Raw genomic sequence first — 57,671 nt, 5'->3', positions numbered from 1 at the left:
CATTCGGCAGGCCGTAGGCCGAGACCCGGCGCACGATCACCCCCTGCCGCGTGAGGTGGGCGTCGGCATCGGCTGCCGTGCGTCCGGGCTCGTCCGGGAAGTGGATCAGCAGGAAGTTTCCGACGCTCGGCGTCACCGCGTAGCCGAGCCCGCGGACCTGCTCTACGAGCCAGCCGAGCCATTGATCGTTATGGGCGATCGCCGCCGCGACATGCGCCTCGTCACCGATCGCGGCAGCCCCGGCGGCGATGGCGCCGGCGGAGACGTTGAAGGGGCCGCGGATGCGGTTGAGCGCGTCAACCACGCCCTCCGGCCCGACCATCCAGCCGATGCGCTGCGCCGCGAGGCCGTGGATCTTGGAGAAGGTCCGCGTCATCACGACGTTCTGCGACTCCAGCACGAGCTCCAGCCCGGCGCCGTAATCGTTCGCGCGGACATACTCGGCATAAGCGCCGTCCAGCACCAGCAGCACGTCGCCCGGCAGACCGGCATGGAGGCGGCGGACTTCGTCGAAGGGCAGGTAAGTGCCTGTGGGATTGTTCGGATTCGCGATGTAGACGATCTTAGTGCGCGGCGTCACGGCGGCGAGGATCGCGTCGACGTCGGCCGTCAGATCGGTCTCCGGCGCGACCACCGGGATGCCGCCGGCCGCCAGGATCGCGATGCGGTACACGAGAAACCCGTGCTCGCAGAAGATGCCCTCGTCGCCGGGGCCGAGATAAGCCAGCGCCAGCAGGCTCAGCAGCTCGTCGGAGCCTGCGCCGCAGACGATGCGTGCCGGATCGAGCCCGTAGCGGGCCGCGATGGCCGTGCGCAATTTCGTAGCGTTTCCATCGGGATAGAGCGCGAGCGTCTCGGATTCCGCCCGCAGGGCCGCGACGGCCTGCGGGCTCGGGCCGAGCGGCGTCTCGTTCGAGGAGAGCTTGTGGATCTTGGCCACACCCGGCGCCGCGCTCTTGCCGGGCACATAGGCCTCGATGGCGAGCACGCCGGGGCGGGGCACGGGGCGGAGGGATTCGGCAACGGACATGGCGACGGATTGCTGACGGATGGCGACGGATATCCGTCGTCTACAGCATTTCGCGTCGCCGTGGAGTCGGCCTGCTCAGGCCTCCGTATTCGCGTCGATATCCTTGCCCCGCGTCTCGTGCATCAGCATCGCCGCAATCGTACCGACCACGCTGAAGGCAACGAGGTAGTAGGCCGGCGCCAGCCGGTCGCCGGTGACGGCGATCAGCTTGTTGATCACCCAGTTGGTGCTGCCCCCGAAAATCGAGACCGAGAAGGCGTAGACGATCGAGAGGCCGGCGCTGCGCACGTTGCGCGGCAGCGATTCCGGGATGCCGACGATGATCGCCGCCGCGTTGATCGAGGACAGCGCCGACATCAGGAAGGTCACGGCGTAGACGTTCAGCGCGGTGGGGGCGTGGACGAGCCAGGCGAAGGCCGGCACCGCCAAGACGACGATCGCGGCGCGTGGAAAAATCATCACCGGGCGCCGGCCGACGCGGTCGGCGAGCCAGCCGCCCAGCAGCGGAAACACGATCGAGGCGAGCCCGAGCGCGATCGGCACGGCGGTGGAGACGGTCTCGGTCAAGCCCAGCGTCGCCTGCGCGTAGACCGGCATGTTGGTGCCGATGGCGTTCGAGACGGTGGAGGCCGCGATGACGAGGAAGGTGAGGGCGAGGAGGCGGCCGTGGTCGCGCACCAGCCGCACCACGACCTGAAGCGTCGAGTCGGCGGCTGCCGGGTCCTTCGCTTCGCCGGCCGTCTCCGGCAGATGGCTGCGGATGACGAGGCCCACCGGCACGATGCCGATGCCGAGCAGGAACATCCCGCGCCAACCCCACTCTGCCATGGCGTGGTCGCCGACGGCTAGGGTCAGCAGCGTGGCGACGACACCTGCGATCAGCGCGGCGCAGCCCTGGCTCGCGATCTGCCAGCTGGCGACGAAGCCGCGCTGCTTCGGCGGCGCCGCCTCCAGCAGGTAGGCGGTGGAGGGTCCGACCTCGCCGCCGAGCGCCAGCCCCTGGATCAGCCGTCCGGCGATGACGATGGCCTGCGACCAGCCGCCGAGCACCGCGTAGCCCGGCGTCAGCGCCAGCATCAGCATGCCGACCGCCATCAGCGCGATGGTGATCAGCATGGCGGGCTTGCGGCCCGCCCGGTCGGCGAAGGCGCCGATCAGGATACCGCCCACGGGCCGCATCACGTAGCCGATGCCGAACAGGGCCAGAGAGGCGAGCAGGCTGTCGGTGGCGTTGTCGGACGGGAAGAAGGCGGCGCCGATCGGCACGGCGAAGAACGCGTAGATCGTGAAATCGTAGAATTCGAGGGCGTTGCCGAGTACCACGGCGCCGACGGCCTTGCGGTCGAGCCCCGGATGGGTCGCCGGGTCGGTGTCGATTGCAGTCATCGTGGTCCTTTACGGTGCGTCCCGCCGCGCGCGGGCGAGCACTACGCGTCGTGGCGGCCGTCGGCCAGTGCGGCACCATGTGCCCGATATCCCTCTGCGATCAGGCGTATCGCCCTTTCGTTGACGCGTGCGGATGGGCACATTACCTCCCGAAGTATCCGGCCAAGGATCCTCGCTCGCGCTTGAGACGATCGGCCTCTGCGTTGTCTCTCTCGGCAAAGCTTCGACCACCGGCCGGGCAGGCCGCTTCTTCAGGGCGGCACCCGAACGCACGATGGACAGCACCTTGACGTCAGACGCCGAGGCCGGCTTGCGGAGCGAGGCGAGGCCCTTGCCCCAGGGATACGAGGCCATGCCGGCGACCGATCCCAAGAGCCCCGTTGCGCTTTTCGGGGCGGACGAACCGCTCGCCATGGATTCGGGCGCTGCGCTGGCGCCGTTCCAGATCGCCTACCAGACCGCCGGCACGCTCAACGCGGAGCGCTCCAACGCCGTCCTGATCTGCCATGCACTGACGGGCGACCAGCATTTCGCCCATCGCCATCCGGTGACGGGCAAGGCCGGCTGGTGGGAGACCCTGGTCGGCCCGGGCAAACCCATCGATACCGACCGCTACTTCGTCGTCTGCTCGAACGTCATCGGCAGCTGCATGGGCTCGACCGGCCCGGCCTCGGTCGATCCGGCGACGGCCAAGCCCTACGGCCTCGACTTCCCGCTGGTGACCATTCGCGACATGGTGCGGGCCCAGGCGATGCTGCTCGACCGGCTCGGCATCCCCGACCTGTTCCTCTGTATCGGCGGCTCGATGGGTGGCATGCAGGTCCTGCAATGGGCCTCGCTTTTTCCCGAGCGCGTCTTCGCCGCGATGCCGATCGCCACCGGTGCGCGCCACTCGGCCCAGAACATCGCCTTCCACGAGGTCGGCCGGCAGGCGATCATGGCCGATCCGGCCTGGGCGGACGGGCGCTACTTCGAGGAGGGCACCCGGCCCGCCAAGGGGCTTGGCGTCGCACGGATGGGCGCGCACATCACCTATCTCTCCGAGCCGGCTTTGCACCGCAAGTTCGGCCGCCGCCTGCAGAACCGCGCGGCGCCGACCTTCTCGTTCAACGCCGACTTCCAGATCGAGAGCTACCTGCGCCACCAGGGGCTGAGCTTCGTCGAGCGCTTCGACGCCAACGCCTATCTCTACCTTACCCGCGCCATGGACTATTTCGACCTCGCCGAGGATCATGGCGGCGTGCTCGCCAACGCCTTCCGCGCCTCCAAGACCCGGTTCTGCGTGATCGCCTTCACCTCCGACTGGCTGTTTCCGACAGCGGATTCCCGCGCGATCGTGCATGCGCTCAACGCCGTCGCCGCGCCCGTCGCCTTCGTCGAGGTCGAGAGCGACAAGGGCCACGACGCCTTCCTGCTCGACGAGCCGGCGCTCTTTTCCGCAGCGCGCGGCTTCGTCGACGCGGCTGCACGGGCGCGCGGGCTGTGAGCGGTCGCGTGGGACCGACCGATGCCGTCGCCGGTGCGCCGTGGAAGAGCATCGAGACGCTGCCCCGCAATGCCGGGGACGACGGCACCCGCGTCGATCATCTCGTCGTGCTCGGCCTCGTGCCGGACGGCGCACGCGTCCTCGACATCGGCTGCGGCGATGGCTCGCTGCTGGCACTGCTGCGCGACCGGCGCAGCGTCGACGGCCGCGGCATCGAGCTCTCGCGGGCGGGGGTCAACGCCTGCCTCGCCCGCGGCCTGCCGGTGATCCAGGGCGATGCCGACACGGATCTCGCCAACTACCCCGACAACGCCTTCGACGTGGTCGTGCTCTCCCAGACGATCCAGGCGACCCGCAACCCGCGCATCGTGCTCGATCATCTCCTGCGAATCGGCAAGCAGGTCATCATCTCGTTCCCGAATTTCGGCCACTGGCGGGTGCGGGCCGAACTCGCCTTCCGCGGACGGATGCCGGTGACCGAGATCATGCCGGAGGCTTGGTACGAGACCCCCAACATCCATCACTGCACCATCCGCGACTTCGTCGGGCTGTGCCGGACGGTCGGCGCCGAGATCGAAAAAGCCACGGCGCTGGACGGACGCGGCCGGCCGATGCGCTACTCGATGCCGTGGTGGTTCTGGAACCTCGTCGGCGCGCAGGGCGTGTTTCTGCTGCGCAGCGGCGGCACGGACCACGAGTGAACAGAGGATAGAATGCGCCGCATTCTCATCCTCGGGCCGCCTGGCAGCGGCAAGTCCACCCTCGCCCGGCGGCTGGGTGCCCGGCATGGACTGCCGGTGTTCCATCTCGATCAGGCCTATTGGCGTCCCGGCTGGGTGGCAGCGGAGCCGGACGACTTTCGCGCCGAAGTCGCGCGCATCGCGGCGCTGCCGGCCTGGGTGATCGACGGCAACTACACCGACACGATCTCGCCGCGCTTGGCTGCGGCCGATACTCTGATCTATCTCGACGTGCCAGCCTGGCTGTCGCTTGCCCGCATCCTCAGGCGCATCGCCGCAAGCTACGGGCGGCAGCGGCCCGATATGGCGGAGGGCTGCCGGGAGCAACTCGACCTCGCCTTTCTAGGCTTCGCCCTGACCTGGAACCGCAAGCGGCGGGCGCGAAGCCTCGCCCTCGTCTCAAGATTTTCGGGGCGTGGGATCGTGCTGCGTGGTCGGCAGGACTTCGAGGCCGAATTGCCCCTGCGATAGCCTGCTTCGCACGCGAGCCTATGCCGCTTCCGCCCGCGCCAGCTCCGCTGCGATGCCGGCGGCGAGGTCGACCGCCTGATTGCGGATGTCGGGCACCGCGATGCACTCCCAGAGCGCGCCGCGCATGAGAGGCCCGAGCGTCCAGACCGGTCCGGCCTGGCGCTGTCCGCGCGCCCGGAAATCCGCACCCACGTCGAGGCCGAGGCCGAACGCGCCGGGGCGGACCAGCCCGCGGTCGATCAGCCGGCGCAGCAGCGGGTCGGTCGTCTCGCCGACGCGGCCGATCCCGGTGGCGTCGAGGATGCACTGGACCGCGAGACGCTCCGGCTCCGCGGCACCGCGCGGCCTCAGGGTCACGACGGCCTGGGTCGCCTCGTCCGCGATCGACAGGATCCGCCCGGCACGCACCGTGAGCCTGCCGTCGGCGATCTCCCGGTCGATCGCGTCGGCAGCGGGCGGCGCCGAGCGATGCCGGTGGACGTCCCAGAACGGGCGCAGATGGCGCAGGAAGCGGCCGCGCTCGGAGTGCGGCAGGCTGCGCCAGATGAAATCCGTCACCGGACGGAGCGCGTCGACCACGCTGCGCCAGTCGTCGCTGGCCGCGCGGGCGGAGGCATGAAGCCGCCGGCTCAGGGTGGCGAGCGAGGAAAGGTCTGCCGCGGTCAGGTTCGGCACGGGGTGCGCCGCGGCCGGCGCATGCGTGTTCGGCAGCAGGCCGCGCCGCGACAGCGCGACGATCGGGCCGGCGAAGCCGCGCCGACGGAGGGAGACGACGGCGTCGATCATGGTCAGTCCGGTGCCGACGACCAGCACCGGCTGATCGGGCTGCAGCCGGCCGATGGTCTCGGGCGCCCAGATGTCGGCGCGGTGCGCGCTATGCGGCTCGCCGGTGCCGGCGAGGTTGCCCATGGCGAGGACAGCCCCCGCGACCGGCAGGCCGAGACCGCCCTCGGTGCGCAGCGAGAAGCCGCCCGCGGACGGCACGAGATCGGTCACCGCATCGTTGACGAGACGCAGCCGCGGCGGCCCGCCATTCGTGACGGTTTCGGTCAGGATTTCAGAGAGATAGCGCCCATAGAGCGGCCGCGAGGCGAAGGTGCCGGCCGGGGTGGCACGGATCCCGACGGCCTCCTCCGGCGGCAGGCAGGCGGCGTTGCGCGCGAGCCAGTCCTCGAAATGCCGCGGGCGGTCCGGAAACGCGCTCATGTTCGCGGCGCGCAGGTTGAGGAAGTGGCCGAAATCGCCCGTGCCGTAGGCGAGCCCGCGCGCAAAACTCTCGGAACGCTCGCAGAGCAGTACAGGCCGCTCGCGCGGCAGGGCTTCGAGCAGCTGGATCGCGGCCATGGTGCCGCTGAAGCCGGCACCGATCACGGCGATGGGGAGCGCAGAGGACGACGCGCCCATGATGACAGACTCCGGAACGGACTACGCGCGCCGCCCGGCACCGGGCGGCACAACCAATTCGTTCTCTATAACGAACGACCGAAGGGCCCGTAAAGCACGGATCCACTGCGGTGCCGTTGGCTAGCACAATACAGCGGCTGCCGTGACAAACGAAGCTGCAGAAGCCGGGTCGGCGGCCGCTCGATCATTCTCTCAGATGCGGTCATACGGAGAAGAAGATTCGAAAAATCGTTTTATAAAAAGAACAATGATGGCGCCGTTCCGTACATGTGCGCCAGATCACGCCGCCTCACCGGCAAGCCGCCGTGCCGCCCGCCCGCGCCCGATCAGCGGCAGCAGGCGCGCGAGATCCGGGCCATGGTCGAGTCCCGTAAGCGCTTGACGCAGCGGCATGAACAGCGCGCGGCCCTTGGCTCCCGTCTCGCGCTTGACCGCCTCGGTCCAGCTCTTCCAGGTTCCGCCATCGAAGGCGCCCTCCGGCAGCAGCGCGAGCGCCTTCGCCGCGAAATCCGGATCCGAAATCACCGGGCTCACCGGCCCGGCGACGATGCGCCACCATAGGGCCGCATCGCCGACCTTGACGAGGTTCGCCTTCACCGCCTCCCAGAAGGATTCCGACGTCTCTTCAGGAACTTCCATGGCGATGAGCCGGTCCCGCGCCTCCGCGAAGGGCATGGCGTGGACGAGTTGTGCGTTGATGCCGTCGAGTTCGGCCGGGTCGAACTTTGCCGGCGCCCGCGAGATCCGGCCGAGATCGACGAGGCTCGCGAGGTAGTCGAGGGAGGCCACCGGCCGCACCGCCTCGGAGGTGCCCGTCAGCGCGGCGAGCGCTGCGACCGAGGCCGGTTCGTAGCCGGCTTCGCGCAGCCCCCGCAGCGAGAGGTGGCCGAGGCGTTTCGACAGGCCCTCGCCATCCGCAGTGGTAAGCAGGTTGTGATGCGCAAAGACCGGCACGGGATAGCCAAGTGCCTGGAAAAGCTGAACTTGTACGCCGGTATTGGTGACGTGATCCTCGCCGCGGATGATGTGCGTCACGCCCATCTCGGCATCGTCGACCACCGAGGGGAGGGTGTAGAGCGCGCTGCCGTCCTCGCGGATCAGGACGGGATCGGAGAGGGAGGCGCAGTCGACGTGGCTCTCGCCGCGGACGAGATCGGTCCAGGCTACGACGACGGGGTCGAGCTTGAACCGCCAGTGCGGGCGGCGGCCCTCGGCCTCCAGGGCGGATTTTTCGGCATCCGAGAGCGCGAGCGCGGCGCGGTCGTAGATCGGCGGGAGGCCGCGGCCGAGCTGGCGTTTGCGGCGGCGATCGAGCTCTTCGGCGGTCTCGTAGCAGGGGTAGAGACGACCCTGCGCGATCAGTTTTTCTTTGGCGGCGTCGTGACTTGGCGTGCGCTCGCTCTGCCGGGCGAACAGGTCGGGCACGATGCCGAGCCAGGCCAGGTCCTCCTGGATCGCCTGGGCGAACGCCGCCGTCGAGCGCGCGCGGTCGGTGTCGTCGAGGCGCAGCAGGAACCGGCCCAAGGTCTTGCGGGCAAACAGGAAATTCAGCAGCGCCGGCCGGGCGTTGCCGATATGGAGGAAGCCCGTCGGCGAGGGCGCGAAGCGGACGAGGGGGGTGGTCATGGCCGCCACGCCTAACGGGTTTGGCCGCCCCTGCGAAGGGGGCCGCCCGATGCTGCCTTGGATAGACACGGTATGCGTCGGCCCGTACGCCACGGTCAGCATGAACCGGCCGCGCATGCCGTCCATGGCCAGTCTTGACGGAACTCGATGCCCGGCCCTAGAAGCGCAGCGTTCGCCGGGCAGCGCTCCGGGCGACGCCACGGCCGGCATGGACGGTTAGCACAGCGGTAGTGCGTTCCCTTCACACGGGAAAGGTCGCAGGTTCGATCCCTGCACCGTCCACCATTTTCTACGTGATCCTTTCAGCTTCGCCTCCGGGATCGTCCGCTGCATCGGCAGCGGCGCGGGGTCGCGCTTGCCGACGTCGTCGGGGCCGGGTCAGGCCGGCACGAGGTCTGCCACCGCCGCCGGCAATGCGTCGAAATGGTCGATGATGCGGTCGGGGGCGAGGTCGCGCATCGGGATCGCCGTGTAGCCGAAGCTCACGCCCACCACCGGAATGCCGGCCGCCTTGGCCGCGTCGACGTCGGCGCGTGAATCTCCGACCATCACCGCGCGGGCCGGATCGCCCCCGGCCCGTTCGACGGTGCCGGTGATGTGGCGCGGGTCTGGCTTCGAATACGCGAACGTGTCCTTGCCGACGATCGCCGCGAAGCGGTGCCCGAGGCCGAGCGCGCCGAGCAGGTCGACGGCGTGGCGCTCGACCTTGTTGGTACAGACGGCGAGCAGGAATCCCTCCGCCTCCAGCCGGTCGAGGGCCGTGGCCACGCCCGGATAGAGCCGCGACCGCTCGGCGAGATGCGCCCCGTAATGCTCCAGGAAGTCCTGGAACAGCCGTTCGAGCCGCGCCGGCTCCAGCGTTTCCCCGGCCGCCGAGAACCCCCGCTGGATCAGCGCCCGCGCGCCTGCCCCCAGCAGGTCCCGCGCCTGCTCCAGCGGCAACGCCGCCAGCCCCTCCCGATCCAGGATCACGTTCAGCGTCCCGATCAGGTCGCCCGCAGTGTCCGCAAGCGTCCCGTCGAGGTCGAACACGGCGATCTTCTTCAGGGTGGAGGACGTTTTCAGAGTGGAGGACATGGAGGCTCGCGCGGCGGGGGAGGGCGCGGCCGGGGATGGACCGGATGGATGGGGGGATCAAGGCGGCAAGGTTCAGGCCCCGCCCCGGCACCCGCCTCCCATCGGACGGTCGCGGCGGGACGATGGATCAGTCGTTCATCGCACCGTACCAGTTCTGCATGCGCCCAGCGTCCAAGGCTTGGGTTGCCGCGCGTGCATCGTCGCGAAGGATCGCGCGAAGCTGGTCCGGCGGCTGTCCATAGATCTGCTTGAACGCGCGGGAGCAGTGGCTCACGCTCGAGAAGCCGACCCTTTGTGCCATGAGGGTGATGGATTTCTTGTCGCCCGGTCGGAGGATCAGCGAACGCAAGCGCGCGGCGCGCCGACGCGTGACGACCGCTTCGACGCCGCCGACACTTCGCATCGCGCGATACAGCGAGGCGCGCGACACACCGATGCTGCGGGCCACGATGTCGGCGTTGAGATCCGACCCGAGGTTGTCGTCGATGAACAATTCGGCTTTCAGGCGCCGGGCGAGTTCCAGATCGTTTTCGCTGACGACGGCGTCGAAAGCCGCCTCGGATCTCCCCTGGATCTTGCCGAGCATACTGGTGATGACCTGACTGCCTCCGGCTGCCAGGGCCTCAGAGAAGCGCGGTGCGCACCGGATCAACGACAGCACGGTCTCACCGAGCGAGCCCGTTTCGCCCTTCGGCAGGATGCGTCCGTGCAGATCCCGCGCGTCCGGTGCGGCGGCCTCGACCAGGTCGCGGGCCAGGATGACGGTGACGAAGTCGGCGTCGGCGACATGGGACCGCATCGGCTGGGTCGCGTCGAAGAGAACGGCGTCACCTGGGGCCAGACGGCGCTCCTCGCCGCTCCGACCGCTCACAATGCGGCCGGAGCGCAAGACCTGCAGGTAGTAGTGCTCGAAGCCGTCGCGCCGGATCTGTGCGGGGTCGCGCCAGTGGTCGGCACCGATGAGCTGCCGGTCGAACAGCGTCAGGCGGCCGTAATGGTGCGCCGCGATGGTCGCCTCGAATGTCTCACCTAGGAGGGATGTCGTCGCTCCGCTCGACTGGATCAGATCGTGATAGAGGCCGAAGCTGTCGGCCGACGCCCTGCTGAGATACGTCTCATTGGGGCTCGCCGGCCGTTGGATGCCCGTACGCGTCATACCGTTTCTAACTGATCGGCGGGATGCGTCCGACACCCCTTGGGCCGCCGGATGGCGTACACGACGGATGCCGGTCGCGACAGAGCGGTATCGAGGGTGCGGGGCATTGTTCTCGTGCGCGTGGGGACGGGCGCAACAATTCGGCGGAATGCTTCGGCCCCGTCTTGCGCGAGACGGCCGATCCCGGCGGCGCGGAAGGGGGGATCGCATCGTCGGACAGGCTCCGAAACCTGGGCGTCCCCGCAGCTCTCGCGAGCAACGGCAGGAAGCAGGGAGAGTATCGTACGGGACGCCGATTCCGGCATGACGATCCGGCTGAGATTGCTGCGCGAGCGCCACCATCGGCACGGGACCGGCTCGAGACGCGGGAGAGTCGTTTCGTCCCCGGCATGGGCCGAGACGGGCATCGATCCGCAAGCCTGGGCCGGGTCGGCCGTCGATATGTGGCCGAGGTGCAACGCGAACGATTTTCGGCGCCAATACTGGATCGATTCCAATCTATAGGTTTCGACGGACCGGAGTATTTCGGTTGAGTTCACAAAGACTTGATCGCTCTCCGGCGGAGAACTTAGAAGTCATCTAAAGCACTGAGATGCTTGCATAATCCCTGCGCCTCTGTCTGGTCGGTCCATGGGGATCGCGGGACGTGCTGGGATCCGCGCGGGACAGGGCTGGTGTCATGGAGGGGGTATCGATCGATGCGCTGCATCGGCGCGAAGGGCTGAAGCTTCAGCGCTTCCTGCGGCGCCTGCTCGAGAACCCGGCCGACGCCGCCGACGCGACGCAGGAAACCTACCTGCGCATGCTCGCCGCGCTCACGCGGACAAATATCGAGCATCCCACCGCCCTGCTGTTTCGTGTCGCCCACAACGTGGCGCTGCGCATGCGGAACCGTCAGCGGCTCGAACGGACCCTGTTCGCGGCGACGACCGATGCGGATCTGGCGGGGATCGTCGACGGCTATGCGCTCCCGGAGCGGGACACGATCGCCCGCCAGGAGCTGAAGCGCCTCGCCGCGGCCATCGACGCGTTGCCGCCCCGCTGCCGCGCGGTGTTCCTGCTCAGCCGCGTCGACGGCCTCGCGAATGGGGAGATCGCGCTCCGCCTCGGCGTCACCCGCAACATGGTCGAGAAGCACATCATCAAGGCGCTCCTGCATTGCCGGCGCTGCAGCCTCGTTTTGTTCTGAGCGGACCGCATCAGGAGATCGGCGTCTCGTTGATCTAAGGTATCGCGAGGCGTCGCCGGGCCATGCCGGCGCTCAGCAAGATACCGGGGGAATGGCCGTGTCCCGCACCGACGAATCCGATCCCGATGCGGCGGGCATCGAGGATCCGATCGACGAGGAGGCGGCGGGCTGGGTCGCGCGGCTCTCCTCGTCCGACGCCACCGACGCCGACCGGGCGGCCTTCGAGGCCTGGCGGTCGGCGGACCCGGCGCATGCGGAGGCCCATGCCGAGATGGATGCGCTGTGGCGCAGGCTCGGGCGCCTGCCCGATCCGCGTCCGCGTCCCGGCCCGCCCAAGACCCTCGCCGGCATCGCCGTCGCGCTCCTGCTCGGGGGTGCCCTGGCCTACCAGGCCGGCCTCGTCGACCGGCTGCGCGCCGACCTGTGGAGCGGTGTCGGATCCATCGAGCACGCGACGCTGGCCGACGGCAGCCGGGTCCACCTCAACACCGACACGGCGATCGCGCTGCACTTTTCGGAGACGGAACGCGGGGTCGAGCTCCTGCGCGGCGAGGCCGTCTTCGATGTCGTGCCGGACCCCAAGCGCCCGTTCGTCGTCAGCCACGGCGGCCTGAGCGCGCGCGCCGTCGGCACGCGCTTCGTCGTGCGCGTGGATGGCGCGGACAGTCCGGTGGGCGTCGCGGAAGGGCGCGTCGAAGTCGTGGCGGCGGGTCGCCACGCCATGCTCTCGGCGGGCGAGGCGGTCCGCGTCGGCGACGACGCGGCCTTGGCCGTGAGCGCGGCGAACGTCGATCGCAGCACGGCGTGGCGCGAGGGCCGGTTGGTCTTCGCCGGCCAGTCGCTCGCGACCGTTCTGGCCGAACTCGACCGCTACCGTCACGGCCGCATCGTCCTCCTCGACCGCCGGCTGGGGGAGCGGCGCGTCACCGGCGTCTTCGATCCCCGCGAGACCGACGACGCCCTCGACGTGATCGCGGCCACGATGGGGGTCCGCATCCGGCGTCTCTCGCCCCTACTCGTCCTCGTCGGATCGCCCCTGTGAGACCGTTTCCGGTCGAATCCTTCAGCTTACCACACCCCCTTCCCCGGACGGGTGGAGCGTCAGCGGAACCCGATCCGGGGCCCAGCATAAGGACGTCGCGAAGCGTCGAAACGTCTGCGTCGTTCATAGCGAGCCGCTGGCGCGGCCCTTGTCTCTCTGGATCCCGGATCACCTTCGACTGCGTTCCAGGCGTCCGGGAAAGGGCCGTGGCATCGAACGGATCGACCGGGAACGGTCTGAGACCAAGAGGCGATGAGTCCGGCCCTTCGCCCGCCCGACGGCGCACAGGAGTCTGAGAAAAATCGAAAAAAACGGCGATCGGACGTCAGGAGATGGCGCGCTCGTTGATCTTGGTTTGTGAGGGGCGCGGATAGCGCGAAGCGTACCGCCCCCCTCGATCGACCCGGGGGCTTGGCAGGGGCTTGGCATGACGACGCGTGCGCGCAGATTTTCACACCGCCGGATGACGCGGATCGCGCTGGCCGGCGTCTCCGTCGCGGTGATGGCTCAGGCGGTCGCCGCCCGGGCCGGCGAGGCGCAGGGCGTCGTCGGCACCGCACCGATCTCCGCGACGCGCAGCGTCCGGCTCGCCATCCCGAAAGGCTCCCTGGAAACCGGCCTCGTCGCCTTCACCGAACAGGCCGGGGTCAAGCTCGTCTACCCGACCGAGCTGACGGCGGCGCTGGAGACGCAAGGGGTCGACGGCGAGTTCCACCCGATCGACGCGCTGACCCGGCTCTTGGAAGGCACGGGCCTGATCCACAAGCCGGCCGGCGCCTCGACGATCACCCTGGTCAACCCGCGCTACGTCCAGCTCGGTGCGCCCGCGGCCGGCGCCGTGACGCTCGAAGAGCTGCACGTCCAGGGGCAGGGCGGCGCGCGCGGCGCGACCGTCGCGGGCCAGCCGCCCCGGACCGGCACCGTGGGCCAGCCCCCCGTCCCCTATGCCGGCGGCCAGGTCGGAACCGGGACCCGCGTCGGCTTCCTCGGCAACCGCTCCGTCCTGACGACGCCGTTCAACACGACGGGCTACACGGAGAAGCTGATCGCCGACCAGCAGGCGCGCTCGGTCGGCGACGTCATCCAGAACAATCCGTCGGTGCGCAACGACGCCCCGCCCTACAGCGAGCGCGACTCGTACTTCATCCGCGGCTTCTCGGTCACCAACGTCGACACGGCCTTCGACGGCCTGTTCTACATCGCCAACGCGCGCCGCAGCTTCACCGAAGGCCTCGAGCGGGTCGAGGTCCTGCTCGGCCCGACCGCGCTCCTGAGCGGCGGCACCGGGCGCGTCGGCGGCACCATCAACCTCATCCCGAAGCGCGCCTTCGACGAGCCGCTCACGCGGATCACCACGAGCTATTTCAGCGATTCCCAGGTCGGCACTCATCTCGACCTCGGCCGCCGCTTCGGCGCCTACAAGGAATGGGGCGTGCGCTTCAACGGCGCCTACCGCAACGGCGCGACGCCGCTCGACAAGAACGCGATCGAGGTCGGCGTCGCGGCGCTCGGCCTCGACTATCGCGGCGACGGATTGCGCGCCTCGCTCGACTTGAACCATTCCACGCAGAACATCACGGCGCCGACCTCGCTGTTCAACGCGGTCGCGGCGGGCATCCCGGTGCCGCGCGCCCCCAACAACCGCCGCAACACGTCGAGCACGCTGGAATACAACGACAGCCGCTACAACATGGCCGCCGGCCGGGTCGAGTACGACATCCTGCCCGACACGACGCTCTATGCGGCCGGCGGCGTCAGCCGCTACAACGAGGACTTCCTGACTTCGAACTATCTGGTCCAGAGCACGACGGGCCGGGCGCTCAACTCGCTCGCCGTCCAGCCCCTCGAGCTCGAGGGCTTCACCGGCGAAGTCGGCCTGCGCTCGCAGTTCTACACCGGCATCGTCGATCATCATGTCACCGTGGCGGCCGTCGAGGCCGTCAGCAAGAACCACTCGCGCGGCTTCTTCCCGTTCGCCCTGCCGTCCTTCCAGACCAACATCTACGCCCCGATTCATCTGCCGAACGGCTCGGTCCCCACGATCAACTTCCCCCGCTCCGAGCGGCAGCCGCTGTTCACGGAGCTCTACGCGCGCAGCGTGGCCGTGGCCGACACCCTGTCGCTGGGCGACGACCGCGTCCTGCTGACCTTGGGCGGCCGGTTTCAGGAGATCGACCTGAAGAGCTACGCCACGCGCCCGGGGCCGACGCAGGGCACCCTGGCCTCGAACTACGTCGAGAGCCGGTTCAGCCCCGCCTTCGCCCTGGTGGTCCGGCCCTTCGAGAACCTCTCGTTCTACGGCAACTACATCGAATCGCTCGATGCCGGGCCGACCGCGCCGGCCGTGGCCGTCAACGCCAACGAGGTGTTCGCCCCGGTCGTCAGCCGGCAGAAGGAGGTCGGCGCCAAGTACGATTTCGGGACCGTCGCCGTGACGGCCTCGCTGTTCGAGATCGAGCAGCCGAACGCCTTCACCGATCCGACGACCCGGCGCTTCTCGGTGAGCGGCCTGCAGCGCAACCGCGGCGCCGAATTCCTCGTGGCCGGAGAGCCCTTCGCCGGGATACGCCTGCTCGGCGGCGTCACCTTCATCGACGCCACGCTGGTGAAGACGGCGGGCGGCCAGTTCGACGGCAAGGCGGCGCCCGGCGTCCCCGACACGGCGCTCAACCTCTACGGCGAATACGACCTGCCACCGTGGCTCGCTCCCGGCCTGACCGTGACCGGGCGGGCGATCTACACGAGCAGCATGTTCTACAACCAGGCCAACACCCAGTCGGTCCCGGACTGGACCCGGTTCGACGCGGGGCTGCGCTACGTCTTCGAGGGCGCGAACGGCAACCCGGTGGTGATGCGCGCCGTCGTCGAGAACATCTTCGATGATTCCTACTGGGCATCGGCCGCGCGCGGCTTCCTCGCCGTCGGGGCACCGCGCACGGTCATCGTATCCGCGACAGTCGATTTCTAATTTCAGCGGCCCTTACGTCTGACGCCTTCAGGGCGGTCCGCCGGACGCGCGGCGGCGCGCCTTCGCGCTTGCCGACGGCCGACGGCCGACTGCGTCGAAGTTTACGGCCGCCGGTATGACCCTACCCCTTGGCGATCAGGTCCTTGATCCGGCTCGCCAGCGCCTCCATCACGAAGGGCTTCGTCAGCACCTGCATGCCGGGTTCGAGGTAGCCGTTTCCGAGGACGGCGTTCTCGGCGTAGCCGGTGATGAACAGCACCTTGAGGCCGGGCCGGGTCACGCGGGCGGCGTCGGCCATCTGGCGGCCGTTCATGCCTCCCGGCAGGCCGACATCGGTGACGAGCAGGTCGACGCGGATGTCGGAGCGCAGCAGCTTCAGCCCGGCCGAGCCGTCCGCCGCCTCGATCGCGGTATAGCCGAGGTCCTCCAGTACCTCGGCCACCAGCATGCGCACCGTCGGCTCGTCGTCGACGACGAGCACGGTCTGGCCCTGCTCGCCCCGCGGGGCGGCCGAGAGGTCCGGGGCGGCGTCGCCCTCCTCGGCCGGTCCGTAATGGCGGGGCAGGTAGATGCACAGCGTGGTGCCGGTGCCGACCTCCGAATAGATCCGCACCTGCCCGCCGGACTGGCGGGCGAATCCGTAGATCATCGAGAGGCCGAGGCCCGTACCCTGGCCGATCGGCTTCGTCGTGAAGAACGGCTCGAACGCCTTGGCGATGACGTCGGCGCTCATGCCGGTGCCGGAATCGCTGACGCAGAGGGAGAGGTACTGGCCGGGCTCCAGGTCGCGCTCCCTGGCCGCATGCGTCTCGAGCCACCGGTTGGCGGTCTCGATGGTGATGCGGCCGCCATCCGGCATGGCGTCGCGGGCGTTGATGCAGAGGTTCAGCAGCGCGTTCTCGAGCTGTGAGGGGTCGACCATGGCCGGCCACAGGCCGGCGGAGGCGACCACCTCCAGGGTGATCTCCGGCCCGATGGTGCGCCGGACCAGATCCTCCATGCCGGCGACGAGGCGGTTCACGTCGGTGGGCTTCGGGTCGAGGGTCTGGCGGCGCGAGAAGGCCAGCAGCCGGTGGGTCAGCGCGGCGGCCCGCTTCGCGGCACCCTGCGCGGCGTTGACGTAGCGGTCGATCTCGGTGAGCCGGCCCTGGCTGACGCGGTTCTGCAGGAGTTCGAGCGAGCCCGAGATGCCGGTGAGCAGGTTGTTGAAGTCGTGGGCGAGGCCGCCGGTGAGCTGGCCGACCGCCTCCATCTTCTGCGACTGGCGCAGGGCCTCCTCGGCCCGGCTCAGGGCCTGCGCCTGCTCCTTCTCCGCCGTGACGTGGCGGCCGGTGGCGTAGATCAGCGCGCCCTCCGGCACCGAGACCCACGACATCCAACGGTAGCCGCCGTCCTTGTGGCGATAGCGGTTCTCGAAGGGCGGCAGGGCCTGCCCGGCGGCATGTGCGATCGCCTCGGCCGTCACCGCCCCGTCCTCGGGGTGGACGAAGTCGCGCACGCCGCAGCCGAGCATCTCCTCCGGCAGCCAGCCCAGGATCCGGGTCGCGGCCGGGCTGACGGCGCGGAACACGCCCTCCGCGTCGATCACCACCATCAGGTCCTGCGAGACGCTCCAGGTGCGGTCGCGCTCGCGGGTTCGCTCCTCGACGCGCTCCTCCAGCATGGCGTTCATCGCGTGCAGGCGGCGTTCGTCGCGCTTGCGCTCGGTCAGGTCGAGCATCGCGCCGATCATCCGGATCGGTTCGCCGCGCTTGCCGCGCACCATGTAGCCGCGGTCGAGCACGTCGGCGACGGTGCCGTCGGCGCGGCGGAAGCGGTATTCGTGGCTCCACTCGTCCTCGGTGCCGGCGATGGTGGAGCGGATGTCCGCCTCGACCCGGGCGCGGTCGTCCGGGTGGACGTGGTCGAGCCACCATTCGCCGGTGGTACCCACCGTGGCGAGGTCGTAGCCGTAGGCGGAGTGCAGGGACTCGTTCCACAGCACGTGGTTCGAGACGAGGTCCCAGTCCCAGATCGCGTCGTTCGTCGCCCGCGTGACGAGGCGGTAGCGCTCCTCGGTGGCGCGCACGGCGAGCTCGGCGGTCTTGCGGACGGTCACGTCGCGCACCGTGCCGACGAAGCGGGTCTGGCGGCCGTCCGCGAAGGTGGACTTGCCCCGCGCGGCGAGCCAGCGCGTGGCGGCGCCGTCCCGGGGGCGCACGCGGTACTCGATGTCGAACATCCCCGTGCCGGCCGGATCGGTCGCGGCGCGCACGGCCGCGTCGGCCGCCGCGCGGTCGTCGGGATGCAGGCCCGCGAGGTAGCTGCCGGCATAGGTCACGGCCTCGTCCAGCCCGACGCCGAACAGGTCGCGCACGCGCTCGTCCCAGCGCAGCACGTCGGTCTGCGGCGCATAATCGAAGATGCCGATGCCGGTGGCCTCGACGGCGAGCCGCATGCGCTCCTCGGAGGCCGCCAGCGCCTCCTCCGCCGCCCGCGAGCGCGCGTCGGCCCGGTGCTGCTCGGTGCGGTCGCGCAGGATCTTGAGGTAGCCGACGAGGGTGCCGTCCGCCGCCCGCAGCGGCATCATCTCGCCCAAGCCGAAGAAGGGCGAGCCGTCCTTGCGCCGGCGCCAGCGCGCGTCGGCCCCGCGCCCGACCTCGCGGGCCGCCCGCATCTCGCGCTCGGGAATGCCGGCGGCGACGTCCTCGGGCGTGAAGAAGGCGTCGGCGGGCCGGCCGCACATCTCCGCCGCGGTCCAGCCGACGATCCGCTCCGCGCCGAGGTTCCAGCTCGTCACGATGCCGTCGAGGTCCATGGTGACGATGGCGTAGTCGACGGCGCTGTCGAGGATCTGGCGGTGGCGCGTGCCGGCCTCGCGCAGGGTGCGCACCGCATCGTCCCGCTCGGCCACGGCGCGGCGCAGCGCCATCTGCCCCATCACCTGGCGCGCCAGGCGTTCCAGGGCCGCGGCCTGCCGGGGCGCGAGGCCGCCGGGACGGGGCGCGTGGTCGATCACGCAGAGCGTCCCGATCGGCGCGCCTTCCGGCGTCTCGAGCCGGGCGCCGGCATAGAAGCGCAGGAAGGGCGCACCGGTGACGAGGGTGTTGTCGCGGGTGCGGGGATCCTGCGTCAGGTCGGGGATGACGAGCAGGCCCGGCTGCTCCAGCGCGTGGGCGCAGACCGATTGCGCGATCGGCGTCTCGCAGGGATCGAACCCGACCCGGGCCTTGAACCATTGCCGGTCGCCGGTGACGAGGCTGACCAGGGCCACCGGCGTCCCGCAGATCTCGGATGCCAGAGCCACGATGTCGTCGAAGCCCGTCTCCGCCGGCGTGTCGAGGATGCCGTAGCGGTCGAGGGCCGCGAGGCGCGCGGTCTCCGGAGCTGCGGTCTCAGGAGGCGCGGTCTCGGGCCGGTCCGTGGGGGGCGTCGTTGGCATGGTCGGGGGGCGTCGATCCGGATGAGCGTCGACCGCGCTGCGGTTCCGCGCGCCGGGAAACGGGACCGCCCACGACGGGCGGCGGGGCCGGTGCCGCACCGGCCGTCCCGACTGGGTAGCCGGTTGGCGGAGGGGCGGCAATTTCCCCCGGGCGGTTTTCCGATGGCGGGCTGCGGCCTGCGGACGCGTCATCCGGCGGCGGGACTTCGTTGGCCGGGCGGGGCTTCATCCCCTCGACAAGACTTCGTTAACCACGATCGGGTCCTGTTCGGCGGATGTTTCCCCCCGTGACAGGGTCATCGGCCATGCGCGCCTGCCTTTCGCCCCGAGCCGCCCGGACGGCGCTTGCCGGCCTCGTCCTCTCCGCAGCGAGCCTGCCGGCGCTGGCCGCCGGCCCCTACGAGTTCGTGCCGGCGCCGCAGATCGACCTCAACCGGGTCTACCGGGTCGACCGCTCCACGGGTGAGGTCACGTCCTGCCAGTACGGCCTGCGCGACGACAACGTCGGGGTGACCCTTTGCTTCGCCGCCGGCGAGGGCGCGGCCGCCCAGTCCCCGGCCGAGTACGGCCTCGTCGCCTCCCGCCACACCCGCGAGGCCGGGGTGTTCCGCGTCAACTACCGCACCGGCGAGATGAGCATCTGCTACGTCCAGGTCCGCGAGGAACTCGTGGTCTGCACGCCCCAGACCAACCCGGCCCCGGCCGGCACCGTCACCGGCTCGATCGCTCCCGCCGCCAAGGCCGCCCCGAGCGTGACGCCCCCGCAGGGCGCCCGGCCCTGATGCCGCGCGTAGGACGATCCCTGTTGTGGAGTGGATCGGCGCTTCGAAGGACTGGAGCCGCGGCCTTGGAGTCGAACCAAAGCTACGAGGTCATGCACGACCTCCGGGTTCCCCGCCCCCACCCGCGGCATACCGCCTGTTTTCTACAGGCTCTGCTGTCTAAAGCACAAAATACGACTGCGGCAAATGTTCATGTTACTGTCAGATCGACTTAATCTCCACGATTAAGCATCGCTTTTATTCCATGCCAAAATAAACTCGGTCGGTCGCAGGTGCCTGGCCGGATTAAAACCGCTCCGAGCCGACAGTCCGACATCGGCTGCCCGCGTTTGCCCGCGACGTGAGGCGTGCTAGGGGCTCGCGCCGACGCCGTGAGCACGCCCGATGTACGCCTCCCTCTCCAACGCCGCCTTCGGACCCGCCGCGTGAGCGGCCCGGACCTGCGCCGCGCCGCCGCCGCCCGCGCGGTCGACCTCGTCGCGGACGGGATGCGGCTCGGGATCGGCACCGGCTCCACCGCCAACGCCTTCATCCTGCTTCTGGGCGAACGCGTGCGCGCCGGGCTCGACGTCATCGGCGTGCCGACCTCCGAGGCGACCCGCGCGGCCTGCGAGGCCGAGGGCATCCGGCTCGGCAGCCTGGAGGAGTACCCCGAGCTCGACCTCACCGTCGACGGCGCGGACGAAATCGATGCGAACCTGCGCCTGATCAAGGGCGGCGGCGGCGCCCTGTTGCGCGAAAAGATCGTGGCGCATGCCAGCCGCCGCATGGTGGTGATCGCGGACGCGGCCAAGCACGTGCCGGTGCTCGGCGCATTCCCCCTGCCGATCGAGGTCAACCTGTTCGGGTTCGGCGCCACCTTCAAGGCGATCCAGAAGGCCGTCGAATCGGCCGGCTGCGCGGGGGAGATGACGCTGCGCAAGGCTTCGGGCGGCCAGCCCTACGTGACCGACGGCGGCCATGCCATCGTCGATGCGCGGCTGCAGGCGATCCCCGAACCCGAACGGCTCTCGGCGGCCCTGTGGGCGGTGCCCGGCGTGGTCGAGCACGGCCTGTTCCTCGGCCTCGCCACCGCCGCGATCCTCGCCGAGGCGCGCGGCGACGAGGCCGTGGTCACGGTTCTGGGCTCTCCGTGAGCCCGTTCGACCGATTCCCGATCATCCGACACGACACCGGAGCGCCGTCCATGTCCCGCCGCCTCGACGCCCTGGCCGCCCGTCTCCTCTGGGCGGCGCTCGTCGGCGCAACGGCCCTGCCGCTCGCGGCCCTCGCGCAGCAGCCGGCGAAGCCTCCTGCGGCCAAGCCGGGCGCTCCGGCCCCTGCCCCTGCCGCGCCCCAGACCCCGGCGGCGAACACGCCGGCCCCAATCGGCCCGAGCCATCTCGCGCTGGCCCGCGAGGTCATGTTCAATTCCGGCATCGCCCGCTCGTTCGATTCCATCGTCCCGGCCTTGGCCGAGCAGATCAAGAAGAACGCCGTGACCCGGCCGGAACTCGCCAAGGACCTCGACGAGGTCATCAAGGGCCTGCAGCCGGAGATGGAGCTGCAGAAGCAGCGCATTATCGACGTCGCCGCCCGGATCTATGCCGGGCGCCTCGCCGAGCCCGAGCTGAAGGAAATCGTGGTCTTCTTCCGCTCGCCCGCCGGCAAGCGCTACGTCGAGACCCAGCCCCAGGTGCTCGACGAGCTCGTCGGAGCCATGCAGGATTGGACCCAGGAGGTCTCGGAATACATGATGATCCGCGTGCGCGCGGAGATGGGCAAGCGCGGCCATCAGCTCCAGTAGGCCGGTGTCCGCCGCGAAGGGCCTCTACGCGGCCGGCGCCGTCGCGCTGGCCCTGGTGCCGCCGGCCATGGCCCTGGCGAACCGCTCCTCGCCGCTCGTCGTCGTCGTCGCGGCGCTTCTCTTCGGTCTCGGCGTCGCCGCCGAGGAGGGGCGCGGAGCCCTGCGCCTCCTGCTGCGGCCCCTCGGCGGCGCGGTCGGGGCGGCCGTGCTCGGCTTCCTGGCCTGGTGCCTCCTGAGTTTCGCCTGGAGTCCGTTTCCGGCACTCTCGCTGCGCACGCTGAGCGAGTTCGGCCCCACACTCGTCGCCGCGTATTGCCTCGCCCGCCTCGCCCCCGGCCGGCTTCCGCCATGGACGCCGCCGCTGGCGGCGGGCGCGCTGGTCGTCGCCTGCCTGTTCGTGGTCGCGAGCCTCCGGCTCGGCATGGCGCCGCAGCGCCTGCTCGGACAGCGCGACGCGTTGTTCGTGTTCAACCGGCCGGTCCTGACCTTCGTGCTCGTCGCCGGACCGCTGGCCTTCCTGGTTTTCGCGCGGGGGCATCGCCTCCTCGCCCTCGGCCTGCTGCTGCTGACTGCTGCTGCGATCGTCTCCTCCGTCAGCGGCGCCGCCGCGATGGGCCTGATCGCCGGGCTGGCCATGGCGGCGCTCGCCCGGCTGCTGCCCAAGCGCTTCGGCCTCGCCCTGGTCGGCACCGGCCTCGGGCTGGCGCTGGTGCTGGCCCCGGTGGAGGGCGACATCCTCGCCCGATTCATGCCGGAGGCGATCCATGCCCGGCTCGAACACAGCTCCTCCCGCGCCCGCGTCGCCATCGCCCGGAGCTTCGGCGCGGCGGTCGCGGCCGATCCCTGGCGGGGGGCCGGCTACGGCACCAGCGCACGCTTCCCCGAAGTGCCGGCGGCGCAGGGTCTCGCGCCCGAGCTGCGGGAGATGCTGGCCGTCGGCCACCCGCACAACAGCTTCCTTCAGGTCTGGGCCGAACTCGGGATCTTGGGCGCGATCCTCGCCGCCGCGGTGCTGTTGCTAACGCTCCGCGCCGTCGCGATCCTGCCGAAGGCGCCCTTCGCCGTGGCGCTGGGCCTGATCGCCGCCGCCGCCGCGATCGCCTTCGTCGAGCACGGCGCCTGGCAGGCCTGGTGGACGGCGGCGCTCGGAACCGCCATCACCTGGCTGCGCGCGGGCCTCGCACGCCCTCCGAAGAGCGACACGGCATGAGCCAGAATTTCGATACCGACCTCTTCGTCATCGGCGGCGGCTCGGGCGGCGTGCGGGCGGCGCGAATCGCGGCCGGGCACGGCGCGCGGGTGATGCTGGCCGAGGAATACCGCGTCGGCGGCACCTGCGTGATCCGCGGCTGCGTGCCGAAGAAGCTGATGGTCTATGCCGGGCGGTTCAGTGACGAGTTCGAGGACGCCGCAGGCTTCGGCTGGGACGTCGGCACCCCGCGCTTCGACTGGGCCGTGCTGAAGCAGCGCCGCGACGCCGAGGTGACCCGGCTCGAGGGCATCTACACCCGCAACCTCGCCGCCTCCGGCGTCGAACTCATCGCCGACCGCGCCGCCATCGAGGACCCGCACACGGTCCGCCTGTGCCATTCCGGAAAACTGATCCGCGCAAAGACCATTCTGGTGGCGGTGGGCGCCGCGCCGGTGAACGAGCCGATGATTCCCGGTGGCGACCTTGCCATCGATTCGAACGGCGTGTTCGAGCTGGAGCGCCAGCCCGAGCGCATCCTCGTCATCGGCGGCGGCTACATCGCCGTGGAATTCGCCGGCGTCTTCGCTGCGCTCGGCAGTAAGACGACGCTCCTGCATCGCGGCGACCGGTTGCTGCGCGGCTTCGACGACGAAATCCGCGACGCGCTCGGCGAGGCCTACGCCAAGCGCATGGACCTGCGCCTCAACCGCACCGTCGAGCGCCTGGAGCGCGACGGCGACGCCATCCGCGCGACGCTCGATGACGGCGAAACCATCACGGTCGACTGCGTGCTCGGCGCCACCGGCCGCCGGCCCAACGTCACCGGCCTCGGGCTGGAGAAGGTCGGCATCGCGACGAAGCCGAACGGCGCCATCCCCGTCGACGACTATTCGCAGACGTCCGTCCCGTCGATCTACGCCGTCGGCGACGTCACCAACCGCGCGGCGCTGACTCCGATCGCCATCCGCGAGGGCCACGCCTTCGCCGACACGGTCTTCGGCGGCAAACCCTGGTGCGTCGACCACCGTCTGATCCCGACGGCGGTGTTCTCGACGCCCGAGATCGGCGTCGTCGGCCACAACGAGGACGTGGCCCGCCAATGTTTCAATGAGATCGACGTCTACCGCTCCAGCTTCCGCCCGATGAAGGCGACCCTGTCGGGCCGCGACGAGCGCGTGCTGATGAAGGTTCTGGTCGACAAGGCCAGCGACCGCGTCGTCGGCGTCCACGTGCTCGGCCACGATGCCGGCGAGATCATTCAGGCGGTGGGCATCGCCGTCACCATGGGCGCGACCAAGGCCGATTTCGACCGCACCATCGCGGTGCATCCGACGGCGGGCGAGGAACTGGTGACGATGCGCTCTCCGGTGGTGACGAAGCATCCGGTGGGTGTGGGATAGGGCCGCCGCCGAAACGTCCGAGAGAATCCGCGATGGTGCGCTCCATGCCCTTCGACCTCTACATCCCCGCGACCGGCAGGCATTTCGACGAGGCCGCCTATCTCGCCGCCAACCCCGACGTGGCGGCCGCCGTCGCGGCGGGCCACGTCCGGTCGGGCCGGAAGCATTTCGACGGCTTCGGCCATCGCGAGGACCGCAGGATGGTCAACGTGCGCGCCGACCTTCGGGCGGCGCGGGCCAGGAAGATGCAGCGCCTGCGGCCGCTGTTCCGGAGCGACATGCCGTGCCTCTGGAACGACGGCAAGGCGGACTTCCTGACGCCGGAACTGCGCGAGGCGACCGGCATCGTCGCCACCGACGCCGTGTCCTCGCACGGCTACGACCAGTCGGGCGTCGACCTGATCGCCCGCTACCCCGACGGCCTCGTCCTCGATTGCGGCGCCGGAAGCCGGCAAACCTATTACGAGAACGTCGTCAACTACGAGATCGTCGACTACCTCTCGACGGACGTGCTGGGCGTCGGCGAGGCCCTGCCGTTCCTCGACGATTCCTTCGATGGCGTCCTGTCCATCGTGGTGCTGGAACATGTCCGCGACCCGTTCACCTGCGCCCGCGAGATCGCGCGCGTGCTGAAGCCGGGCGGCACGCTGTATTGCTGCGTCCCCTTCCTGCAGCCCTATCACGGCTTTCCGCACCACTACTTCAACCCGACGCCGCAGGGCGCGCGACGCCTGTTCGAGGACATGCTCGAGGTCGAGCGGGTGGAGGTCATCGAGTCGACCCACCCGATCTGGGCCCTGCAATGGATCCTGAATTCCTGGCGGGACGGCCTGTCGTCTCCCGTCCGCGAAGAGTTCTCGGCGATGACCGTCGAGCAGCTGCTGCGCGCCCCGGCCGAGCAGGTCGGCCTGCCCTTCTGCCGGGGCCTCTCCCAGGAGAAGCAGCTCGAACTCGCCTGCGCGACCGTGCTGACGGCGCGCAAGCCGTTGCGGTAGGGCGGCCGAGAATACCGAGTTTCCTCGGTCCTCGCTTGCGCTCTCGGTGACGGCCGCTGGGCGGCAACCTCCGAGGGAACGGGCGGAGCCGCAGCCCTGCCTTCCCGTCGGGCCGCCCCGTCCGCCTCTCCCCTTCCGCTGCCTCCACCCATGCCGTAAGCCCTCGGCAAATCCCCCAAAAGCACGTCTGGTCGCATGATACGCCTCGAAAAGATCGGCAAGCAGAACGGCCGGCAGATCGTCTTCATCGAGGCCTCGGCAGCCCTGCAGAAGGGCGAGAAGGCCGGGCTCGTCGGGCCGAACGGGGCCGGCAAGACCACCCTGTTCCGCATGCTCACCGGCCAGGAGGAGCCCGACGAGGGCCTGGTCGCGACGGAGCGCGGCACCACCATCGGCTATTTCAGCCAGGATGTCGGCGAGATGGCCGGCCGCAGCGTCGTCTCCGAGGTGATGGCGGGGGCGGGCGCGGTCAGCGTGGTCGGGGCCGAGCTGAAGGAGATCGAGGCCGACCTCGCCGACCCCGACAAGGCCGACGAGATGGAGGCCATCATCGAACGCTACGGCGAGGTCCAGGCCCGCTTCGAGGAGCTCGACGGCTACGCGCTGGAGGGCAAGGCCTACGAAGTGCTCTCGGGCCTGAGTTTTAGCCAAGAAATGATGGACGGCGACGTCGGCAAGCTCTCGGGCGGCTGGAAGATGCGCGTGGCTTTGGCCCGCATCCTGCTGATGAACCCCGACGTGATGCTGCTCGACGAGCCGTCGAACCATCTCGATCTCGAAAGCCTGATCTGGCTCGAGGCCTTCCTCAAGAACTACGAGGGCGCGCTGCTGATGACCTCGCACGATCGCGAGTTCATGAACCGCATCGTCGGCAAGGTCATCGAGATCGACGGCGGGTCGCTCACCACCTATTCGGGCGATTACGGCTTCTACGAGCAGCAGCGCGCCCTGAACGAGCACCAGCAGCAGGCGCAGTTCGAGCGCCAGCAGGCGATGCTGGCCAAGGAGATCAAGTTCATCGAGCGCTTCAAGGCGCGGGCCAGCCACGCGGCTCAAGTCCAAAGTCGGGTGAAAAAACTCGACAAGATCGAGCGGGTGGAGCCGCCGCGCCGCCGCCAGAGCGTCGCCTTCGACTTCCAGCCGGCGCCGCGCTCGGGCGACGACGTCGTCATGATCAAGAGCGTGCACAAGAGCTACGGCAGCCGCGTGATCTACGAGGGGCTCGACTTCTCGATCCGGCGGCGCGAGCGCTGGTGCGTGATGGGGGTGAACGGGGCCGGCAAGTCGACCCTGCTCAAGCTCGTCACCGGCACCACCAAGCCCGACGACGGCACCGTCGCGGTCGGGGGCAGCGTCAAGCTCGGCTACTTCGCCCAGCACGCCATGGATCTGCTCGACGGCGATCTCACGGTGTTCCAGGACCTCGAATCGAGCTTCCCGCAGGCGGGCCAGGGCTCGCTGCGCGCGCTCGCCGGCGCCTTCGGATTCTCCGGCGACGACGTGGAGAAGCGCTGCCGGGTGCTTTCCGGCGGTGAGAAGGCCCGGCTGGTGATGGCAAAAATGCTCTACGACCCGCCGAATTTTTTGGTGCTCGACGAGCCGACCAACCACCTCGACATCGGCACCAAGGAGATGCTGATCCAGGCGCTCTCCACCTACGAGGGCACCATGCTCTTCGTCAGCCACGACCGGCACTTCCTGGGCGCGCTCTCGAACCGGCTGCTCGAACTCACCCCCGAGGGCATCCACCAGTATGGCGGCGGCTATACCGAGTACGTCGCCCGCACCGGCCAGGAGGCTCCCGGCCTGCGGGGGTGATGCTTTTCCGCAAGCGATACGAGAGGCGTGCTGCCGCTCAAGCCGGCATCGGCTGGGCCTGACGGGGCGGGCGGGACGGAAGCCGGCATCGCGGCGGCCGGCTTCGCCACCGCGCTGCCCAGCACCACCTCGATCGTGTCGCGCAGCGACGAGACGTGCTCGTCGGCCTCGATCTCGCGGCGGCCGGCCGCCTCGGACGCGCCCTCGTCGTCGATGCGCCAGAGGCCGACCGCGATGCGCTTGCCGGGCAGCTTCTGGCGCAGCCGGCCGACGAGGCGGCGCAGGTGGCCGGGCTCGCCGCCGATGGAGAGCGAGATCACCACGACCATCTGCGTCGGGCCGGCATCGAAGCCGTCGATCTTGGCGCGGGCGAGATCCGAGAATTCGGCGATGCGGGTACCGAGTCCGTGCTTGCGCAGGAGCTGGGCCAGGATCGCGGCGGCCGGCTCGTCGAGGAAGCCGCGCCCGGCGACGCAGAGCACCGCGCCCTCCCGCCGCCACGCCTCGGGCAACTCCTCGGGCTCGGGCGGATCGTCGATCGCCGTGGCGGCGTCGCAGGCGGCTTCCGCAGCCACGGCCTTGCCCGCGAACAGGCGCCGCACCGCCTTGGCCGGCTCGACCGGCCGCTCGTCCTCGCGGGATTCCAGCTCCTCGATCAGCGCGGCGATCGAGGTGCGGATGTCGCCCTTCTGCTCGAGGGTCAGCACCCCGCGGGCGGCGTCGCGCGAGGCGAGTTCGAGGCCCTTGAGCACCACCTCGTCGTAATAGGCCGAGAGCGAGCAGGTCCGCAGGATCGTGTCGGCATGCTCCTGCGCCTCCTCCGGGTCGTCGGCGAGCATGCGCTGATAGAAGTTCTCCACCGGCGTCAGGGCCGGGCGGTCGGAGAACAGCACGTCGAGGAATTCGAGCGCGTCGACGTGCCGGCCGAGCACCACGAGGCAGACGGTGAGCGGCGTCGACAGGATCAGCCCGACGGGCCCCCACAGCCAGATCCAGAACAGCGCCGAGACCAGCACCGCGAAGGGCGAGAGCCCGGTGGAGTGGCCGTAGACCAGCGGCTCGATGATCTGCCCGACCAGCGGCTCGATGACCCCGAACAGGATCAACGTGGCGATGACCATGCCCCAGCCCGGATCGACCGCGGCGGCCACCGCCAGCGGAAACACCGCCGAGACGAAGGCGCCGATATACGGCACGAAGCGCATCAGCGCGGAGAAGATGCCCCACAGCACCGGGTTCGGCACGCCGATCGCCCAGAGCCCGAAGCCGATCACCAGCCCGAAGCCGGAATTGAGCGCGAGCTGGCCGATGAAGTAGCGTGAGAGCCGCCGCGCGGCGTCGTCCATCGCCACGGTGGTGCGGTGCAGGTCGTTCGATCCGGCCAGCCGGATCAGCCGATCGCGCAGGTCTTCGCGCTGCATCAGGATGAAGAGCAGCACCACGAGCACGATGCCGGTGGTGGCGAGCGGGCCGAGCACCGGCGAGAGCACGGTGTTGGCGAGTTCGAGCGGGCTCGGCGGACGGTCCTTCATCTCCACCAGCACGGGCGGGGTCGGCTCGGGCTTGGTCTGCGACGTCTCCGGCTTCTTCTGCTTGTCCGGCTCGCTGCCGGCATCGTGGATCGCCCGGTTGATGTTGGCGACGTAGTCCATGCCGGTGCCGAGCGGCCCCTGGCGCAGCCCCTCGATCTTGCGCTCGATGGTGTGCTGGTAGCGCGGCACGTCCTTCACGAGGTCGGCGACCTGCACGCCGATCACGGTGGAGAGCGCCGCGATGACGCCCGACGCCGTCAGCACCGCGATCAGCACCGCGACGAGGCGCCCGAGCCTGAGCTTGCGCAGCAGGTGGACCAGGGGACCGATGACGAAGGAGAGCAGGACCGCGATGGCGATCGGGATCAGGATGTCGCGCCCGAGATAGAGCGCGGTGACGATGATCGCCGCCACGATCACCGGGGAGGCGATGCTGCCCTTCGGCGTCTCGGCGGCGGCGATCCGCGTCGGGCGCGGCGGAACGACGAGGCCGCTGCTTCTCGGATCGCTCTTCATGGCCGGCTCGACTCTTTCACGCGGCGCGATCCCGAGATCGCGCCTCAAGAAACCGTGAACGGCCGAAATCGATCCCTCCCCGCGTTTTGCAGTGCGGGCGCCATGCGCTCAGGGCGGTGCGAACGGCCTGAGCGCCAGCCCCGCGCCCTCCAGTTCCGCCCGCACCACCCGGGCGGCCGCGATCGCGCCGGGATGGTCGCCGTGGACGCAGACCGTGTCGATCCCGACGGGGATGCGCCGGCCCGACAGGGTCGTCACCGCCCCGTCCTCGACCATGCGGCGCACCCGCGCCGCGATGTCGTGCGCGTCGTGCAGCACGGCGCCGTCCATCGCGCGCGGCGCGAGGCGGCCGTCGTCGGCATAGGCGCGGTCGGCGTAGATCTCGCGGATGCCGCGCAGCCCCGCGCGCGCCGCGGCCCGCTCGGCGGGAAGCCCCGGCATCACCACGAGGGCGAGGCCGCGGTCGACGCCGGCGACGGCGCGGGCGATGGCCTCGGCGATCGCGTCCTCGGCATTCGCGAGGTTCGCCAGCGCCCCATGCGCCTTGACGTAGGTCACCCGCGTGCCGGCCAACGCCGCGCAGGCCTGCAGCGCGCCGATCTGGTAGGCGACGTCCCGCTCGATCCGTCTCGGAGTTTCGCGGATCGGGGTCCGGCCGAAGCCGCGAAGGTCGAAGAAGCCGGGATGTGCGCCGACGGCGACGCCCCTGGCCTTTGCCGCCATGGCCGTCTCGACCATGATGTCCGGGTCGCCGGCATGGAAGCCGCAGGCGACGTTGGCCGAGGTGACGATGGCGAGCAGCGCGGCGTCGTCGCCCATGCGCCAGGCGCCGAAGCCCTCGCCGAGATCGGCGTTGAGGTCGATGTTGCGCTGGCCGCTCATGCCGTCAGGTCCTCCGAAGCCGCCCCGTCCGTCGGCATGGTTCCGAACACCGCCGGCCAGGACCGGCACGCCCGAGTATAGTGCCGGCCTTCGCGATGGCCGAAGGCGCCGAAGCGTGTAGCTGCCGGAATGGCCGCGCCCTTCAGGCCCCATTCAACCGCAATGGCTCAGCTTGGCCCCACGCACGAGCCCCGGTCCCACCACCGGGCGCGCCCGGCTCGGCGGGTTTGCGGATTGCGCGCGCTCCAGGACGTCATGCCTGCCTCTCGGGCCTTCGCCATCGATTGCGTGTCCGGCTTCATCCGGATCGGCCGCGACCCCGGGCCGGACGGGCCGCGGGCCCATCCCCTGGTCCGCGCCCTCGGTCCGGCGCTGGAGACCGCCTTCGGCCTCGCGCACGAGGCGCTGTTTCCCGACGAGATCCTGCTGCTGGTGGAGGCATTGCGCGCCGGGCCGCTCGGGGAGGCAAGGGCCTTGCCGGACACGCGGTGCCTGGAGCCCGCCTGATCCGCCTCAAACGCCCGGCAGTTCGTGGATCCGCACGTTCGGGCTGATCTTGCGGGCGACGTCGCAGAGGTGGCGGTGGTGGGTGAGGTAGACCACCTGTCCGACGCCGGCCATCTCGGCGAGCAGCCGGAACGCCTCCTCGGCGCGAAAGTCGTCGAAGGTTTCCATGATGTCGTCGGCGATGAAGGGCAGCGGGGCGCGCGCCCGCACGAACTCGTCGTAGCCGGCGACGCGCAGCGCCAGATAGAGCTGGAAGCGCGTACCCTTCGAGAGCTCGCTCGCCTGCTTCGAGCCGCCGCCGGCCGGCAGCGCGATCAGAGTCTCGGCGTCCTTGCCCGGCTGCGCCGCGAGCCCGGCATAGGCGCCGCGGCTGATGGTGCGGAAGGCGTCCGAGGCGCGGGTCATCATCGCGCTGCGGTGGTGCTCGCGATAGGCGCGCAGGCCGTGCTCGGTGGCGGCGGTGCCGGCCCGGAGCTGCAGGTAGCGCAGCGCGCCGTCCTCGATCTCGAGCAACGTCGTGCGGCGCTTGCCCTCGATCTCCGCGACCGTGTCGTCCCCGCCGATCGCCTCGACCTTGCCGACCGCGTCGCTGCGCTGGGCGAAGAGCTCCTGGCAGAGCCGGTCCTGGTCGTCGAAGCGCGCCTTCAGCTCGGCGAATTCCGCGTCGAGGGCCGGGCGGTCGGCGTCGTCGAGCACCCGCTCCGCCTCCGCGATCGTAGAGAGCCGCAGGCCGTCCAGAATCTCGCGCTCAGCGGTCTCGGCCTGCGTGCGCAGCTCGTCGCGCCGGGCGACCTCGGCTAGCCGAGCGCCGACGTCGTCGAGGGTGGCGACGCCGAAATGCGCGGTCATCGCGGCCTTGCGCCCGGCATGGATCGCCAGCGTCTCGTCGAGCGCGGCCTTGCGCGCCCGCGCCGCCTCGGCGGCCTCCGACGCCACGGCGTGGCGATCCCGTTCGGCCCTGGCCTCGCGGATGCGCTCGGCGATCCGCCGCGCATGATCGACGGGATCCGGGGTGCAGGCCTCGATCCGCACCAAGTCGGCGAGCGCCGCGACATGCTCGCGAAACGCCTCCTGGTCCTTCGTCATCTTCTCGATGCGGTCCGTCAGGCTCGCCTTGCGGTCGACGGCCGGCGTGAGGTCTTCGATGGCCGCGAGGATTTCGCGCACCGTCGCGAGATCCGGCGCCGTGCCGGTCTCGCCGAGCCAGCAGCGGGCGCAGGTCTCGGCCCAGGCCGCCGCCCAATCCGCATCCCGCGCCTCGGCCTGTGCGACGGCGCGACGCCGGTCTGCGAGGTCGCGCGCGCGCTCCGCGACGGCCTGCCGGAGGCCCCGGACCTCCGCCTCGCGGTCGAGGGCGTCCTGGGCCGTGGCCAGGAGCGCGCTGAACCCGGCCCCCGGCGCGACGGCGAGGCCCGCGCCGGCCAGAGCGGCGGCGAGCCGTTCGACGGCGTCGCCCTCGTCGGAGAGGGCATCGCGCAGTTCGGTTTCCGCCGCGATCAGCGCCTCGCGCGCGGCGAGCGCAGTCGTCCGCCGCGTCAGCCAGCCGTCGAGGTCCGCCGGATTCGTCTCCGGGTCGAGCGCAGTGGCGATCCCCCGGACGCTTTTCGCGATTTCGTCGCGTAACGCCTGCAGTCCCTGCGCGGCTTCCGCGAAAAGCCCTTTCGCCCGGTGTAGCGCCGCCTCGGCGACGGCGAGGGCCTGTCCGCGCTGATGCAGGCTCGCCAGATCCGCCATGTGGCCGAGGCGGCCCGCCGCCACGATGTCGTCCTGTCGCAGGACCGCCTCGAACGCGTCGGCCGAGGCGGCGGCGAGATCGCGCCGATGCGCGGCCCAGGCCCGCTCACGGTCGGCGCGCAGCGCGGCGGCCTCCTGATCGCCGACAAGGCCGGTGGTGTCGGCGATGGCGTCGCGCTCGGCCCGGAGGCGGCCGGCCTCGCTCGTCAGCCGCTCGACCTCGGCGGCATGGCGGGCGACCGCCGCCTGCCGCGTCTCCAGCGCGCTCTTCCAGGCCTGCAGCGTCGCCGGCTCCGGGCAGCGCAGGGCCAGGAGCGCGTCGGCCTCGCCCTGCCAGGGCGCGAGGGTGCGAAGCCGGTCGGCCAGCCGCGCCTGCTCCGCGTCACGGTTGCGCGCGGCGCGTTTCTGGCGCGCGGCGTGGTCCGAGCCGCGCAGGGCCGCCACGGTGGCGGCGAGGGCGGCCATCGCCTTGTCCGGCGTCGCGCCCGCCTCGGTGCCGCCGGAGGCCGCGAGCGTGTCCGTCGCGTCCGTCAGACGCCGCCCGGCATCCGCATGCTCGGTGACGGCGGCGGCCCTCGCCGCGTCGAGGCCGGCGCGGGCCTCCATCAGCTCGCGCAGCCGGCCGACGACCGAGGCGCCGAGCACCAGCCGGCGCGGGTCGGCCTCGTCCGGCCGTTCGAGGCGGGCGAGGATGGCCGAGATGGCGAGATCCGCCGCCCGTACCTGCATCCGCCGTTCGGGCAGGTCGATCTCGGCGGTGGCGTAGCGCGCCCGCAGGCCGTCGAGCCATTCGAGGTCGTCGTGCAGCCGCAGGGCCGCCTCGTCGATGCCGACCGCGTCGATCTCGGCGCCGAGGCGGGCGAGTTCGTCCGCGACCGTCTTCAGCTTGATGCCGAGTTCGATCTCCTGTTTCTGTAACGACGGAAGTTCCTGTGCCCAGCCTGCCGGCGCATCCGGCAGCGCGGCCAGCGGGGCGAGCCGTTCGCGGGTGGAGCGCAGGGCGGCGAGGCGGGGCAGGGCGTTCAGCGAGCGCAGGATCGCGTCGATACGGCCCTGCAGGCGGGTGCGCTCGGCAATGGCGTCCTCGTATTGCGCCGCCGCCCGATCGCGGGTCGCGACCAGCCGCGCGTAATCCGAGGCGAGGGTATCGAATTTTTCCTTCTCGGCCTTCAGGGCGGCGAGGCGGGCCTTGAGGTCGGCGAGCGTCCCGCCGCGGGCACGGTACTTGTAGAACTTGTCCGCCTCGCCCCGCAGGTTGCCCAGGTTGCGGCTGAGATCGGCGAGGCCGGCGCCGGCCGAGAACAGCAGCTCGCCGAGGTCGCCCTTGCTGGCCAGGATGCTCTCGCCGCCCTTCTCCAGGGTCTCGTCGTCGAGGGAGAACATGGTGCGGTAGGCATCGCGATCGATACCGCCGAGATCGGCCCGGATCACCGCTTCGGGGATGGCTTGGTCGTTGCCGTCGAGCAGGCTGTTCTGCGGGCGCTTCAGGCGCGCGAAGACCCGCGGGCCGTCGGCGAAATCGAGCAGGCCGCCGATCCGCATGGTCGGGTAGGGATGCAGGAAATTGTAGGGGCTCTGGCCGCCGATCCCAAAAATCAGGTCGAGGAAGGCCGCCAGCGTCGTCGATTTGCCGGCCTCGTTGGGGCCGTAGACGACATGCAGGTCCGGCACGCCCGCGACCCGCTCGCCGAAGTCGATCGCGTGGTCCGTGAACTTGCCGTAGCGGGTGAGGTCGAGACGCTTGAGCCGCATGCGTCAGCCGCGCGCGTCGAGCGCATGCAGCCGCGCCAGAACTTCGTCGGTCCCCTCGCGGGCGTGCCGCGCGAGCAGGGCCTCGTAGGCGGCCTGGTCGGCGCCGAAGCTGTCGCGGCATTCCGGCGGCAGCTGGCCCTTGAGCTCGTCGGCGATCTGGCCAAGCTCCTGCCGGAAGGCCTCGGAATCGATTACCTCGTCGTCGATCAGCCGCCGCAGCTCGTGCAGCGGGTCGGACGGGGAGGGGGAGGCGTCGCCGGGCGGGGTGCAGGCGATCTCGAGCTTTTCGATCCAGCAGGCGCCGACGAGGCCGGCGCGGGCCTCCGCCTCGGCCTTCAGCAGGTCGCCGTCGCGGCGCATGCGCCAGGCGAGCGGCGTGCTGCCGGTGAGTTGCAGCCGGGCGACGAGGTGCTGCGAGGCCGTGCGCGCCCGCGCCGCTTCGAGGGCGCTGCCGACGGCGCCGATCAGCGCGCTCCACTCCGCGATGCCGGTGGCGTCGACCGTGACGCGCGCGAACTGCGCGATGCCGATGGGGCGCTCCTCGACCCGGATCGCGCGGTCGTCGCCGATCGTCACGAGGGTCACCGATTTTTGGCCGGCCTCGTTGATGTCACGGCCCTGGGGCATGCCCGGCATCACGATCGTGCAGTCGCCCTCGATCACCGCACGCTTGTGGATGTGGCCGAGGGCCCAGTAGCGGAACCCCGTGGCGCGCAGCTCTGCCGGGCTGCAGGGTGCGTAGAGGTCGTGGCCCTCCGCGCCCGCGAGGCTGGTGTGCAGGATGCCGATGTTCACGGCGCCCTCCACCGCTGGGCGGTACTTGGCCAGCAGGCTCTCGGGGGCGTGGGCCTGCGAAAAGCTCAGGCCGTGGATCGCGACGGAGAAATGGCCGCCGTCGCTGTCGAGCGCGACGGTGTCGGCCCGTCCGCCGAAGACCGTCACGGTCTCGGGGAACACGAGTTCCTTGGTGATCTTCGAGAGCGCGTCGTGGTTGCCGCGGATCACGAAGACCCGGATCCCGGCCGCGTGCAGCCGCCGGATCTGGTCGGCCAGGAAGCGGGCCGTCTTCATCGAGGTCTGCTCGCCGTCGTAGAGATCGCCGGCCAGCAGCAGGGCGTCGACCCGCTCGTCGAGGCAGAGGTCGACGATTCCGATCAGCGCCTGACGGGTCGCGTCGCCGACCAGGGCGGCGAGGTCGGGGTTGCGCAGGGCGAGCGACCGAAGCGGGGAATCGAGGTGGATGTCCGCCGCGTGGACAAAACGATACGCCAAGGACCCGGATGCTCCGCAACGCCCTCCCGGTCCGAGCACCGGGTTTTTTACCGGCGCGATTATCTCCGATGGAGTCGGCCGTTTCAACGCGCGATGCCGGCCGTCCACCGGGACCGTCAGGCGGGGGCGGTCAGCAGCAGGTGGTGGCCGTCGGGATCGCGCAGCAACGCTTCGGTCCGGCCGTCGGGCCAGATGACGGGCTCGGCGGAGACGCGGTGCGCGGCCAGGCTCTCCCAGGCCTCGGAGAGCGTCCCGGCATCCGTCACGGCCAACACGAGGCGCGTCGCGACATCGTCCACGGCGCGCATCCCGGTCTGCGCCCTGTCCATCTCCGTGCGGTAGCAGAGCAGTTCGAGATGCGGCGGCGCTCCGCCCGGCAGGCTCAGGCCGGTGACGGCGACGTCCGGCCGTTCGATCCCGTCGAGCCGGGCCTGCTCCGGCCCCAGATTGTGCGAGCGCGACGAGACCCGGAAGCCGAGGCTTTCGTAGAAGGCGATGCTGCGCGCGGTGTCGGCGACCGAAATCGCCGAATGGTCGATGCCGAGACAGGTTCTTTCGGAGGTCGGGCGCCAGATTTCGGGGGCTCCGCCGGGCGGAAACGCGAGCAGTTCGAGGGGATGGCCTTCGGGGTCTCGAAACTTGAAGGCCGTCACGCCGCCGGACGCCTCGGGCAGGCGCTGCGGCCCGCCCTGCGAGATCGGCTGCCAGCCGGGCACCCGTGAGAGCCGTGCGTATGCCGCCTCCATGTCTGGGACGATCATCGCGAAGTGCTGGAAGAGCGAGCTCCAGCCGGGCACGTCGCCGGGATAGGGCGCGCCCTGCGGGATCAGCCCGACGAGGTCGACGCGTTGCTCGTCGAGCCGCAAGCTCACCACCCGCGCCCGCGCGACGGCCATGCCGAACAGCCGCGAGGCCGGTTCCGCCGCCCACTCCACGTCTCCCTCGCGCAAAAATCCGAAGGCGGCTTCGTAGAACGCCGCCAGCCGGTCGGGGTCGGCGGCGTTCAGGCCGATGCGGGCGATCCTCTCGACGCTCACGGCCATTGTACGCCTCGGCGATCGAGGAAGATCGCATAGAGTGTGTGGGATCCGCCGATGAAGAGCCGGTTCTTCATGGGGCCGCCGAAGCAGAGGTTCGACACCCGGTCAGGAATCAGGATCTTGCCGAGAAGCCGGCCCTCCGGGCTCAGGCAATGCACGCCGTCGGCAGCGCTCGACCAGACGTTGCCGTCCTCGTCGACGCACATCCCGTCGCAGTAACCGGGCTCGATCTTATGGAAGATATCGCCGCCCGAGAGCGTGCACCCGTCGGCCCCGACATCGAAGACGCGGATGTGTTGGCGCGGGTTCGCATGGGTCTGGTCGCCGGTCTCGGAGACGTAGAGCCGGCTTTCGTCCGGCGAGAAGGCGAGGCCGTTCGGACCGTCGAAATCGCCGGCCGCGACCGTAATCTCGTTCGTTTCGGGATCGAAGCGGTAGAGGGCGGGCGGCTGCTCGGAGACTTGGCGGCCGCCCTCGTAATCGTTCGAGATGCCGTAGACCGGGTCCGAGAACCAGATCGTGCCGTCGGACTTCACCGCCACGTCGTTCGGCGCGTTGAGCCGCCGGCCGTCGTGATGCGTGACGAGGGTCGTGACCGTGCCGTCGAGTTCGGTCCGATGGAGGCAGCGGCCGCGATGCGAACAGGCGATCAGCCGGCCCTGCCGGTCGCGGGTCTGTCCGTTGGTGTAGTCCGAGGGCGCGCGATAGACCGAGAAACCCTCGTCCTCGATCCAGCGCATGGTGCGGTCGCGCGGCAGGTCCTGGAACAGCAGGCAGCCGGCATCGCCCATCCAGACCGGCCCCTCGATCCAGCGGAAGCCGGAGCCCAGCTCCTCCAGCAGCGCGTTCTCGAGGATGTAGCCGGCAAAGCGCTCGTCATGGACCTCGACGTTGTCCATCACTTGAAGCGGCAGGCCGCGTCGATGGTCGGCGGCTTGTCGTACTGAACGATCATCAGCACGGCCGGCTCGTCGCCGACGGTGCCGGAATAATGGCCCTTCCGGCCGTCCCGCTCCTTGGTGTTCTGGTCCTCGCCGAAGGAGATCTCGCCTGGACCCATCTCGACCCGGCTGCCGTCCATCGCCTCGACGAACCAGCGGCCGGAGAGCGGGATGATCCACTGGGGCTTCGGGTTCTCGTGCCAGTCGCCGGTCCATCCCACGGGTTGCACGGTGACGAACACGGTGGCGCCGTCATGCGTCTTCTGGCCCTGCCATTGCGGTGAGGCCGGCGGGCTCATCGACTTCTTGTCGAACTCGGTCATCACGCAGCGGGTGTGGCGGCTGACGCCGTCCCTGTCGGTCCAGAGATGCCAGTAGGGAATGTTCGGCTTGTCCTGATCGCTCACGGTGCGGCCTGTCTGCTGGGTTCGCTGACTATCGTAGGGGCGCGAGGAGGCGAACGGATCGGCGAAGAAGGCGCCGACCGATCCGGCCGTCGTGCCGAAGGTGACGAGCAGAAACCCGCCGGCCAGGGCGAAGTTCTTCAAAAAATCCCAGAACAGCTCGCGACCCTTGCCGCCGGCCCAGAAATCGCCGGGCTTCCAGAATTGCTTCCAGAGCAGCGCCGTGACGCCGCAATAGCCGGCGAGCACGAAGCCGGCGGCGCGGTCCGCGATGCCGGTGAGGATGCCCAGCGACATCACGATCTCGACGGTGAGGCCAGCGAGGATCAGCCCGGTCGCCAGCGCCTTCGAGGCGGTGATCTGGCTGGCTTGCCCCACCGCGCCGCGGAAGTTCACGATCTTGTCGAGCGCGCTGAAGGGCAGGAACAGCGCCACCAGTAGCAGCCGCACGCTGAAGGCGATCACGATGCTGAGACCGGCCATGAACCTTTTCCCCCTCGCAACGAGTTGATGCTGCGCTGCGAGAAGCCTCGAACCGTTCGAAAGTTTCGCGGCGACGGCTGCGAACAGCGGCGCGGCATCGTGATCATATCGGCAAGACCGGAAGCGAGAGACGGTCCATGGCAAGCGAGCGTCACTACGACGTCGTCATCATCGGCTCCGGCCCCGGCGGCGGCACCATGGCGTGGCGGCTGGCGCAGACCGGCAAGCGCGTGCTGCTGCTGGAGCGCGGCGAATACCTGCCCCGCGAGCGCGAGAACTGGGACAGCCAGGCCGTCTTCGTCGACGCGCGCTATCAGGCGAAGGAAACCTGGCTCGGAGCCGACGGGCGCGAATTCCATCCGGGCCTGCACTACTATGTCGGCGGCAACTCGAAGGTCTACGGCGCCGTCCTCCTCCGCTTGCGCGAGAAGGACTTCTACGACGTGCGTCATCCGGACGGCGTCTCGCCGGAATGGCCGCTGAAATACGACGTGTTCGAACCGTATTATCAGGCGGCGGAAGAACTCTATCAGGTCCACGGCCTGCGCGGCGAGGACCCCACCGAGCCGCCGGCATCGAAGCCCTATGCCCACCCGCCGGTGAGTCACGAACCGCGCATCCAGGAGCTGTTCGACGGCCTCAAGCGCGAGGGCCGCAGGCCGTTCCACCTGCCGGTCGGCGTGATCCTCGACGAACGCGACGGCAAGCCGCTGCCGCACTCGGCCTGCATCCGCTGCGACGCCTTCGACGGCTATCCCTGCCTCACCAACGGCAAGGCGGATTCGCAGGTGATCTGCGTCGATCCGGCGCTCAAGGCGCACGACAACCTCACCCTGATGACGAATTCCTATGTCGAGCGGCTCGTCACCGACCCGGCCGGGCGCACGGTCACCGGTATTGAGGTGAAGCGCGGCGAGACGACCGAAACCTATTCCGGCGACATCGTCGTGGCGGCCTGCGGGGCGCTGTCCTCGGCGCTGCTGATGCTGCGCTCCGCCTCGGACGCGCATCCGCAGGGGCTCGCCAACGCCTCGGGCCAGGTCGGTCGCAACTACATGCGCCACAACAACGCGACGGTGCTCGCCGTCTCGAAGACACCGAACCCGACCAAGTTCCAGAAGACGCTCGGCCTCAACGACTACTACTTCACCGATCCCGACAGCGACTTCGACTTTCCCCTCGGCCACATCCAGATGGTCGGCAAGTCGGACGGCGTGCAGATCCACGGCGAAGGCCTGCCGGGTTTCCTGCAATGGTTTCCCGAAAAGCCGTTCGACTGGATCGCCAAGCACTCGCTCGATTTCTGGCTGACCTCCGAGGATCTGCCGCTGCCGGGCAACCGGATCCACTACGTCGACGGCAACGTGCGCCTGGATCTCACGGAGACCAACATGGAAGGGCATCACCGGCTGAAGCAGAAGCTGCGGGAGTTGTGCGAAAAACTCGACATCCACCCGCACCTGTTCGACCGGTCGCTCTATCTCGGCAAGGACGTGCCGATCGGCGGTACGGCGCATCAGGCCGGAACGCTCCGCTTCGGCGAGGACCCGGCCACCTCCGTGCTCGACCTCGACTGCCGGGCGCACGGGATCGACAACCTCTACGTCACCGACGCGAGCTTTTTTCCGTCGATCGGCGCGGTGAATCCGACCCTGACCATCATCGCCAATGCCTTGAGGGTCGGCGATCACATCGCCGGGCGGCTCGGCTAGCGGCGGTCTCCGCTCACTTCAGGAAGTCGCGCACCGGCTCCAGCGACACCGCGGGCGCCTCCTCCTGCGGCACGTGCCCGAGGCCCGGCAGGGCTACGAGCCGGCTGCCGGGGATGCGGCTCAGGTAGTCGGCCGCGTTGGCGATGGGGATCATGCCGTCCTTTTCGCCCCAGAGCAGCAGAGTCGGGGCCTGGATCCGGCGTAGCAGCGGGTCGGGATCGGCGAGGACCGCCTGCTCCATGCGGGCGATCATGGCGTCGCGTACCCCCGGCGCCAGCATCAGGTCGCGGTAGCGGGCCACGACATCGTCTGTTAGGCGGGCGGGGTCGGCGTAGGCCGGCGCGAGGCTCATCCGCACGAAGGGCGTGGGCAGGATGAAGCGCAGCAGCCGGAACGAGGCCGGAACCTCCGGTACCTGTCCGTAGCCGGCTCCGGGAGCGGCGAAGCCGTCGGGCGAGATCAGCACGAGTTTTTCGACCCGCGCCGGGCTCTCGGCAGCGAATCTCCAGGCGATGCGTCCGCCGATCGAGTTTCCGATCAGGCTCGCCCGCGCGACCCCGAGCCGGTCCATCAGCCCGGTCAGCACCTCCAGGCTGCGGCGGTCGGAATAGTCGCCGGTCGGATCGGGGCCGGTCAGGCCGGCGCCCGGCAGATCGAATCGGATCACGCGATGGTCGGCCGACAGGGCCTCGGCCCAGGGCTCCCAGGTGTGCAGACTCGATCCGAAGCCGTGCAGCATCACGATTGCCGGCGCGTCGCGCGGCCCGCTGTCCCGGACATGCAGCCGGACGCCCGCGACCGCGACGAAGTCCGTCAGCGCATCGGAATAGCGGGCTTCGAGATCGGGACGCGCCTTGTCCGGCGTGTAGAGCCAGATCCCGCCCGCGATCAGCGCCGCCGCGAGGCCGAGCGACAGGATCACCAGAGCGAACTTCATGCGGTGTCCTCGAGCCTCAAGCCTGCGGCGCCACTCCTACCACGGCAATCCGACACGAGCCTGTGATCCGAAGGGGATAGTCGATCCGTCACCCTGGACGCCGGCCCCGGTTCGGCTACCTCGATCCGACAGACCCACGCCTACGATCGGAGCCGTCTGGTGAGCCAAGCTGCCGCGCCGGTTCTCGACACCCCCGCCATCCCCCGCAAGCCCGGGGCGGCGCGCCACGGCGCGGGACCGGCCCTGATGCTCGGGGCGCTCGGCGTCGTCTACGGCGATATCGGCACCAGCCCGCTCTACGCCTTCAAGGAGGCGGTCAGGGCCGCCACGGCCGGCGGCGCTCCGGTGCCGATGGCGGCCACCGGCGCGGTCTCGCTGATCCTGTGGGCGCTGATCCTGATCGTCTCGCTGAAATACGCGGTGCTGATCCTGCGCGCGGACAACCGGGGCGAGGGCGGCATCGTCGCGATGCTGGCGCTGCTCGGCGCGCGGCACGCCGAAGCCAGGACACGGCAGGCCTTGCTCCTCACCGTCGGCCTCGTCGGCGCGGCCCTGCTCTACGGCGACGGCGCGATCACACCGGCGATCTCGGTACTCTCGGCCATCGAGGGCCTGAAGGTCGAGGCGCCGGGGCTGTCGCGCTTCGTCGTGCCGATCACCCTCGCGATCCTGGTCGGCGTCTTCGCCGTCCAGCGCAAGGGCGTCGCCGTGATCGGGCAGGTCTTCGGGCCGGTGATGCTGGTCTGGTTCGTGGTGCTTGCCCTCATGGGCGTCGGCGGCATCGTCCATGCCCCGCAGATCCTGTCCGCGGCCAACCCGCTGAAGGCGGTGGAGTTCGTGACCCATGCCGGCTGGCACGTCAGCTTCGCCATGATGGGCGCGGCCTTCCTGGCCGTCACCGGCGGCGAGGCGATGTATGCCGATCTCGGGCATTTCGGCGCCTCGGCGATCCGCAAGGCCTGGTTCTGCCTCGTGCTGCCGGCGCTGGTGATCCATTATTTCGGGCAGGGCGCGCTGCTCATCGTCGAGCCGGACGCCATCGAGAGCCCGTTCTATCGCCTCGCGCCGGCCTGGGCGCACTACCCGCTGATCGGGCTGGCGACGCTCGCCGCCGTGATCGCCTCGCAGGCGGTGATCTCCGGCGTCTTCTCCCTGACGCAGCAGGCGATCCAGCTCGGCTTCATGCCGCCGATGCGCGTCGTCCACACGGCGAGCGAGGAGCGTGGCCAGATCTACGTTCCGGCGGTGAACTGGCTGCTGGCGCTGGCCACCATCGCCGCGGTGCTGATCTTCGGCTCGTCCGACGCGCTGGCCGGCGCCTACGGCATCGCGGTCTCGGCGCTGATGGCGATCACCACGCTGCTGGCGGCGCTCGTCGCGCTCAAATGGGGCTACAACCCCATCGCCGTCTTCGCGCTCAACGGGGCCTTCCTCGTCATCGACCTCGTCTTCCTCTCGGCCAACAGCGTGAAGCTGTTCGAGGGCGGCTGGTTTCCGCTGGTGCTCGCCTTCACCGTCGCCTTCCTGATGCTGACCTGGATGACCGGCAACCGCCTGCTGGAGCAGAAGCGCAAGACGCTGCGTCAGCCGGAGGAGGCGTTTCTCGCCGCGCTCAAGGCCAACCCGCCGATCACCCTGCCCGGCACCTCGGCCTTCCTCTCGGCCGGCATCCACGGCATCCCCCTGCCGATGGTCCGGCTCGTCGAGCGCAGTCACGCCCTGCACCAGCGGGTCCTGATCGTCACGGTGCTCTACGAGGAGGACCCGGTGATCGCCACGAAGGACCGGGCCGAGGTCACGCGGATCACGGACGACATCATCCGCGTGACCCTTCGCTACGGCTTCATGCAATCGGCCTCGATTCCCGAGGGCCTGCGCTGCGCCGTGGCGAGCGGCCTGTTTCCGGGCGCGTTCCTCGAGGACATGACCTATTTCGTCGGCCACGAGGTTGTGATTCCCTCGGCCGACCATCCCGGCATGTCCGTCTGGCGCGAGGGTCTGTTCGCCTTCCTGAAGCGCAACGCCGAGCGCTCCGGCGCGCATTTCTGCATTCCCGCCCGCCAGGTGGTCGAGGTCGGCACCGAGATCGAGATCTGAAACCTCACTCGTCGTCGAAGGTATTGGCCTTCAGGCGCTGCTGCGAGGCGATGCATTCGCGCATCGCGTCCTCGATCTTGGCATCCTTGGCGCCGCCATAGACCGAGATGTCGTCGATGCACTTGAGGAAGTAGCCGGTCGTGAAGCTCTCGTTGAGCGCGATGAACGACTTCCCGAAGCGCGTGGCGAGCTGCATGCGGTCCATCGCCGGGGCCTTGGCCCAGGCGGTCAGCGGATCGCTCATCGTCAGCGCCTTCGCAGGAATCGGAAGGACGAGGGCAACGGCGAGCGGCAGGACAGTCTTGAGACGCATGGTGCAAAAACCTCCCGGATGCTTTTCTTGAAGATCCCATATTTTTACGCGGAGATCCCAACAAGCCCGGATGTAGAGTTTTTTCTCCGCAAAGCAAAACGGTTCAAGGTCTGGTGATGTCTGTGCTGGTAGTGATTTAATCTTATCTTATTCTTCTTTCGCGCATGCCACGCGAATGGCCGATGGCGAATCCATCCATGAAGCCCGTCACCTACCGTCAAGGCGCCGCACCTTTGCCCCAGTGCGTTGTCAACGCGGCTGTGAAGACCGGGACGTGCGATCCAACGTCCGGCCGGGAGCGACCCCCAGCATGACCGACACCATCCCGCAGGCGCTGGCGATCCGCCTGCGCCAGCAGGCGATCCTCTCCGATTTCGGCGTCGAGGCCCTACGCGCCACGGAACTCCTACCGCTGTTGCAGCGGGCGACCGAACTCTGTGCCGAGGGCATGAAGGCCGAGTTCTGCAAGGCGCTCGAATACCATCAGGCTCAGGATTGCCTGATGGTCTGCGCGGGCGTGGGCTGGGGCGCGGACGTGGTCGGCAAGGCGATCGTCGGGGCCGATCTCGCCTCGCCCGCGGGCTTCGCTATGAAGACCGGCCGGCCGGTGATCTCGAACCACCTGGAGAACGAGACCCGCTTCCGCACGCCCGAGCTGATGGCCGCGCACGGCGTGCGACGCGCCATCAACGTGCTGATCTCCAACCGCGACGGCCATTACGGCGTGCTGGAGGTCGACGACACCCGCGAGGGCGTTTTCGGCGAGGCCGACATCGCCTTCATGCAGGGGTTCGCCAACCTCGTCGGCGGGGCCATCGAGCGGCAGCGCGCGGAGGCGCGGCTCAAGGCGGCGCTGGAGCGTCAGGACCTGCTCACGCGCGAGATGAGCCACCGCGTCAAGAACAGCCTCGCCGTCGTCGCCGGGCTGTTGTCCCTACAGGGGCGCGGCACCGAGAACGAGGACGTGAAGCGGGCGCTGGCCGACGCCCAGAGCCGCGTTGAGGCGATTGCCCAGGTCCACGATCAACTCTGGCGCCAGCCCGACGTGACGACGATCGACCTCGCCGCCTTTCTCGAAGCGCTCTGTGCGAGCCTCCAGGTCAGCGCCGGCCCGCACAAACTCGTCTGCCGCGCCGAAACCCTCGCGCTTTCCGCCGACCTCGCCGTGCCGCTCGGGCTGTTCGTGAACGAGCTCGTGACCAATGCGATCAAGTACGCCTACCCGGCGGACGCGGCGGATGCCTTGGGCGAGATCCGTGTCGAGGCATCCGCGGCCGCCGACGGCGGCCTCCTCGTCGCCATCGCCGACGACGGCGTGGGCCTGCCCGAGGGCTTCGACCCGGCCACCGCTCGCAAGAGCCTCGGCATGCGCATCGTCAACAACCTCGCCCGGCAGCTGGAGGGGACGCTGAGCGTGGTGCCGGGCAAGGGCGCGCGGTTCGAGTTGCGGATGATGCCGCGGGGGTGAGGCCGGCCGCGAGGGCGGTGCGCCGCCCTCACACCAGCCCGAGCTTCTCCGCCAGCCCGATCCGCTGCAGCTTGCCGGTGGCGCCCTTGGGGATCTCGTCGAGGATCACGATCCGGGCCGGCACCTTGAACGCCGCGAGACGCTCGGAGGCGAAGCTGCGGATGTCCTTCTCGACGGCGGTGACACCCTCGCGCAGCACGATCGCGGCGGCGACGTCCTCGCCCAGCTTGTCGTGCGGCATGGCGAAGGTCACGCATTGCGACACGGCCGGGTGGTCCATCAGGATCTCGTCGACCTCGCGCGGCGAGATCTTCTCGCCGCCGCGGTTGATGATCTCCTTGAGGCGACCGGTGATCGAGAGGTAGCCCTCGGGTGTCAGCACGCCCTGGTCGCCGGTGCGGAACCAACCCTGGCGGGTGAAGGCCTCTGCATTGGCCTTCTCGTTGTTCTCGTAGCCCGCCATGACGTTGTCGCCGCGGATCACGATCTCGCCGGTCTCGCCGGCCGGCAACGGCTCGCCCGCGAGGTCGACGATGGCGATCTCGGGGCCTGCCGCCAGACCGACCGAGCCGGCATGGTGGGCTTTCGGCGGCAGCGGGTTCGAGGCCATCTGGTGGGCGGCCTCGGTCATGCCGTAGGCCTCGATCACCGGGGCGCCGAAGGTCGCCTCCAACTCGTTCATGACCTGCGGCGGCAGGGACGAGGACGACGAGCGGATGAAGCGCAACGGCGTCGACTCGATCACCTCCTTGTTGCGCGCGGCGCGGCCGAGGATCGCCTGATGCATGGTCGGGACGCCGGTGTACCAGGTCGGCTTCACCTCACCCATCCAGCCGAAGAACTTGAGCGCGTTGAAGCCCGGCGTGCACGAGACCTGACCGCCCGCCGAGAGCGGGGCCAGAATGCCCGCGATCAGACCGTGGATGTGGAACAGCGGCATGATGTTGAGGCCGCGATCCTCCGCGGTGAAGGCCAGCGCGTTGCGAATGTTGCGGGCCGAGGCGCAGACGTTCGACTGCTTCAGCGGCACGATCTTCGGACGCGACGTGGTGCCCGAGGTGTGCAGCACCAGCGCGATGTCTTCGGGTTGCGCCGTGCCACCGTTCTCGGTCGGGCCCGGTCCCTCAGTGGCGAATGACAGCGAAAAGCTGCCCGCGCCCTGGTCCGGCGTCGGGGTCAGGCGGGCGACGGCGACGCCGAGCTTTTCCGCGATGGCGACGGCCGGCGACTCGCTGCCCTCGGTGACGATCAGCAGCCGCGCGTTGAGGTCGTTCAGGTAGAACTCGAACTCGTCCGCCTTGTAGGACGGATTCAGGGGCGCCGAGGTGCAGCCGGCGGCGACCGCGATGAAGGCGGTCGCCATCTCCGGGCCGTTCGGCAGCACGATCGCCACCCGGTCGCCGCGGCCGATTCCTTGCGCGTTCAGCTCCGCGACGGTGCGCTCGGCCAGCGCGCGCAGCGCCTTGAAGGACAGCGGCACGCCGCCGGGGCTCGACAACGCGGTGGCGTCGTCGGCGCCGGTCCGGATCAGGGCGTGAAGGGTGGTTGCGTCGGCCACGTCGGTGTTCCTAACGGCTGAAATATCGAAGACGAATCAGGCTTTGGCGATGGCGAGGCGGCCGTTGGCCGTCTCCAGGCTCTGCGACAGCAGCCGCATCAGCGCGTAGACGCTGCCGATATGCGGCGTCGGCACGTCGATCAGCCGGCCGAGTTCGATCACCGAGCCGACGAGCGCCTCCAGCTCGATCGGCCGGCCGGCCTCGACGTCCTGCAACATCGAGGTCTTGTGCGCGCCGACCTTCTCGGCACCGGCAATGCGCTTGTCGATGCCGACTTTGAAGGTGATGCCGAGCGTGTTCGCGATTTTTTCCGCCTCCTTCATCATCGCGGTGGCGAGTTCGCGCGTGTCGGGGAAGCGGCAGATGTCTTCCAGTGTCGCGTGACTGAGCGCGGAGATCGGGTTGAAGCTCAGGTTGCCCCAGAGCTTGAGCCAGATCTCGGCGCGGATGTCGCCGGTCACCGGGGCCTTGAAGCCGGCCTTGGTCAGGCGGCGCGACAGGTCGAGCGCGCGCTCGGACTTGGTGCCGTCGAGTTCGCCGAGGCCGAAGCGGTTGCCCTCGATCACCGTCACGGTGCCGGGATCGGTCAGCACGGCCGCCGGATAGACCACGGAGCCGATCACCTGGCGCGGATCGAGATGCGCCGCGATGACGCCGCCCGGATCGGCGGTCTCGAGCTGCGTGCCCGCGTACTGCCCGCCGTAGCCGCCGGAGAAGTACCACCACGGAATGCCGTTCTGCATGGTCACGACCAGGGTGTCGGGACCGATCAGGTGCTTGAGATCGGCCGCGATCGGCCCGACCTGATGCGCCTTGACCGTGAGCAGCACGATGTCGTGCGGCCCGGCCTGCTCCATGGACTTCACGGCCTTGACCGACTTGGCGTGGAGAACGGTGCCGTCCTCCTCGATCAGCCGCAGGCCGTCGCTGGCGATCGCGTCCGCATTGCTGCGGGCGATGAAGGTGACGTCCTCGCCGGCTTCCGCCAGCCTGACCCCGAGATAGCCGCCGATGGCTCCGGCGCCGACGATCGCGATGCTCATGCTTCAGTCCGTTTCTGGGTCCTGACCGAGGCGCCCGCCGCGTCCGTCGCGCCGCCGGTGCCTGCTCGTGCCGCGACCCGGAGGTCGCGTGATGATTCTATGTTCGATCGGCCTGCCGGGCACCCGGCCGTTCGTCTACTCGAAGCGGTTCGACAACGTTCCGATGCCCTCGATTACGACCTCGACGGTCCCGCCCTTCGGGATCGGCCCGACGCCGTTCGAGGTGCCGCAGGCGATCACGTCGCCGGGCTCCAACGTCATGCCCTGCGACAGCAGCGAGACCAGCCGCGCGGGCGAAAAGATCATGTCCGATACCGGGTAGTTCTGGCGCTCGCGCCCGTTCACCAGGGTGCGCACCGTCAGGGTCGCCGGATCGAGGCCGGTGGCGATGACCGGGCCGAACGGGCCGAACCCGTCGAGGCCCTTGGCACGGCACCATTGGGTAAAGCTCGCATCCGCCTTGAGGATGGATGGGGCCGTGACGTCGTTGATGCAGGTGTAGCCGAAGATGTGAGACGCGGCCTCGGTCTCGTCGAGGTCGCGCGCCGGCTTGCCGATGACGATGCCGAGTTCGCCCTCGTACATCGCCCGGCCGGCCGCCTCCGGCACCGCGATCACCGCGCCCGAGGGGCGATAGGTGTTGGCCGGCTTCAGCAGGAACAGCGGCGCCTCCGGACGCGCCAGCTCCTGCTTCTCCGCCATCGCATGGAAGTTGTTCCAGAGCGCGATCAGCTTCGAGGGGCGGCAGGGCAGGGCGACCGTGACCTCGGCGAGGTCCACCGTCTCGCCGGTCGGCGCCGGGTCGCCGAACAGTTCGCCCGTGAAGACGGCGATGCGGTCGCCGTCGAGACGGCCGAAGCCGTCCCGGCCGTCTTGTGTGTACCGGATCCAGAGGGCCATACCTCAGGCGCTCCGGGCGATCACGCGGGCCCGCCAGGGCTTGAGCACCGCGATGGCCAGCAGCGAGGCCAGGATGTTGGCGCCGGCGGCGACGAGAAACACGCCGTCCCAGCTGCCCGTGCTCTGCTGCAGGTAGTTCGCGGCCGGCACGAGCAGGGCCGCCGTGCCCTTGGCGGTGTAGAGCAGCCCGGCATTCGTCGCGGCGAACTTGGAGCCGAAGGTGTCGGTGCAGGTCGAGGGGAACAGCGAGTAGATCTCGCCCCAGGCGAAGAACACGAAGCCCGAGAGCAGCACGAACCAGAGCGGGTCGTGACCCCAGAGGTAGAGCATGAAGATGCCGGCGCCTTCCATCGCGAAGGCGATGAACATCGTGTTCTCGCGGCCGATCCTGTCGGAGACCCAGCCGAAGAACGGACGCGTCAGGCCGTTGAGCACCCGGTCGATCGTCGCGGCGAAGGTGATCGCCACCATGGTCAGCCCGAGGATGGTCACGGGGATCTTGTCGACGCCGATATCGGCCGCGATCGGCTTCAGGTTGGCGGTGATCATCAGGCCGCCGGCGCCGACGATGACGAACATCAGGTACATCAGCCAGAAGATCGGCTGTCGGGCGACCTCGCCCGGGGTGTAGTTGCGCCGGGTCTGGATGACGCTGGCATTGGCAACCGCCCGCTGAACCTGACCCTTCTTCGGGGAGGCGAGGAACACGGCGAGCACGCAGACGATCAGGCCCTGGCCGATGCCGAAATAGAAGAACGCGGACTGGAAGCCCTGCTCGGAGATCATCCACTGGATCGGGGCGACGGTCAGCGCCGACCCGGCACCGAAGCCGGCGGCGGTGATGCCGGCGGCCAGCCCGCGCTTGTCTGGAAACCACTTCAGCGCGCTGCCGACGCAGGTGCCGTAGACCGCGCCCGCGCCGATGCCGGCCACGACCTGGCCGAGATAGAACATGTTCAGCGTCTCGGCGTAGGAGTTGATCACCCAGCCGATGCCGCAGAGCAGGCCGCCGAACAGCACCACGACCTTCGGGCCGTACTTGTCGACGAACCAGCCCTCGACCGGCACGAGCCAGGTCTCGAACAGCACGAACAGGGTGAAGGCCCACTGGATCGCGGCCCGGTCGAAGCCGAACTTCTTCTGGATGTCGGGGACGAAGAAGGTCCAGCCGTATTGGAGGTTGGCGATCATCACCATGCAGATCACGCCGAGAACGAGCTGACCCCAGCGGCCGAAGGGCGGAGCATCCGCCACGGAGGCGGAATAGGCGCCGGGTATGGGGTCGGCGGCTTGCAGGGCCATAGTCGCAATCCTCGGTCTGCGTTTTCTTGTGCGTGCGCTTACACTTTGCATCCACGCTTCTAGTTGGGTGCATTTTGAATACAACTGCCTTGACCATGGGCAGATCGCAGCGCTCGCCGCAAAATATTTGGCACTAGCCTCTAAAAAATTTGAACTGCACTGCGGCATCGGCAGGCGAAGCCGCTGGCGGCCACCGGACCAAGTCCCTGGCATCGCGGGGCGTTCCCGGAGCGGGGCGTCGCTTGACAGGCGGCGGCCCGCCATGGTCGGAACACCCTGGCTTTTCGCGGTCGCCCAGGCGGTCCGCACGAGTGCAACGGTGCGGGCGAGGAACGGCGCGTGAGGCTGAGCATGAGGTTGCGACGGGCGGGTGGGCCTGCCTTGGTCCGCCATCTGCCGGGTCTGCTCCTGGCTCTGGCTTTCATCCTCGGTGCCGCGCTGCCGGGCACGGCCCTGGCGCAGGGCGAGGTCCGCAAGAGCTTCGACGATTGGCAGCTGCGCTGCGAGACGCCGGCCGGGGCCAAGTCCGAGCAATGCGCGCTGGTGCAGTACGTCGCCGCCGAGGACCGGCCGAACCTCACCCTCGTCGTCATCGTGCTCAAGACCGCCGACAACCGCGGCTACCTGCTGCGCGTGGTCGCCCCGCTCGGCGTGCTGCTGCCCTCGGGGCTCGGCCTGAAGATCGACAACAACGACATCGGCCGCGCCGGCTTCGTGCGCTGCCTCACCACGGGCTGCGTCGCCGAAGTGGTGATGGACGACGGGCTGCTGCGCACCTTCAAGGCGGGCAAGCAGGCAACCTTCATCGTCTTCCAGACGCCGGAGGAGGGGGTCGGGATCCCGCTCTCGCTCAAGGGCTTCGACACCGGCTTCGAGTCGATGAAATAAATTCGTCCGATTTCGGTGCCACTGGCGCTGGACGTGGGACGAATCGGAACGGGTACCATGCGGAAACGGGGTCAGGCGGCGGCATCGCTCGCGCTCGCGCTCACCGGCATCGGTGCCGCGCAGGCGGAATCGGGCAGCTTCTTCAAGAACATGTTCGGCGGTGTCGGGACGAGCAGCGGTGGCGAGGTGCCGAGCCTCAGCGGGCCGAAGCTGCAGGACCCCGAAGAGGCCTATTGCCCGCAGATCGACGTGCGGGACGGCGGGGCCGCCATGCAGGCCTTCGCCGGGGCGGCCGGCGACAACAGCCGTCTTCGCCACCAGCTCACCTTCGGCCAGATGAGCCGCGAATGCACGGTGCGTGCGGGCGGTGCCGTCGGAGTCCGGGTCGGCGTGCAGGTCCGGGCGCTCCTCGGGCCGGCCGGCGCGCCGGGCACCTTCGAGGCGCCGCTCACGGTTTCACTCAAGTACAACGACAGGGTCGTCGCCTCGCAGACCCGCCGGGTCGCGATCGCGATCCCGGCCGGCGCAGCGCAGGGGCAGACCTCCGTGGTGGCGGACGAGCTCCTCGTGCCCGCCGACATGGCAGTCGGCTACGACATCGAGGTGGCGCTCGCCGGTACGCCCCCCCGCCCCAAGGCACCGGCCCGAAGCGCCGCCCGCCGCGCCAAGCCGGTTCCGGCCGAAGCCGCCGCTCCGGGCGAGACCCCGGCTGCCGCGCAGTGACAGGGAAGATTTGCGTGACGGCCTCCCGCATGAACCGGGGATCATGGAGCACGCCCCTATCTCCGTCGTCCGGCAACCGGGTCCGCTTCTCCATCCGGACGGGCCGGCCATCGCACCCGTAGAGCCGCGTCTCCGGGCCGTGCCGGCCGCGGCGCCCGGCCGCTGGCACGGCCGTGCCGCCGCCTTCACGCTCGAACCCATCGGCGATCCGCTGTTCGAGCGCCGCCTGCTGCCGGCCGGGCGGCTGCGCGATCGCTGGATCGTGCTGACCTACCGCATGGATCCGCTGGCCCCGCCGCTCCGGCCGATGCTCCGCCTCGTGCGCGCGGGCGGAGAGACGCAGGATGTCGTTCTGCCGGGCGTGGCGCTGGGCTCTGCCTCCTGGCTCGGCCTGCTTCCGGCGGACCTGGACGAGATCCGGCTCGCGGCAGGGCCGGGCTTCGTTCTGGAGCGGGTGGGCCTGCGCGGCCATGCCAGCGTGCTCGCCGAATGCCTTCAGAAGCGCCCGATCCGGGTCGTGCCGGCGCTCTACAACCGGTTCCGCGGCGACGCGCGACGCTATCGCGACATCCTGCGCGGGGCCTGCGCGGTCAGTCCGCTCGCCCGCTATCCCGGCTGGCGAACCGAGCGCCTGCGCGCCCCCGCTCCGACCGAGCACGGCACCGAACTTGGTGCCGGGTCTGCGATCCGGCTGATCCTGTCGGCGCGCCGCTCCGAAGCCGCCGCCGTCGGCCGGACGCTGGCGAGCTTGATCGCGCAGCATCACCGCGCCTGGTCGCTCACCATCGCCTGGATCGGCGACGATCCGCACGAGCCGGTCGAGCACGGCGACCCGCGCATCGCCGAATCCGCCTGGGACGCCGCCGCCCCCGCGGCCGGGCTTCTCGCCGGGGCCGACGCCCTCGGCCTCCTCCGCCCCGGCGACCGGCTGTGGCCGGATGCGCTGTCGATCCTGGCGCGCCGTCTCGCCGGCCCCGACGCGCCGGATTGCGTCTATGCCGACGAGGAGGTGGCCGGCGCCTCGCTCCAGCCCAGGCTCAAGCCCGACTGGAGCCCCGACCTCGCCCGCGTCACCGGCTATACCGGCCGGCCGGTGCTATTCTCACGAGCCCTGATCGCGTGTCTCGGCGACACTCCGGTCGGGCCGCCGGACGGGCTGGCGTTCGGCCTCGCCGCGACGTCGGCTGCACGAACCGTCGCCCACGTCCCGCGCATCCTCTGCACCACCGCGCCGAGGCCCGACGATACCGCCGCACGGGCGCAAGCCCTCGACGGCCATCTCATCGGAGCCGGCTCAGCCGCCCGTGCCGAGATCCGAGGCGGCATCCTCGATCTGCACTGGCCGGTGCCGCAGCCGGCGCCGCTCGCGAGCATCGTCATCCCCTCGCGCGACAGGCTCGACCTGATCGGCCGGGTGACCGAGGGCGTGCTGCGGAGGACCGACTATCCGTCCATCGAACTCGTCATCATCGACAACGGCTCGACGGACCCCGCCGTGTTGCGGTTCTACGAAACCCTGCGCGCCGATTCCCGCGTGCGCATCGTGCCCTATCCGCACCCCTTCAATTTCTCGGCGATGACCAATGCCGGCGTTCGGGCCTCGCACGGGCAGGTGCTGGTGCTCCTCAACAACGACATCGCCGTGCTCAAGCCGGGCTGGCTCTCGGCCCTCGTCGCCCAGGCCGTGCGGCCGGAGGTCGGGGCGGTCGGGGCCAAGCTGCTCTACGAGGACGGCACGCTCCAGCATGCCGGCGTCGTCGCCGGTCTCGGCGGCCGCGCCGGCCACATCCTGCGGCGACGCCCCGGCGACACCCCCGGCCATCTCGGCCGGTTGCGCGTCGCGCACGAGGTCTCGGCGGTGACGGCGGCGTGCCTCGCCGTGGAGCGCCGAAAATTCGACGCGGCTGGCGGCTTCGACGAAACCACCTTCGCCATCGACTTCAACGACGTCGATTTCTGCCTGCGCCTCGGTGCTCTCGGCCTCAAGACGATCTGGACGCCGCAGGCCACGCTCTCCCACCTCGAATCGGTCAGCCGCGGCCGGCCGAAGGGCGAGGAGCGCCGCCGCTTCGAGCGCGAGGCCGACACCTTCGCCGCCCGCTGGCGCGACGTCATCCGCCACGACCCGTTCTACCACCCGGCCCTCTCCCTCACGACCTTCGGCGAGGACCTGGAGTGATGTTTTGGGAGTATGGCGTCGCGCCGAAGACACCCGTCGTTGCGAGCGCAGCGACGCCATCCAAGGCCCGACCCGCACCGGCGGAGCGACGGACCAGTATGGCTTCTCCTCCTCGCAATGACGGGGAGGGAGGTGTGTTGTCGGCAGGGCCGGGGCCCGCCCGCCGATGACCGATCGCAAGACGCCGTCACCCGATACGGACCCAACCGCCCTGCGCTTCGCCTTCGCCCAGAAGCGACACCTCTCGGCGATCCTCGCGGCGCTCATGCGGCACCCGCGCGACGCGCGCGCGATCGCTTGGGCGCGCCTCACGGGCAAGCGCCTGCGCGCGCGACAGAAATTCGCCGCACTCGCCGGCATCGATCATCGGCTGTGGCTGCCATCCGGCTGGGGACCCGGGCTGGAACCGGCCGCAGCCCTTGCCGCGCACGACATCGCCGTCACAACGGCTGATGCACCGTCCGGCCCGGCGAGCGGCCATGCCGCGATCGTCGTGCTCCTCGCCCCCGGCCACACCCTCCTCGCCGGCGCCGCCGCGGCCATCGCAAAGGCCTTCTCGGAGAATGAGGGGCTTCAGGCGCTCTATGGCGACGCCCTCGTCGAAGGTGACGACGGCAGACTCCTGCCGATTCTCCGCCCGGCCTTCGATCCCGACTTCTTTCGGAGTCTCGACGCCGCCGGTCCGGTCGTCGCGGTGCGAGCGGCGCGCCTCGCCGGCATCGAACGAAGCCTCGTGCCGGGGGCCGAAGCCCTTGCCTTGCTCCTGCACATCGAGGCCGAGGGCGGCGCCGTTCGCCATCTCCCGCGCCTGCTCTCGATCGCGCCGCTCCCCCGGAGCCACGGGCCGAGCCCCGACGCCCGCCTCGCGGCCGTCCGCGCCGACCTCGACCGGCGCGGGGAGAGCGGTACCCGCATCGCGGTCGACGACGGCATCCTCGCCGTCACGCGCCCGCTTCCCGAGCCCCGCCCGCTCGTCAGCCTGATCGTCCCGACCCGCGACCGCCTCGACCTGCTTCGGCCCTGCATCGCCAGCCTCGTCGCCCGCACCGATTGGCCGGCCAAGGAGATCCTGATCTGCGACAACGGCAGCCGCGAGCTCGACACACTGGCCTATTTTCGCGATTGCGAAGCCCGCGGCATCGCCCGAATCGTCCCCTGTCCCGGCCCGTTCGACTTCGCCGGCATGAACAACCGCGCGGCCGAGGCGGCGCAGGGCCGCCTGCTCGCCTTCGTCAACAACGACGTCGAGGCGTTTCAGCCGGATTGGCTAGAGCGGATGGTACGCGAGGCGCTGCGGCCGGATGTCGGCGCTGTCGGGGCCAAGCTGCTTGACGGGGAAGGCCGCATCCAGCACGGCGGCGTGGTGCTCGGCACCGGCGGCCTCGTCACCCACGGCCACCGGCATTTTGCGGGGGATGCGCCGGGCTATCTCGGTGCGCTGACGGTGACGCACCGGGTCTCCGCCGTGACCGCGGCCTGCCTCGTGGTAGAGGCCGAAAAATTCCGGGCGGTCGACGGCTTCGACGCGGAGCACTTTGCCGTCGACTTCAACGACGTCGATCTGTGCCTTCGGCTGAACAAAGCCGGCTACCGCACCCTGCTGGTGCCCTCCGCCGTGCTGCACCACCGCGAGGCGGCGAGCCGGATCCGCTCATCGGAGGCGGAAGCGCGCCATCGTCGAGAAGTGGCGAACCTGAAAAAACGATGGGGGCCGCTGCTCGCGCAGGACCCCCATTATCACCTGGGCTTCGACCCGAACCTGTCGACCCATGCGCGGCTGCGCAGGGGCTGGACCGGCCTGGAGCCGGCCGAGCCCCGCTAGAGCGCCTACTGGACCAGACGCGGCCCGCCGGTCTGCACCTTCTCGTTCTCGGACATGATGCCGAGGCGCTTGGCGACTTCCGTGTAGGCTTCGATCAGGCCGCCGAGATCCTTGCGGAAGCGGTCTTTGTCGAGCTTGTCCGCGGACTTGATGTCCCAGAGCCGGCAGGAATCGGGGGAGATCTCGTCGGCGACGACGATGCGCATCAGGTCGCCTTCCCAGAGGCGGCCGGTCTCCATCTTGAAGTCGACGAGGCGGATGCCGACGCCGAGGAAGAGGCCGGACAGGAAGTCGTTGACGCGGATGGCCAGCGCCATGATGTCGTCGATCTCCTGGGGCGTGGCCCAGCCGAACGCCGTGATGTGCTCTTCCGAGACCATCGGATCGTTGAGCGCGTCGTTCTTGTAGTAGAACTCGATGATCGAGCGCGGCAGCTGCGTGCCCTCCTCGAGCCCCAGCCGCGTCGCCAGCGAGCCGGCGGCGACGTTGCGCACCACCACCTCGAGCGGAATGATCTCGACCTCGCGGATGAGCTGCTCGCGCATGTTCAGCCGACGGATGAAGTGCGTCGGCACGCCGATGTCGTTGAGGTGCTGAAACAGGAACTCGGAGATCCGGTTGTTGAGCACGCCCTTGCCGTCGATGACCTCATGCTTCTTGGCATTGAAGGCCGTCGCGTCGTCCTTGAAATGCTGGATCAGCGTGCCGGGCTCGGGACCCTCATAGAGGACCTTCGCCTTGCCCTCGTAGATGCGACGGCGGCGATTCATGGGCGTGTACCGTGGTTTGAGGAAGTCCATGGGCCGTGGCTCCTTGCGGGACTGGCACCTGATGCGGGATCCGCGGCGCGGCGACCCGGAGCGGGGTCGAGCAGCGAAAGACGTCATCGGCGATAGTCTTCCACGGCCGTGTGCCAAACTACCCGATGCGCATTGGCAGCACAACGCGTTAGCCGGTGCAGCGGCATGCATGCGAAGCTGCCGTCGCGCGGCGATCGCCCTCGGCCGGCGTGAGGGACCGCTCCGTTCAGGAGGCCGCCGCCAGCGGCTCCACGGTCTTCGAGGGATACCGGCACAGATCCGCGATCGGGCAACGCGGGCATTCGGGCCGGCGCGCCTTGCAGATGTAGCGCCCGAACAGGATCAGCCAGTGATGGGCGTTGAGCAGGAAAGGCTCGGGCACGATGGCCTCCAACCCCGCCTGCACCTTGTCCGTCGTCGCGGCGACGACGAGGGGAATCCGGTTCGCGACCCGGAAGATGTGGGTGTCGACGGCGATGCGCGGCACGCCGAAGGCCACGTTGAGCACCACGCTCGCGGTCTTGGCGCCCACGCCCGGAAGCACCTCCAGCGCCTCGGCGGTGCGCGGCACCTCTCCATCGTGCCGCTCCACCAGGATGCGCGAGAGCGCGATGACGTTCTTCGCCTTGGTATTGAACAGTCCGATGGTGCGGATGGCGTGGCGTACCCGCTCCTTGCCGAGGTCGAGCATCTTCTGAGGCGTGTCGGCGATGGCGAAGAGCGGCGTGGTCGCGATGTTCACGCCCTTGTCCGTCGCCTGGGCCGAAAGCACCACGGCCACGAGCAGCGTGTAGGCGTTCAGGTAGTGGAGTTCGGCCCGTGGCTCGGGGTTGGCGTCGCGCAGCCGCGAAAAGATCGTGGCCAGGGTCGCGGCGTCGACGGGCTCGGGGGTCGTGTCGATCGCGGCGACGAGGGGCTTGGCCAACCGGGCTCCCGCCTTCCCCTCGGCCTTCCCCTTGGCTGGACGCCCGATCGCGGCCTTTTCGCCGCCGGCTGGTTTTGTCACGGGCGGCGGCTTCCTGGCGGGCATGCGGGCGTTATATTGACCTCATGGCGAGCGGCAACCTCCAGGCCCATCCCGACGGGCTCGATCCCGATACGATCGACCGCCCTCTCTACGAGACGGTCATCCGTCCGCACCAATCCCTGAGCCGGGACGGCTTTCGGATGGTCATGGCCTTCTGTTGCGCCGTTTCCCTCGTCACCTCGATTGCCTGCCTGCGCATGGGCTTCTGGCCGATCGCCGGCTTCTTCGGCCTCGACATGCTGGCGCTCTACGCGGCGCTGAAGGTGAGTTTTCGGCGCGGGCGCTCGTTCGAAGAGGTGGCGATCTCGCAGATCCAAGTGGTGCTGGCCCGGGTCAGCCATCGCGGCGAGCGCCGCGAATGGCGCTTCAACCCGCTCTGGACCAAGCTGACTCGTGTCGAGGACGAGGAATTCGGCCTGCGGACCCTGACCTTGGTCTCCCGTCATGAGCATGTCGCAGTGGCGCGCGATGCATCTCCCCCGGAGCGTGAGCTGGTGGCGCAGGGTCTGAGCCGGGCATTGGCCAAGGCGAAGAAGGGCTACTGACACCGCGCGCTCGCACAGGGTGACACGGCATGGTGCGACGCCCCCGGGGCGTACGTTCTCGTGCTGCAGTGCATTTTCCGATTGACGTCTCCGGTCTGTCTCCGTATATCCCTGGTCATCGGCGCCGGCCGCGGAAGCAGCTCGGTGGCCTTCGCATCTTCTGAACAATCTGCGGGAAGTGTCCGGCGACTGTCGGGCGGCCTGCTTTTGGTTTTTTGGGTGTGAGCGTGTCGGTTTCGAGAGCCTCTGGTTTTTGGGTTGACACGATTTTGGCGGCGCATTAATCAGCGCCTCCGCTTCGGATCTGGCTGGTTGATCTGGTTT

Annotated in this window: 44 protein-coding genes and 1 tRNA gene (1 of these 45 running past the window's edge); 23 read left to right on the top strand and 22 right to left on the bottom strand. The window is 69.7% G+C overall.

Annotated features, from left to right (window positions below; genetic code table 11):
• A protein-coding gene (locus MFF07_RS14980) for a pyridoxal phosphate-dependent aminotransferase (protein ID WP_147817160.1) crosses the window boundary here: on the bottom strand, positions 1-1,030 show its 5' portion. 86 nt of this gene lie to the left of the window's left edge; the window shows 1,030 of its 1,116 coding nt (coding positions 1-1,030); its start codon is at positions 1,028-1,030; its stop codon lies beyond the left edge, outside the window.
• Positions 1,031-1,105: 75 nt separating this feature from the next.
• Complete coding sequence (locus MFF07_RS14975; RefSeq protein WP_147817159.1) at positions 1,106-2,416, bottom strand: MFS transporter; 1,311 nt, start codon at positions 2,414-2,416, stop codon at positions 1,106-1,108.
• A gap of 274 nt (positions 2,417-2,690) precedes the next feature.
• Between MFF07_RS14975 and metX the strand changes: the two genes are divergently transcribed.
• The 3 genes from metX to MFF07_RS14960 are packed head-to-tail and all read left to right on the top strand — an operon-like array spanning position 2,691 to position 5,113.
• Positions 2,691-3,902, top strand: coding sequence for a homoserine O-acetyltransferase MetX (gene metX, locus MFF07_RS14970; RefSeq protein ID WP_238232294.1), 1,212 nt, complete (start codon positions 2,691-2,693; stop codon positions 3,900-3,902).
• An 8-nt stretch (positions 3,903-3,910) separates the two neighbouring features.
• Positions 3,911-4,603, top strand: coding sequence for a methionine biosynthesis protein MetW (metW, locus tag MFF07_RS14965; protein WP_147817157.1), 693 nt, complete (start codon positions 3,911-3,913; stop codon positions 4,601-4,603).
• A 12-nt stretch (positions 4,604-4,615) separates the two neighbouring features.
• Positions 4,616-5,113: an AAA family ATPase gene (locus MFF07_RS14960; RefSeq protein WP_147817156.1), complete on the top strand. Its 498-nt coding sequence runs from the start codon at positions 4,616-4,618 to the stop codon at positions 5,111-5,113.
• 18 nt (positions 5,114-5,131) lie between these two features.
• Here MFF07_RS14960 and MFF07_RS14955 read toward each other — a convergent pair whose 3' ends face one another.
• Together MFF07_RS14955 and gltX are read right to left on the bottom strand one after the other, a co-directional pair.
• A complete protein-coding gene (locus MFF07_RS14955; RefSeq protein WP_238232293.1) occupies positions 5,132-6,517 on the bottom strand; it encodes an FAD/NAD(P)-binding protein in 1,386 nt (461 codons plus the stop codon).
• Between the two features lie 279 nt (positions 6,518-6,796).
• Positions 6,797-8,143 carry a glutamate--tRNA ligase gene (gltX, locus tag MFF07_RS14950; RefSeq protein ID WP_238232292.1) on the bottom strand — a complete coding sequence of 449 codons (1,347 nt, stop codon included), beginning with the start codon at positions 8,141-8,143 and terminating at the stop codon, positions 6,797-6,799.
• Positions 8,144-8,353: 210 nt separating this feature from the next.
• Here gltX and MFF07_RS14945 point away from each other — a divergent pair.
• Positions 8,354-8,428: transfer RNA gene (locus tag MFF07_RS14945), tRNA-Val, on the top strand.
• 93 nt (positions 8,429-8,521) lie between these two features.
• On the opposite strand, the gene gph is transcribed toward MFF07_RS14945, so the two are convergent.
• Together gph and MFF07_RS14935 are read right to left on the bottom strand one after the other, a co-directional pair.
• Complete coding sequence (gene gph, locus MFF07_RS14940) at positions 8,522-9,220, bottom strand: phosphoglycolate phosphatase (protein WP_147817826.1); 699 nt, start codon at positions 9,218-9,220, stop codon at positions 8,522-8,524.
• 127 nt (positions 9,221-9,347) lie between these two features.
• Positions 9,348-10,718, bottom strand: a complete 1,371-nt coding sequence (locus MFF07_RS14935) for a helix-turn-helix domain-containing protein (protein ID WP_187272656.1) — start codon at positions 10,716-10,718, stop codon at positions 9,348-9,350.
• 337 nt (positions 10,719-11,055) lie between these two features.
• On the opposite strand from MFF07_RS14935, the gene MFF07_RS14930 reads away from it, so the two are divergent.
• The 3 genes from MFF07_RS14930 to MFF07_RS14920 all read left to right on the top strand — a co-directional run bounded on the left by MFF07_RS14930 (position 11,056) and on the right by MFF07_RS14920 (position 15,575).
• Entirely contained in the window at positions 11,056-11,565 is a 510-nt protein-coding gene (locus tag MFF07_RS14930) for an RNA polymerase sigma factor (protein ID WP_238232365.1), read from the top strand.
• Between the two features lie 91 nt (positions 11,566-11,656).
• Complete coding sequence (locus MFF07_RS14925) at positions 11,657-12,607, top strand: FecR family protein (RefSeq protein ID WP_147819376.1); 951 nt, start codon at positions 11,657-11,659, stop codon at positions 12,605-12,607.
• A gap of 463 nt (positions 12,608-13,070) precedes the next feature.
• Positions 13,071-15,575, top strand: coding sequence for a TonB-dependent receptor (locus tag MFF07_RS14920; protein WP_238232364.1), 2,505 nt, complete (start codon positions 13,071-13,073; stop codon positions 15,573-15,575).
• Positions 15,576-15,696: 121 nt separating this feature from the next.
• Here MFF07_RS14920 and MFF07_RS14915 read toward each other — a convergent pair whose 3' ends face one another.
• On the bottom strand, positions 15,697-18,996 hold the full coding sequence (locus MFF07_RS14915) for a PAS domain S-box protein (RefSeq protein ID WP_238232291.1): 3,300 nt from the start codon (positions 18,994-18,996) through the stop codon (positions 15,697-15,699).
• Between the two features lie 305 nt (positions 18,997-19,301).
• On the opposite strand from MFF07_RS14915, the gene MFF07_RS14910 reads away from it, so the two are divergent.
• The 7 genes from MFF07_RS14910 (at position 19,302) to MFF07_RS14880 (ending at position 26,969) form a co-directional block, all read left to right on the top strand.
• Positions 19,302-19,778: a hypothetical protein gene (locus tag MFF07_RS14910; protein WP_147819384.1), complete on the top strand. Its 477-nt coding sequence runs from the start codon at positions 19,302-19,304 to the stop codon at positions 19,776-19,778.
• Positions 19,779-20,203: 425 nt separating this feature from the next.
• Positions 20,204-20,914: a ribose-5-phosphate isomerase RpiA gene (gene rpiA / locus MFF07_RS14905; RefSeq protein WP_147819380.1), complete on the top strand. Its 711-nt coding sequence runs from the start codon at positions 20,204-20,206 to the stop codon at positions 20,912-20,914.
• 50 nt (positions 20,915-20,964) lie between these two features.
• On the top strand, positions 20,965-21,564 hold the full coding sequence (locus MFF07_RS14900; protein ID WP_238232290.1) for a DUF2059 domain-containing protein: 600 nt from the start codon (positions 20,965-20,967) through the stop codon (positions 21,562-21,564).
• A 67-nt stretch (positions 21,565-21,631) separates the two neighbouring features.
• Positions 21,632-22,774, top strand: a complete 1,143-nt coding sequence (locus MFF07_RS14895; protein WP_238232363.1) for an O-antigen ligase family protein — start codon at positions 21,632-21,634, stop codon at positions 22,772-22,774.
• Positions 22,771-24,156 (top strand): glutathione-disulfide reductase, encoded by a 1,386-nt coding sequence (gor, locus tag MFF07_RS14890; RefSeq protein WP_147820427.1) that lies wholly within the window; start codon positions 22,771-22,773, stop codon positions 24,154-24,156. The genes MFF07_RS14895 and gor overlap by 4 nt, the downstream gene beginning before the upstream one ends.
• 32 nt (positions 24,157-24,188) lie before the next feature.
• Positions 24,189-25,151 (top strand): class I SAM-dependent methyltransferase, encoded by a 963-nt coding sequence (locus MFF07_RS14885; protein WP_147820429.1) that lies wholly within the window; start codon positions 24,189-24,191, stop codon positions 25,149-25,151.
• Between the two features lie 195 nt (positions 25,152-25,346).
• Positions 25,347-26,969, top strand: a complete 1,623-nt coding sequence (locus MFF07_RS14880) for an ABC-F family ATP-binding cassette domain-containing protein (RefSeq protein WP_147820431.1) — start codon at positions 25,347-25,349, stop codon at positions 26,967-26,969.
• On the opposite strand, the gene MFF07_RS14875 is transcribed toward MFF07_RS14880, so the two are convergent.
• Both MFF07_RS14875 and MFF07_RS14870 read right to left on the bottom strand, forming a co-directional pair.
• Complete coding sequence (locus MFF07_RS14875; RefSeq protein WP_238232289.1) at positions 26,915-29,017, bottom strand: AI-2E family transporter; 2,103 nt, start codon at positions 29,015-29,017, stop codon at positions 26,915-26,917. The two genes, MFF07_RS14880 and MFF07_RS14875, sit on opposite strands and share 55 nt — an antisense overlap.
• Positions 29,018-29,125: 108 nt before the next feature.
• Positions 29,126-29,899 (bottom strand): LamB/YcsF family protein, encoded by a 774-nt coding sequence (locus MFF07_RS14870; RefSeq protein WP_238232288.1) that lies wholly within the window; start codon positions 29,897-29,899, stop codon positions 29,126-29,128.
• A gap of 255 nt (positions 29,900-30,154) precedes the next feature.
• On the opposite strand from MFF07_RS14870, the gene MFF07_RS14865 reads away from it, so the two are divergent.
• Positions 30,155-30,406, top strand: a complete 252-nt coding sequence (locus MFF07_RS14865; protein WP_147818532.1) for a hypothetical protein — start codon at positions 30,155-30,157, stop codon at positions 30,404-30,406.
• Positions 30,407-30,412: 6 nt separating this feature from the next.
• Here MFF07_RS14865 and MFF07_RS14860 read toward each other — a convergent pair whose 3' ends face one another.
• The 5 genes from MFF07_RS14860 to MFF07_RS14840 all read right to left on the bottom strand — a co-directional run bounded on the left by MFF07_RS14860 (position 30,413) and on the right by MFF07_RS14840 (position 38,032).
• The gene (locus tag MFF07_RS14860) at positions 30,413-33,892 is read right to left on the bottom strand and encodes an AAA family ATPase (RefSeq protein WP_238232287.1); all 3,480 of its coding nucleotides are present in this window, start codon (positions 33,890-33,892) and stop codon (positions 30,413-30,415) included.
• Between the two features lie 3 nt (positions 33,893-33,895).
• Positions 33,896-35,164 (bottom strand): metallophosphoesterase family protein, encoded by a 1,269-nt coding sequence (locus tag MFF07_RS14855; protein WP_147818530.1) that lies wholly within the window; start codon positions 35,162-35,164, stop codon positions 33,896-33,898.
• Positions 35,165-35,280: 116 nt separating this feature from the next.
• A complete protein-coding gene (locus tag MFF07_RS14850) occupies positions 35,281-36,207 on the bottom strand; it encodes a VOC family protein (RefSeq protein ID WP_147818529.1) in 927 nt (308 codons plus the stop codon).
• Positions 36,198-37,103 carry an SMP-30/gluconolactonase/LRE family protein gene (locus MFF07_RS14845; RefSeq protein ID WP_147818528.1) on the bottom strand — a complete coding sequence of 302 codons (906 nt, stop codon included), beginning with the start codon at positions 37,101-37,103 and terminating at the stop codon, positions 36,198-36,200. The genes MFF07_RS14850 and MFF07_RS14845 overlap by 10 nt, the downstream gene beginning before the upstream one ends.
• Positions 37,103-38,032 (bottom strand): hypothetical protein, encoded by a 930-nt coding sequence (locus MFF07_RS14840; RefSeq protein ID WP_238232286.1) that lies wholly within the window; start codon positions 38,030-38,032, stop codon positions 37,103-37,105. Before MFF07_RS14840 ends, MFF07_RS14845 begins: the two co-directional genes overlap by 1 nt.
• A gap of 137 nt (positions 38,033-38,169) precedes the next feature.
• Here MFF07_RS14840 and MFF07_RS14835 point away from each other — a divergent pair, with 137 nt between their 5' ends.
• Positions 38,170-39,744, top strand: a complete 1,575-nt coding sequence (locus MFF07_RS14835) for a GMC oxidoreductase (RefSeq protein ID WP_147818527.1) — start codon at positions 38,170-38,172, stop codon at positions 39,742-39,744.
• A gap of 13 nt (positions 39,745-39,757) precedes the next feature.
• Here the strand turns inward: MFF07_RS14835 and MFF07_RS14830 are convergent, their stop codons facing one another.
• Positions 39,758-40,681 carry an alpha/beta fold hydrolase gene (locus tag MFF07_RS14830; protein ID WP_238232285.1) on the bottom strand — a complete coding sequence of 308 codons (924 nt, stop codon included), beginning with the start codon at positions 40,679-40,681 and terminating at the stop codon, positions 39,758-39,760.
• Positions 40,682-40,840: 159 nt separating this feature from the next.
• Here MFF07_RS14830 and MFF07_RS14825 point away from each other — a divergent pair, with 159 nt between their 5' ends.
• On the top strand, positions 40,841-42,778 hold the full coding sequence (locus MFF07_RS14825; protein ID WP_373322359.1) for a potassium transporter Kup: 1,938 nt from the start codon (positions 40,841-40,843) through the stop codon (positions 42,776-42,778).
• 4 nt (positions 42,779-42,782) lie between these two features.
• Here MFF07_RS14825 and MFF07_RS14820 read toward each other — a convergent pair whose 3' ends face one another.
• Complete coding sequence (locus MFF07_RS14820; RefSeq protein ID WP_147818525.1) at positions 42,783-43,091, bottom strand: hypothetical protein; 309 nt, start codon at positions 43,089-43,091, stop codon at positions 42,783-42,785.
• 310 nt (positions 43,092-43,401) lie between these two features.
• On the opposite strand from MFF07_RS14820, the gene MFF07_RS14815 reads away from it, so the two are divergent.
• A complete protein-coding gene (locus tag MFF07_RS14815; RefSeq protein ID WP_147818524.1) occupies positions 43,402-44,559 on the top strand; it encodes a sensor histidine kinase in 1,158 nt (385 codons plus the stop codon).
• A 28-nt stretch (positions 44,560-44,587) separates the two neighbouring features.
• On the opposite strand, the gene MFF07_RS14810 is transcribed toward MFF07_RS14815, so the two are convergent.
• The 4 genes from MFF07_RS14810 to oxlT all read right to left on the bottom strand — a co-directional run bounded on the left by MFF07_RS14810 (position 44,588) and on the right by oxlT (position 49,363).
• Positions 44,588-46,117, bottom strand: a complete 1,530-nt coding sequence (locus MFF07_RS14810) for an acyl--CoA ligase (protein ID WP_147818523.1) — start codon at positions 46,115-46,117, stop codon at positions 44,588-44,590.
• A gap of 36 nt (positions 46,118-46,153) precedes the next feature.
• Positions 46,154-47,161, bottom strand: a complete 1,008-nt coding sequence (locus tag MFF07_RS14805; RefSeq protein WP_147818522.1) for a ketopantoate reductase family protein — start codon at positions 47,159-47,161, stop codon at positions 46,154-46,156.
• Positions 47,162-47,296: 135 nt separating this feature from the next.
• Complete coding sequence (locus MFF07_RS14800; RefSeq protein WP_147818521.1) at positions 47,297-48,061, bottom strand: fumarylacetoacetate hydrolase family protein; 765 nt, start codon at positions 48,059-48,061, stop codon at positions 47,297-47,299.
• 3 nt (positions 48,062-48,064) lie between these two features.
• On the bottom strand, positions 48,065-49,363 hold the full coding sequence (gene oxlT / locus MFF07_RS14795; RefSeq protein ID WP_147818520.1) for an oxalate/formate MFS antiporter: 1,299 nt from the start codon (positions 49,361-49,363) through the stop codon (positions 48,065-48,067).
• Between the two features lie 351 nt (positions 49,364-49,714).
• On the opposite strand from oxlT, the gene MFF07_RS14790 reads away from it, so the two are divergent.
• The 4 genes from MFF07_RS14790 (at position 49,715) to MFF07_RS14775 (ending at position 54,975) form a co-directional block, all read left to right on the top strand.
• Positions 49,715-50,251 (top strand): invasion associated locus B family protein, encoded by a 537-nt coding sequence (locus MFF07_RS14790; RefSeq protein WP_147818533.1) that lies wholly within the window; start codon positions 49,715-49,717, stop codon positions 50,249-50,251.
• Between the two features lie 57 nt (positions 50,252-50,308).
• Entirely contained in the window at positions 50,309-50,974 is a 666-nt protein-coding gene (locus tag MFF07_RS14785) for a hypothetical protein (protein WP_238232284.1), read from the top strand.
• Positions 50,975-51,017: 43 nt separating this feature from the next.
• Entirely contained in the window at positions 51,018-53,153 is a 2,136-nt protein-coding gene (locus MFF07_RS14780; protein WP_238232283.1) for a glycosyltransferase family 2 protein, read from the top strand.
• 166 nt (positions 53,154-53,319) lie between these two features.
• A complete protein-coding gene (locus MFF07_RS14775; protein ID WP_147820520.1) occupies positions 53,320-54,975 on the top strand; it encodes a glycosyltransferase family 2 protein in 1,656 nt (551 codons plus the stop codon).
• A gap of 5 nt (positions 54,976-54,980) precedes the next feature.
• Here MFF07_RS14775 and purC read toward each other — a convergent pair whose 3' ends face one another.
• Positions 54,981-55,775, bottom strand: coding sequence for a phosphoribosylaminoimidazolesuccinocarboxamide synthase (gene purC, locus MFF07_RS14770; protein ID WP_147820522.1), 795 nt, complete (start codon positions 55,773-55,775; stop codon positions 54,981-54,983).
• Positions 55,776-56,001: 226 nt separating this feature from the next.
• A complete protein-coding gene (gene nth / locus MFF07_RS14765; RefSeq protein ID WP_147820524.1) occupies positions 56,002-56,805 on the bottom strand; it encodes an endonuclease III in 804 nt (267 codons plus the stop codon).
• 20 nt (positions 56,806-56,825) lie between these two features.
• Between nth and MFF07_RS14760 the strand changes: the two genes are divergently transcribed.
• Entirely contained in the window at positions 56,826-57,347 is a 522-nt protein-coding gene (locus tag MFF07_RS14760; protein ID WP_147820526.1) for a DUF2244 domain-containing protein, read from the top strand.
• Positions 57,348-57,671 lie beyond the last annotated feature (324 nt).

Source organism: Methylobacterium thuringiense (assembly GCF_022179645.1).
Taxonomy (GTDB): domain Bacteria; phylum Pseudomonadota; class Alphaproteobacteria; order Rhizobiales; family Beijerinckiaceae; genus Methylobacterium; species Methylobacterium thuringiense.
This window is presented reverse-complemented; position numbering and strand designations above follow the sequence as displayed.

Coding starts and splice junctions, on each gene's coding strand:
- MFF07_RS14835 (WP_147818527.1), top strand. CDS start 38,170: ATGGCAAGCGAGCGTCACTACGACGTCGTCATCATCGGCTCCGGCCCC.
- MFF07_RS14870 (WP_238232288.1), bottom strand. CDS start 29,899: ATGAGCGGCCAGCGCAACATCGACCTCAACGCCGATCTCGGCGAGGGC.
- MFF07_RS14780 (WP_238232283.1), top strand. CDS start 51,018: ATGGAGCACGCCCCTATCTCCGTCGTCCGGCAACCGGGTCCGCTTCTC.
- MFF07_RS14960 (WP_147817156.1), top strand. CDS start 4,616: ATGCGCCGCATTCTCATCCTCGGGCCGCCTGGCAGCGGCAAGTCCACC.
- MFF07_RS14875 (WP_238232289.1), bottom strand. CDS start 29,017: ATGAAGAGCGATCCGAGAAGCAGCGGCCTCGTCGTTCCGCCGCGCCCG.
- MFF07_RS14790 (WP_147818533.1), top strand. CDS start 49,715: ATGAGGTTGCGACGGGCGGGTGGGCCTGCCTTGGTCCGCCATCTGCCG.
- MFF07_RS14775 (WP_147820520.1), top strand. CDS start 53,320: ATGACCGATCGCAAGACGCCGTCACCCGATACGGACCCAACCGCCCTG.
- MFF07_RS14865 (WP_147818532.1), top strand. CDS start 30,155: ATGCCTGCCTCTCGGGCCTTCGCCATCGATTGCGTGTCCGGCTTCATC.
- MFF07_RS14785 (WP_238232284.1), top strand. CDS start 50,309: ATGCGGAAACGGGGTCAGGCGGCGGCATCGCTCGCGCTCGCGCTCACC.
- MFF07_RS14820 (WP_147818525.1), bottom strand. CDS start 43,091: ATGCGTCTCAAGACTGTCCTGCCGCTCGCCGTTGCCCTCGTCCTTCCG.
- MFF07_RS14900 (WP_238232290.1), top strand. CDS start 20,965: ATGTCCCGCCGCCTCGACGCCCTGGCCGCCCGTCTCCTCTGGGCGGCG.
- MFF07_RS14880 (WP_147820431.1), top strand. CDS start 25,347: ATGATACGCCTCGAAAAGATCGGCAAGCAGAACGGCCGGCAGATCGTC.
- MFF07_RS14760 (WP_147820526.1), top strand. CDS start 56,826: ATGGCGAGCGGCAACCTCCAGGCCCATCCCGACGGGCTCGATCCCGAT.
- MFF07_RS14885 (WP_147820429.1), top strand. CDS start 24,189: ATGGTGCGCTCCATGCCCTTCGACCTCTACATCCCCGCGACCGGCAGG.
- MFF07_RS14805 (WP_147818522.1), bottom strand. CDS start 47,161: ATGAGCATCGCGATCGTCGGCGCCGGAGCCATCGGCGGCTATCTCGGG.
- MFF07_RS14910 (WP_147819384.1), top strand. CDS start 19,302: ATGCGCGCCTGCCTTTCGCCCCGAGCCGCCCGGACGGCGCTTGCCGGC.
- MFF07_RS14815 (WP_147818524.1), top strand. CDS start 43,402: ATGACCGACACCATCCCGCAGGCGCTGGCGATCCGCCTGCGCCAGCAG.
- MFF07_RS14915 (WP_238232291.1), bottom strand. CDS start 18,996: ATGCCAACGACGCCCCCCACGGACCGGCCCGAGACCGCGCCTCCTGAG.
- oxlT (WP_147818520.1), bottom strand. CDS start 49,363: ATGGCCCTGCAAGCCGCCGACCCCATACCCGGCGCCTATTCCGCCTCC.
- MFF07_RS14840 (WP_238232286.1), bottom strand. CDS start 38,032: ATGGCCGGTCTCAGCATCGTGATCGCCTTCAGCGTGCGGCTGCTACTG.
- MFF07_RS14930 (WP_238232365.1), top strand. CDS start 11,056: ATGGAGGGGGTATCGATCGATGCGCTGCATCGGCGCGAAGGGCTGAAG.
- metX (WP_238232294.1), top strand. CDS start 2,691: ATGGACAGCACCTTGACGTCAGACGCCGAGGCCGGCTTGCGGAGCGAG.
- MFF07_RS14895 (WP_238232363.1), top strand. CDS start 21,632: ATGGCCCTGGCGAACCGCTCCTCGCCGCTCGTCGTCGTCGTCGCGGCG.
- gor (WP_147820427.1), top strand. CDS start 22,771: ATGAGCCAGAATTTCGATACCGACCTCTTCGTCATCGGCGGCGGCTCG.
- MFF07_RS14800 (WP_147818521.1), bottom strand. CDS start 48,061: ATGGCCCTCTGGATCCGGTACACACAAGACGGCCGGGACGGCTTCGGC.
- MFF07_RS14935 (WP_187272656.1), bottom strand. CDS start 10,718: ATGGTGGCGCTCGCGCAGCAATCTCAGCCGGATCGTCATGCCGGAATC.
- MFF07_RS14920 (WP_238232364.1), top strand. CDS start 13,071: ATGACGCGGATCGCGCTGGCCGGCGTCTCCGTCGCGGTGATGGCTCAG.
- MFF07_RS14830 (WP_238232285.1), bottom strand. CDS start 40,681: ATGAAGTTCGCTCTGGTGATCCTGTCGCTCGGCCTCGCGGCGGCGCTG.
- MFF07_RS14860 (WP_238232287.1), bottom strand. CDS start 33,892: ATGCGGCTCAAGCGTCTCGACCTCACCCGCTACGGCAAGTTCACGGAC.
- gltX (WP_238232292.1), bottom strand. CDS start 8,143: ATGACCACCCCCCTCGTCCGCTTCGCGCCCTCGCCGACGGGCTTCCTC.
- nth (WP_147820524.1), bottom strand. CDS start 56,805: ATGCCCGCCAGGAAGCCGCCGCCCGTGACAAAACCAGCCGGCGGCGAA.
- MFF07_RS14955 (WP_238232293.1), bottom strand. CDS start 6,517: ATGGGCGCGTCGTCCTCTGCGCTCCCCATCGCCGTGATCGGTGCCGGC.
- MFF07_RS14850 (WP_147818529.1), bottom strand. CDS start 36,207: ATGGCCGTGAGCGTCGAGAGGATCGCCCGCATCGGCCTGAACGCCGCC.
- MFF07_RS14975 (WP_147817159.1), bottom strand. CDS start 2,416: ATGACTGCAATCGACACCGACCCGGCGACCCATCCGGGGCTCGACCGC.
- MFF07_RS14845 (WP_147818528.1), bottom strand. CDS start 37,103: ATGGACAACGTCGAGGTCCATGACGAGCGCTTTGCCGGCTACATCCTC.
- purC (WP_147820522.1), bottom strand. CDS start 55,775: ATGGACTTCCTCAAACCACGGTACACGCCCATGAATCGCCGCCGTCGC.
- gph (WP_147817826.1), bottom strand. CDS start 9,220: ATGTCCTCCACTCTGAAAACGTCCTCCACCCTGAAGAAGATCGCCGTG.
- MFF07_RS14925 (WP_147819376.1), top strand. CDS start 11,657: ATGGCCGTGTCCCGCACCGACGAATCCGATCCCGATGCGGCGGGCATC.